Raw genomic sequence first — 51961 nt, forward strand, 5'->3', positions numbered from 1 at the left:
CCCGCACCGCACCCCAAAAACGCACCCGCACCGAACGCGGCAACACGAACCCGCCAGCCACCACAAACTCCCAGCTCACGAAGGATGTTGCAACGACCGCATGAATCCGCCCCACTTTCGGGACATCTGGTGTCCTGAAAGTGGCTTTCGCGACACCGCCGCTCCTCCGAATCGCCACTCATGACGCACCTGACCGAGGTCTCGCCGACGGGGTCCTTCGCCTCGTCTGACGCAGTGAAGGCCCCCTTCACTGCGCCAGACGCAATGAAGGGGGCCTTCACGTACTTGGAACGCCGCTGGGGCCTAAAGCGTCAGCGACCAGGTGTCGAGAACCCCCGTGTCACCGGGGCCGTAGTCGGTGATCCGCAGCTGCCACTTCCCACCGGCCGGGGACGACGCGCCGGGCACCGAGAACGTCCGCGCGCCGTTCCAGGCCGTGCACGCCGAACCGCCGCTGGACTTGAGCGGGTAGGCCTTGCCCTTCGGGTCGAGGAGCGTGATGCCGAGGTCCTCGGCGCAGGTGTGCCGGATCGTCACCGAAATCCCGAGCGAGGTCGCCGCCTGTCCGGTGAGGGTCGAGGTCACCGGGCTGAACACCTGCTGGTAGTCCCGGATCGGGAAGTCCGCGTCGTTGCCCAGCGTCCGGCCGCCACTGTTGCCCGGCTGCGTCTTGGCGGACACGGCACCGCTCGCGGGGGACACGTTCCCCGCCGCGTCGCGGGCCTTCACCGTGAAGGCGTAGGAGGTGTCCGGGCTGAGACCGGTCACGGTGGCGCTGGTCCCGGTCACGGAGGTCGCCAGCGTCGAGCCGTTGTAGACGTCGTAGCCCGTGACGCCGACGTTGTCCGTGGCCGCGTCCCAGGCCAGCGAGACGCTGTTAGACGTCGTGCCGGTGGTCCGTGCGTTGCCGGGGGCGCTCGGGGCCGTGGTGTCACCGGTGCCGCCGCCGGTCACCAGCGTGAGGTTCCACTTGTTCAGCGCTTCGATCACCGGCTGGAAGAGGGACATGTCACCGTCGCTCGGGTTCTCCACGCATTTCGACGGGCCGCCGTCGTGCAGGCCGACCGCCTTGGTGCCGAGCAGCCAGCCGCCGCCCGAGTCGCCGCCGAGCGAACACGCCGTCGTCCAGGTCAGGTCCTCGATGATCAGCCCGCCGCCGTAGTCGACGGACTTGTGCGTGTACTTCACCTCGCCGCATTTCCACTTCGAGGTGTTGCCGGAGTGGCAGACCCGGTCGCCGACCATCGCCTCGGCCGAGCCCGTGATGGTGACGGCGGGCTCGCCCCAGGTGTTGACCGCCGCCGAGAGTTCCCAGCCGGGCTGCGTCACCGCGACAACGCCCATGTCGCCTTCGCGGGCGTTGACGCTGCGCGTGCCGCCGACGTTCGACGTTCCGATCCGGTTCTGCTGGCTCTGTGCGCCATAAGCTGCCTGATCACGGTCGTTCGTGCAGTGCCCGGCGGTGAGGAAGTGCTTGCCGCCCGCCGAATCGGTCGCGCCGAAGCCGACCGAACAATAGGTCTCACTGCCCGGCCACCACGGGCTGCCGGTCTGGATCGTGCCCGCCTGCTGGCGCGGCGAGGACCCCGTTTCGGTGATCCGCACGCCGAGATCCCTTGCGCGGGAGAGGAAACTCTCGGTTTCGGCGGTCTTGCGGGAGCGGTCGATCGACACGCCGACCTCGTTGTTCCGGACGTCGACACCCCAGCCGAACACGCCGGGAACACCGTCGCCGACGAGCGCGCGGACGGCGTCGTCGGTCCGGTCGAGGTCGGCCTTGGTCCGGGACACCAGCCGGGTTTCGGCGCCGGTCGCCCGGGCCGCGTCGGCGTCCGCGGCGTTCGTGACCGCGAGGGTGAGTTTGCCGGTGGCCGCGTCGAACCATTGCCCGGCGGTGCGGGCGCGCAGCCCGGCGGGCAGCGACGTGGCCAGCCGGTGGGCTTCGTCCTGCGCCGCCAGCTGGGCCTTGGCTTCGGACGTGGTCAGGCCGAACGCGGTGGCCACGCCGTTGACCTCGGCGTCGGGATGGACCGGAGCCGGTGGTGACGCCGCTTGAGCGGTCGGGCTGAGTCCCAACGCGGCCAAGGCCAAGAGACTCAGATAAGAAAGCACTTCGTTGTGCCGTCGCATGCGCACTCCTCTAATCGAAAGCAGGTGCGCCGACGGTAATTCCCCCACCCCGCGGAATTGTAGATCCACGAGTCGTTAACAATTAAGAGTCCCAGTCCCACTCGAAGCCGAACCGGCCGGGACCGAAATTCAGCGCGACGCCGTGCACGGAATCGTCACCCGGCAGGACATCCGTCCATTCCGCGGGCTGTCCGTCCTGTTCGGAATAGCGACGGCATCGCGCCGGGAGAGCATCGGGGGAGAACCGGATCTCGAGTACGTATTCCCGGGCGGGCCTGCGGAATTTGCGTTCGTAGTTCGTCGCGTGCGGGAACGGGGCGCTGTTCGCCAGGGTGTGCTCGGTGATGACCGTTTCGCCTTTCGCGAGTGGCCGTTCGAAGAGCAGTTCCATCACGAGAAGGCCGTCTTCGGGGCGATGCACACTCCGGCCGGGGCGGCAGCCTCGCAGTGACGTCATCCGGGGCAGCGGACGGTCGTGTTCGTCGATGTGGACGATGACCACCCACCGGTCCGGACCGTCGGCCTCGGCGCGCAGCACCTGCCTCGACCGGAACGCGAGCTCCTCCTGCCCGGGGCCGACGGAGACGACGTCGTGCTGGCTGATTCTCGTCAGCCGTTCGTCCCATTGGGTGTCGACCTCGCTGACGGCCGCGTCGATCCGTGTCCGGTCCGGCCAGAACCGGCCGATCTCGGGCAGGCCGTCGGTGCGGGCAGGCCACCGGCCGCGGGCGCGCGGCGGGCCGAGCAACGCGGTCAGGCAGCCGGGCGGTACGTCCAGCACCTGCTCGAGGTGGCGGAGCGCGAGCACCGAATCCCGGCGCTCCGGGCGACTGCGCCCGGACTGCCAGTAGCTGAGCGTCGCCGCGGTGATCGAGACGCCGCGAGCGCGCAGGTGGTCGCGCAGGCGTTCCAGGCTCAGACCGCGCGCCCGGATGGCCTCGCGAAGCGCGTCGGCGAAGGGCCCGTCACGAAGCAACCGCTCGAACTCGGGCCGGGGTTCCGCTCCGCCGGACATCACGCGACGAGCATAGATCCGGTCCGCGGGTAAATGAACCGGCCGAGGCCCTGGCCTGGTCGTTAACCGTTAACAGGGGTGTCGAACCGGCGGCGGGAGTCCTCGATGTGGCCGAGGAACCGGTGGGTCCAGTCGCACATCCCGTCGACCGTCGCGCGCAGGCCGTGGCCCGCCTCGGTGAGGGTGTAGTCGACCCGCGGCGGCACGGTCGGATGCACCGTGCGCCCGACCAGGCCGTTGCGTTCCAGCATGCGCAGGTTCTGGGTGAGCATCTTGTGGCTGATGCCCTCGATGTCGTTCCGCAGTTCGGTGAACCGCCGCGTGCGGTCGCCGATCATCTCGATGATCAGGAGGGCCCACTTGTTGGCGACGTCGGAGAAGATCTCCCGCGCCAGCGAGTCCGCCCTCATCAGATCCGCGTCGTCCGCCGTACCGCTGAGCTGCTTGGTCACCATCAGGTTCCCCAGTCACGAAAAAGTGCGTTCTTCCAGGTCGTCTCACACTCTCCTACGGTTTCTGGGTAACCACAAGTGACCACGATCGAGGAGTACGGATGAGCATCACCCTGGTGAACCCGGCGGGGCTGCCGGAGATCCCCGCCTACCGGCAGGTTTCGATCGCGACGGGATCGAAGCTGGTCTTCGTCGCGGGACAGGTCGCCTGGGACGCCGACGGCGCCACTGTCGGCGAAGGCGATCTCGCCGCTCAGGTCGAGCAGTGCTACCTGAACATCGGCACCGCGCTCGCCGGGGCCGGCGCCACCTTCGACGACGTCGCGAAGATGACCGTCTACGTCGTCGACTGGACCCCGGACAAGCTCGCGCTGTTCCTCGAAGGCGTGGACCGGGCCGCCGCCAAGCTGGGCGGCACCCCGGTCCCGCCGGGCACGCTGATCGGCGTCGCGGCCCTCGACGTACCCGAGCACCTGGTCGAGGTCGAAGCGACCGCGGTCATCGGCTGAGGCTCACTGACCGCGGGCGGCGCGCCAGATCGGGCTGTCGACGTAGTGGTTGTCGTACTGCTTCGAGGACGCGGCGATCTCCGAAGGGTCGGCTTCACCGCGGGCGACCCGCTCCAGCAGCCGGTAGTAGTCGAAGCGGGCCATGCCCGGCGTGAAGGTCACCAGGACGTCGGCGTCCGAGCCGTCGGCGGGCCCGAACGCGTGCGGCACCTGGGGCGGGACGGCGAGGAAGTCGCCCTTCTCCAGGGTGTGCAGGGTTTCGTCGACGAGCACCTGGAGCTTTCCTTCGAGGACGAAGAAGAACTCGGTCGCGCGGGTGTGGAAGTGGGCCGGGGTGCCGAAGACGCCCTGCTTCAAGGTCGCGCGGTTCGCGGTGAAGCCACCGTCAGTGGTGTCCGAGTCGGCCAGCAGGGTGATGTCACTGCCCGGCGCGTCGCTGACGATCTCGGCGTCGGCGGCCCGGAGGAGGATGGGGTCGAACATGGTGGCGTCTCCTTGGGTTTCCGTGTTCAGCGGGCTCGCTGACAGGACAAGCCTCTCCCGGGAACCCGCCTTGATCAACGCGGAAAGCCGCACCGATCGATAACCTGTGGATTATCGATCGGTGCGGAGCTCACCAGGCCAGCGCGGACTGCTGGGCGGGGACGGCCGTCGCCAGGTCGGCCGAGAACAGCCGCATCAGCGGCGGCAACCGGTAGGTGTCCTCGTCGCCCCATTCGGCGAGGCCCAGGTCGACCAGGCGATCCAGCGCCGCCTCGGCCTTCAGGGGGCAGACGCCGAGGGCGTCGGCGGCCTGGCCCGTGCGGCACACCTCGTATCCCGGTCTGCCGAGCAACCGGAACGCGGACGCCGCCAGCGGATCCTTGCCCGCCGCGATCGGCTGGAACGCCGAGAGGTACAGGGCCCGCAACGATTCCCCGCCGAACCCCAGTTCGTCGAGCCTGCTCTCCTCCGGCGCGAGCCGGTTCCCCAGCCAGGACAACGGCCGCGTCGGCCGGTTGGCGAGGATCGTGCCCGCGATCCTCAACGCGGCCGGGATCCCGTGGCAGTGCCGGACGATCTCGGCGGCCGCGCGGGGGTCCGCGTCCACTCTGGACCTGCCCGCGACCCTGGCGAGGATGTCCAGGCCATCCTTTTCGGACAGACGGCCGAGCACGACGTGCTCCGCGCCGTCCAGCATCAGCGGTGAGCGGCTGGTGATCAGGACCGCGCACGACCCCGTCGCCGGGATGAGCGCGCGCAGCGCGGCGGACTCCGTCGCGCCGTCGAGCACCAGGAGCGCCGCCCGATGGGAGAGACGCGAACGCAGCACGGCGGCGGCCTCGTCCGGCGTCCACGGGATGTCGGACGTCGGGACGCCGAGATGCCGCAGCAACCGGGGAGGGACCCGGGAAGCCGGGCCGTCGACGCCGAGGTCGACGTACAACTGTCCACCCGGGAACCGGGCGCCGACCCGGTGCGCCACCTCCAGCACCAGCGCGCTCTTGCCGATCCCGCAGGGGCCGTGGACCACTGCGACCTTCGGCCCGGATCGCTCCGGCCCGACGAGCAGCGAGGCCAGCCGCGCGGCGTCGCCCGCCCGGCCGCCGAACGCCCGGCATCGCACCGGAAGCTCCTGTGGCACAAAGGCTTTCGGTGCCGGATCGCCGACGGTGGCGACCGGCGCGGGGGAGACCGTGGTCAGCCCCGGATCCCGGTCCAGCATCGCCCGGTGCAGTTTCGCCAGATCCGGTGACGGCTCCAGGCCGAGCCGGTCGGCGAGCACGCGTCGGCAATCCGTGTAGACCGCGAGCGCCCCGGCGGGATCACCGGATCGATACAGGGCGGTCATCAAATGCGCCCAAGGCCGCTCCCGCAACGGATGTTCGGCGACGAACTCGCGCAGCGGCGCGATCACCTCCCGGTGTTCGCCGAGACGCAGCCGGGCTTCCAGATGGTCTTCGGAGACCGAAAGCCGCAGTTCCTCCACCGGCGCGATCGAACCGGCGAGCGCCTCGTTGTCCGAGAGATCCTCCAGTACCGCGCCACGGCAGGCGGAAAGTGCCTCACCGAGATGACGGACGGCGGCGGCGTGGTCACCCCGTGCGAGTGCCGCCCTGCCCGCCCCCGCCCGTTCGGCGAACACGTGAAGATCCAATTCCCCTTGGCGCAGCAGGATTTCGTAGCCCGACGCGCGACCGGAGATGCGGTCCCCGGGTAAGACTCCCCGGAGCCGGTTCGCGTAGGTGCGCAGGTTGGCCACCGCCGAAAGCGGCGGCTCGTCTCCCCACAACGTCCGGATCAGCCTGCGAATCGGGACCGTCCGGCCCGGGTGCAGCAGCAATACGGCCAGCAGATTGCGCTGTTTGGCCGAACCCAGCGCGATCGTCCCGCCTTCGGTGTGTACCTCGAGCCTCCCCAGAACCCTGAACTCGATCGATGACACTCACACCTCTCCCGAGAGTTGGAGACAGAAACGTGAGACCCCTTAAGGCAGTTCTATCACCTTCGACTTTGCCGGACGTTCACTTCGCGCCGGGCGCACAGCCGATACACGCGGGCGTGTATCGGCGCTATCCGCGTTCGTGTACCGGCCTTTCCTACGTTGGGCGCTGCCGACGCCGTCCGGCGCGGAGGAAGTGAGGAGCGCGGAACATGCGCAAGACATTGGGAACCTTCAGCGACAAGCTGCTGGGCGTGTTCGTGGCCAAGGCCGACGTGGGCGCGGGCTGCCCGCCGGACCCGTACTACAAGCACTGCTACTGCCGCGAGCGCAGCGACTTCCGTCGCAACTGTTCGACGAACGGCGCCTGCAAGGAATTCTGCGGGCCCTGTTACGCCTTCCGGATCTGCGGAGGCTGATCGACATCCGTGGCGGCGGCGGGCGTGCGAACGCCCGCCGCCGCCACGGCGCCCCTGCCCGTCCCTCTTCCTCCACTGGAGAACACCATGGCCATCCTGACCGCCGCCGTCGTGCTCGTCGGACTCCTTTGCGTGCTGGACCTGCTGCTCAGCTTCGGCATCATCCGGAGGCTGCGCGAGCAGAACGAGACCCTGAAGAACGTGCAACAGCAGCGGGCCGCCATCGACCCGGAGATCGCGCTGCCCGCGGGTGCCAGCATCGGCACCTTCACGGCCGCCACGGTCGGCGGGACCGATCTGTCCAATGCGGACATCGACGGCACCCGCGCCCTCGTCGGCTTCTTCGCGCCGGCGTGCGAGCCCTGCAAGGAGCGGATGCCCCAGTTCATCGAGTACGCCACCCGGTTCGACGGCAAGGTGATCGCGATCGCCTCCGGGACCGAAGAGGAGACGGCGGACATGGTCGTCCGGCTCGGCGAGGTCGCCGAAGTGATCCGCGAGGCCGACGGCGGTGTCGTGCACCAGGCCTTCGGCGCCTCCGGATACCCCGCGCTGTGCCTGGTCGACGGCGACCGGACCGTACTGGCCAGCGGGTGGGAGATGTCGGCACTGCCGGTGCCGGCCGCACTGTGAACACCTCGCTCGGCGCCCGCCGGGTCTTGAGCCTGCTGACGGCGGCGGTCCGCCTCACCCGGCAGGCCGCCCCGGTGGGCACGCCGCTGTACATGGTGCTGTCGCTGCTCGGCGGTGTCGTGCCGCTCGCGACCGCGTGGAGCATGAAGGTCCTGCTCGACGGGCTGGCGGCGGGCGACGCCTGGCTGACGCTGCTCCCGTGGGCGGTCGCGCTGGCTGTCGCCGGGTTGCTGGCGGGACTGCTCCCGGTCACGACCGAGTATCTGAAGCAGCGGCTGGACCGCTCGGTCGCCGTCGTGACGATGGACCGGCTCTACCGCGCCATGGGAAGGCTGGCCGGGATCGCGAGGATGGAGGACCCGCGCTTCCGCGACAAACTCCGTCTCGCCCAGCAGACCGGCCGCAGCGGACCCGGCCAGCTCGTCGACGACGGGCTCGGCTCGCTCCAGTCGGTGATCACGCTGGCCGGATTCCTCGGGACCCTGCTCGTGATCAATCCGGGGATGGCGGCGATCGTGCTGGCCGCGGCCGTGCCCGCGCTGCTCGCCCATCTGCGGCTGAGCCGGGCGCGGGCGCGGGTGATGTGGTCGATCGCGCCCACCGAACGACGGGAAGTGTTCTACGCCGACCTGCTGGCGAGCCTGGACGCCGCGAAGGAACTGCGGCTGCTCGGGCTCGGCGACCTCTTCCGGCGGCGGATGCTCGTCGAGCTCACCGCCGCGCACGCCGTCGTCGAAGGCCAGGACCGGCGCGACGCGCGGATGCAGGGCCTGCTGGCCGGGCTGACCGCGGCGGTCTCGGCCGGTGGCCTGATCTGGGCGGTGTGGCTGGCCGCCACCGGCAAGCTCTCGCTCGGCGACATCGCCATCTTCGTGGCGTCGGTCGGCGGGGTGCAGTCCGCGTTGCAAAGCCTCGTCTCCCGGCTGGCGTCGGCGCATCACTCGACACTGCTGTTCGACCACTACGAGGAGATCGAGTCACAGGGGCCTGACCTCGCGATCCCGGCCGAACCCCGGCAACTGCCGGGGCTGCGTTCGGGCATCGAGTTGCGCGACGTGTGGTTCCGCTACGCCGAAGACCAGCCCTGGGTGCTGCGCGGGGTGGACCTGACCATCCCGCACGGACGGTCGCTGGCACTGGTCGGGCTGAACGGCGCCGGGAAGTCGACGATGGTCAAGCTGCTGTGCCGGTTCTACGACCCGGAGCGCGGCGCGATCCTCTGGGACGGCGTGGATCTTCGGGACGTCCCGGTCGAGGATCTGCGCGCGCGGATCGGCGCGGTCTTCCAGGACTACATGTGTTACGACCTCACCGCCGCGGAGAACATCGGTCTCGGTGACGTGTCCTGTCTGGAGGATCGCGAGCGCGTGACCGCGGCGGCGGAACGCGCGGGAGCCCACGACATCGTGGCCGGGCTTCCGCGCGGTTACGACACCTTGCTGTCCAGGATGTTCTTCGACGAAGCGGATCGCGAGGACCCGGAGACCGGCGTCCTGCTCTCGGGCGGACAGTGGCAGCGGCTCGCGCTCGCGCGGGCGTTCCTGCGGGACCGGCGGGATCTCATGATCCTGGACGAACCGAGTTCCGGCCTCGACGCGGAGGCCGAGCACGAAGTGCACAGCAGTCTCCGGCGGCATCGGGAAGGCGCGACCAGTGTGCTGATCTCGCACCGGCTCGGCGCGGTCCGGGACGCGGCCGTGATCGCGGTCCTCGCCGAGGGCCGGGTCGCGGAACTCGGCACGCACGACGAACTGATCGCTTCGGGCGGGAAGTACGCGCGGCTGTTCCGCCTGCAGGCTTCGGGCTACGACGAGGTGGTGTCCCAGTGACGTATGTGGTGCTCGCGGCGGCCGTGGTGGTCGTCGCCGTCGTCGGGTGGCTGGTCACGCTGCGCCGACGGCTGATCGTGGTGACCGTACGCGGGGTGAGCATGGAGCCCACCTATTTCTCCGGCGACCGGCTGCTGGTGCGGCGGTCCAGGCTGGAGCGGGTGCGCACCGGGCAGGTCGTCGTCGTGCAGGGCGGGCCGGGCAAGCCCGGCGATCCCACCGCCGGACGACTGGTGAAACGCGCGGTCGCGGTGCCGGGCGACCCGGTGCCGTCGCAGATCCCGGTACCCGGCACGGTCGTCCCGGCGGGAAACCTGCTGGTGCTCGGGGACAATCCCGCGCGCAGCAACGATTCCCGGCGGCTCGGCTACATCCCGGAGGACGCGCTGATCGGCGTCGTGCTCCGCCCGATCGGTCAGAGGTGAGTCATGACCTACGTCGCCGTGTTCGCGATGGTCCTTTGTGGACTGGTCCTGCTGGTGTCCGCGGTCAGCAAGGTCCGGGGTAAAGCGGCCTACGCGGAGTTCGTGGCGTCGGTGCCCGCGTTCGGGATCCCGGCGCGCTGGACCCGGCCGTTCGCCGGGGTGACCCTGGCCGCGGAGTTCGTGATCGCGGCTTCGCTGCTGCCCGCCGCCGCTCTGTCCGCGACCGGCGCCGGCCGATGGCTCGCGATAGCGGGGCTGGTGCTCGCGGCCGGGTTGTTCGGGGTGCTGACCGTGGCGGTGTGGCGGGCGGTGGCGCGCCGGACCGGTGCGGTGTGCCGCTGTTTCGGTCCGGCGCGCACGGTGCTCGCACCCCGGCACGTGGTGCGCAACGCGCTCCTGCTGCTGGTCGCGCTGGCCGGTGCCGCCGCGATGCCCGGTGCGGACGGCGCGGATCCGGCGGCCGTGGCCCTCGCCGCCGCCGTGGGCGCGGTGGGCGCCGTGGCGGTGGTGCGGTTCGAGGATCTGGCGGAGTTGTTCGCCGGGCCGGTCCCGGACGCGCGATGAGGCTCAGGCCGCGAAGACCTGCGAGTCGTCGGCGAACGCCTTGAACTCCAGGGCGTTGCCCGCCGGGTCCAGCAGGAACATCGTCCACTGTTCACCGGTCTGGCCTTCGAACCGGACGTAGGGCTCGATGACGAACGCGGTGTTCGCGGCGCGCAGCCGGTCCGCGAGCTTCCCGAACTCCGGCACGGTGAGGATCAGGCCGAAGTGGGGGACGGGCACGTCGTGTCCGTCGACCGGGTTGTGGATCCGTCGCGGCCGCTCCGGGGCGACATGCGTGACGAACTGGTGGCCATGGAGGTTCCAGTCGATCCAGGTGTCGGAGCTGCGGCCTTGTTCGAGACCGAGGACTTCGCCGTAGAAGGTGCGCGCGGCGTCGAGGTCGTCGACCGGCATGGCGAGGTGGAAGCGCGGGATGGGGGAGTCGAGGATAGTCATGTCTGAATGTTAACATTAGGACAAGATGAGCGGCCGCTACGATCGGGCCTTCCGAGGGAGGACGACGATGAGCGAACCCGGCCGGGTGGTGCCCGCCCGCCGCCGAGGGCTGGCCGACGAGGTCGCCGACAGGGTCAGGGACGCCATTTTCGGTGGTGCCTACCCGCCCGGCGCGCAGCTGCGCGAGGTGGAGCTCTCGGAGGCGCTGGGCGTCAGCCGCGGTCCGGTGCGCGAGGCGCTGCTCAAACTGGAGCGCGAAGGGCTGGTCCGCAGCGAATGGCATCGCGGCGCCCTCGTCACGACGTTGTCCGATGTGGACGTCGCCGAACTCGACAGCCTCCGTTCGGCGCTGGAACAGCTGGCCGTGCGGCTGGTGGTCGCTTCCGCGCCGGACGCGGACCTGGACGCGATCGACGAGGTCGTCGAGCGGATGGACCGGGCGCGCGACGAGCACGAGATGGTGCGCTGCGACATCGACTTCCACGACGCGGTCTACGCGGCTTCCGGGCACCGGCGGCTCATCGAAGCGTGGCAGGCCATCCGGTCGCAGGTGCACCTGTTCCTGCTGACCCGGATCGGCGTGAACTCCGAGGGCTACCTCGCGAACATCCCGGCGGAACATCGGCTGCTGGCGTCGGCTCTTCGCGCCCGCGACGGCGAGAAGGCCCTCGAACTCTTCGCTGCGCACCGCGGGCAGGCCCTGGACGTGCTCACCGGGAAGTGAAGGTCATGGCGCGGGGTGGCCCGCGTCTGCGATGATCGCTCACGAGAAGCGGGGCTGACCTGGTAATCGCTCACGGGCGATCGCTCGGCACGAATTGACGGCAAGGGACTTGACGGCGAGGTTTGTCAGGGCTTAACTCAAGCCCTGAAATAAGGCGTGTCCTGTGTCACAGGCGCGGATGCGACTTGGCCACTCACCCCGAGGACCATCGATGCGAATCGGAAAGATCGCTCCCGCGCTCGTGCTGGCGCTGGCGGCCGCCGCCACGACGGCGTGCGGCGGCGGCGACACGTCGTCCAGTGCCCCCAAGGAGCTCGTGTACTGGGCGTCCAACCAGGGCACCAGCCTCGACAACGACAAGGCGGTCCTGCAGCCCGAACTCGACAAGTTCGAGAAGGCGTCCGGGATCAAGGTCAAGCTCGAGGTCGTCCCGTGGACGGATCTGCTCAACCGGATCCTCGCGGCCACGACCTCCGGCAAGGGACCGGACGTGCTCAACATCGGCAACACCTGGTCGGCCTCGCTCCAGGCGACCGGGGCGTTCCTGCCGTTCGACGACGCCGCGCTGGAGAAGGTCGGTGGCAAGTCGCGCTTCGTCGGCCCGTCGCTGGCGGCCACCGGGGCGAGCGGCCAGCCGCCGGTCGGCGTACCGCTCTACGGCCAGGCGTACGGCCTCTACTACAACAAGAAGCTCTTCGCCGAGGCCGGCATCACCAAGCCACCGGCCACCTGGGAAGAACTCGTCGAGGACGGCAAGAAGCTCACCAAACCCGACAAGGGCCAGTGGGGCCTGTCGCTCCAGGCGGGCCAGGTCACCGAGAACAGCCACCACGCGGCCATCCTCGGAGCCCAGCAGGGCGCGCAGTTCTTCACCCCCGAGGGCAAGCCGCAGCTGGCTTCGGACCCGTCGGTCGCGGCCGTGCAGCAGTTCGTCGACCTGATGCAGAAGGACAAGATCGTCAACCCGTCCAACGCCGAGTACGCCGACACCGCCAAGTCCCTCAAGGACCTGTCGGACGGCAAGGCCGCGATGTTCATGAACCAGGCCTCCGCCGGCTCGTTCAAGAACATCGGGATGGACATGGCCAACCTCGGTGTCGCGCCGATCCCGCTGCCCGCCGCCGCGCCGCCGAACGGCCGGAAGGTCACCAGCTTCGTCGCGGGGATCAACATGTCGGTGTTCAAGAACACCAAGAACCCCGACGCCGCATTGGACTTCGTGAAGTTCATGGTCTCGGCACCGGAGCAGGCACTGCTCAACAAGACCTACGGTTCCCTGCCGACCGTCCAGGACGCCTACAGCGACGCGGCGTTCCAGACCGAGGACGTGAAGGTCTTCCAGAGCGTGCTCGCCAACTCGGCCGAGCCGATGCCGCAGGTCCCGCAGGAGTCGCAGTTCGAAACCCTGATCGGCACCGCGATGAAGGCGATGTTCGCCGACGTCGCCGCGGGCAAACCGGTCGACGGCGCCAAGATCCGGGACCAGCTGAACCAGGCGGATCAGCAGATCGCGGCCGGTAGTTGATGCCGACCGCTCTCGACGACGCCCCGGCCGTGCAAGCGGCCGGGGCACCCGCACCCCGCACCCGGCGCAAACGGCGCCGGGTCGCGCTGCCGTATCTGCTCCTGCTCCCCGCGATCCTGCTCGAACTGCTCGTCCACCTGATCCCGATGATCGCCGGGCTCGTGATGAGCTTCTTCAAGCTGACGCAGTTCTACATCCGGGACTTCTCGTCCGCGCCGGCGGCGGGACTGGACAACTACAAGTTCGTCCTGGACTTCAACTCCGCGGCGGGGAAGTCGCTGCTCGGCTCCTTCTGGATCAGCGTCCTCTACACCGTCCTCTCGGTCGGGTTCTGCTGGCTCTTCGGGACCTCGGCCGCCGTGCTGATGCAGAAGAACTTCCGGGGACGCGGCGTGCTCCGCACCCTGTTCCTGGTGCCGTACGCGCTGCCGATGTACGCCGCGGTGATCACCTGGTCGTTCATGTTCCAGCGCGACACCGGCCTGGTGAACAGCCTGCTGGGCACCGATTCCTTCTGGCTCATCGGGGACAACAGCTTCTGGTCGCTGGTGGTCGTTTCGGTCTGGCGCAACTGGCCTTTCGCGTTCCTGATCGTGATGGCCGGGCTGCAGAACATCCCCGGCGAACTGTACGAGGCGGCGGCGATCGACGGCGCGGGCTGGTGGCGGCAGTTCCAGGCGATCACCCAGCCGATGCTGCGCCCGGTCAACCAGGTTCTCCTGCTGGTGCTGTTCCTGTGGACCTTCAACGACTTCAACACGCCGTACGTCCTTTTCGGAGCGTCCGCGCCGAAGGAGGCGTCGTTGATCTCGATCCACATCTACCAGAGTTCCTTCGTGACCTGGAACTTCGGCCTCGGCTCGGCGATGTCGGTGCTGTTGCTGCTGTTCCTCCTGATCGTCAGCACCGTCTACCTGGGACTGACCGCGCGGAGGAGGAACGCCGTTGTCTGAGCCTCGCTGGGTCCCGTGGGCCCGCCGATTCGTCCTCGGCTTCCTCGCCCTGTTCACCCTGGTGCCGCTCTACGCGATGGTTTCGTCGTCGCTCAAGCCGCTCGGGGACGTGCAGGGCAAGTGGGAATGGTTCCCGTCGACGCTGACCATCCAGCCGTTCTTCGACATCTGGGAGACCATCCCGCTCGCCGACTACTTCGTGAACAGCCTGATCATCTCCGGTTCGGCGGCGATCCTCTCGGTCGTGATCGCGATCTTCGCCGCATACGCCCTGAGCCGTTTCCGGTTCCGTGGCAAGAACTTCTTCAAGATGACCGTATTGTCCACGCAGATGTTCCCCGGCATCCTGTTCCTGCTGCCGCTGTTCCTCATCTTCGTCAACATCGGCAACACCACCGGCATCGTCCTGTACGGCTCCCGGCTCGGGCTGATCATCACCTACCTGACCTTCTCGCTGCCGTTCGCCATCTGGATGCTCGCCGGCTACATCGACTCGATCCCCAAGGAACTCGACGAGGCCGCGATGGTCGACGGCACCGGGCCGCTCGGCGCGCTGATCCGGGTGGTCATCCCGGCCGCCACCCCGGGCATCGTCGCGGTGGGGATCTACTCGTTCATGACGGCCTGGGGCGAGGTCCTGTTCGCGTCGGTGATGACCGATTCGGGCACGCGGACCCTCGCCGTCGGGCTCCAGGAGTACTCCACCCAGGTCCAGGTGTACTGGAACCAGGTCATGGCCGCCTCCCTGATCGTGTCCGTCCCGGTCGTCGCCGGATTCCTGCTGCTGCAGCGCTATCTCGTCGCCGGTCTCACCGCCGGCGCCGTCAAATGACTCGCATCGCCGAAGAGAGGTCTGCCTTGAATCTGCACCTGCCCGCCGATTTCCTGTGGGGTGCGGCCACCGCCTCGTACCAGGTCGAGGGTGCCGTCGACGCCGACGGCCGCCTCCCGTCCATCTGGGACGACTTCGTCCGGGTCCCGGGTGCCGTCGTGAACGGCGACACCGCCGACGTCGCTTGCGATCACTACCGGCGCTGGCCGGAAGATCTCGACATCATGAAACAGCTGGGCCTGGACGCCTACCGCTTCTCGGTCGCTTGGCCGCGGGTGATCCCCACCGGGCGAGGCGAGGTCAACGCGGCAGGACTGGACTTCTATGACCGGCTGGTCGACGCGCTGCTCGAAGCCGGGATCCGGCCGTTCGCCACGCTGTTCCACTGGGACCTGCCCTCGGTGCTGCAGGCGACCGGCGGCTGGCCCGAGCGCGACACGGCCTACGCCTACGCCGAGTACGCGGCCGTCGTCGCGGCCCGGCTCGGTGACCGGGTCAAGGACTGGAACACCGTCAACGAACCGCTGTGCTCGGCCTGGCTCGGCTACCTCGAAGGGCGCTTCGCCCCCGGGATCAAGGACCTCAAGCAGGCCATCCACGCCTCCCACCACCTCCTGCTCGCGCACGGCCTCGGCGTGCAGGCGATCACCGCGAACGCCGCCGAGCCCGCCAACGTCGGCCTGGTGGTCAACCTCAGCGGCATCGAGCCCGCGTCGGACGCGACCGAGGACGTCGAGGCGGCGGCCCGGATGGACGGGCACGTCAACCGCTGGTGGCTCGACCCGTCGAACGGGCGCGGCTACCCGGCGGACATGATCGAGGTCTACGGCGTCGAGCCGCCCGTGGTCGGCGACGACCTCGAGGTGATCTCGACCCCGGTCGGCTACCACGGGCTGAACTACTACTTCCGCCAGATCGTCGAGAACGACCCGAACGGCCCCGCGCCCCGCGCCCGGCAGGTGCCCGTCGAGGGGGCCGCCACCACCGCGATGGGCTGGGAGATCCACGGACAGGGGCTCGCGGACCTGATCCACCGGCTCGCCAACGAATACGGTGCCCGGGCGATCTACGTGACCGAGAGCGGCGCCGCCTTCGACGACAAGGTCGCCGAGGACGGCACGATCGACGACGCCGACCGCATCGCCTACCTGGAAGAACACCTGGGCGCGGTGGCCGGGGCGGCCGAAGCGGGTGAGCCGGTGAAGGGCTACTTCGCGTGGTCGCTGCTCGACAACTTCGAATGGGACAGTGGTTTGAGCAAGCGGTTCGGGCTCGTGCGGGTCGACTACGACACGCAGGTCCGGACGGTCAAGGCGAGTGGGCACCGGTACGCGGAGATCATCGCGGAGCACCACGGCCGGTAGCTGAGACGCGCAACCCCCGGACGCAATGAACGGGACTTTCCTTGCAAAATTTGCAAGGAAAGTCCCGTTCATTGCACGCTTGGGTCCGTGAAAGGGACGGTCACACCACGCCGTCGGCCTCGGCGACCTTCGCGACCCCGGCGGGCGGGGGACGATGCTGCTCCCGCTGTTCCCAATGTCGCATTTGAGTCGCTGAGCGTCTCAGATGCGACATTGGTAACCCGAACCCGAACCCGATCCCGGCGTCCGGTGGGTCGTGATCGGCCCGCGGCCAGGGCCGGTAGTGGTTCGTGCGGGCGGATGGACCCAGGGGCCCGGATTCGTCGCGCGGTACGAACGGCCGGTCCGCGAAACCTCCTAGGGTCGCCATGAACGAGGCGATCCTAGGAGGCGAAGTATGCGGACACTCTTGCGTGGCGGTCGTGTCATCGATCCGGCGACGGGATTCGACGGTACGGCCGACGTGCTGGTATCCGACGGGGTGGTGACCGCCGTCGGGGAAGGTTTGACCGCGGAGCCCGGCGACGCGGAGATCGACGTCTCCGGGCTCGTCGTGGGACCGGGTTTCATCGACCTGCACAGCCACGTGCACACCATCGCGGGCCAGCGGCTGCAGGCGATGGACGGGGTGACGACCGCGCTCGACCTCGAAGCCGGTCTGATGCCGATCGAGCGGGCCTACGCCGAGGCGGCCGCGGCGGGACGTCCGCTGCACTACGGGTTCTCCGCGTCCTGGGGCGCCGCGCGAGCTCAGGTGCTCGCCGGGATCGAGCCGGACGCGAACATCGACAGCGGGCTGGCGGTGCTCGGAAACCCGGCCTGGCAAAGGTCTTCCTCGCCGAAAGAGCTGGCGGCGTGGCTGTCCCTTGTGGACGGTGAGCTGGCCGCGGGCGCGCTCGGCGTCGGTGTGCTCCTCGGCTACGCGCCCGGCACCGACCCCGGTGAGTTCCTCGCGCTGGCCCGGCTCGCCAAGGAGGCCGGGGCACCGACCTACACGCACGTCCGTGAACTGGTCGAAGTGGATCCGGCGACGCCCATCGACGGTTCCGAGGAGATCGCGATCGTCGCGGCCGAGACCGGCGCCGCGATGCACCACTGCCACGTGAACAGCACGTCCGGCCACCAGATCGACAGGGTGCTGGCGGCGCTCGAAGCGGGCCGCGCGGCCGGGTCGCGGGTGACCGTCGAGGCCTATCCGTACGGGGCGGGCAGCACGGGGATCGGCGCGGCCTTCCTTTCGCCCGAGCGTCTCAAGATGAAGGGGCTTTCGCCGTCCAGCGTGATCATGCTGGAGTCGGGCGAGCGCATCGCCGACGAAGGCCGCCTGCTCCAGGTTCGTGAACAGGATCCGGGCGCGCCGTGCATCCTGGAGTTCCTCGACGAGAGCAGCGCGCACGACCTCGGCCTGCTGCACCAGGCGCTCGCGTTCCCCGACGCCATCGTCGCCAGTGACGCCCTGCCCGTGTACTGGAAGAACGGCACCAGCGAGAGCACCGAATGGCCGTTGCCGCCCGGCGGTGCGACGCATCCGCGCACGTCCGGGACCTACGCCAAGACGCTGCGCCTGATGGTGCGCGAGAGCCGCGCGTGGACCTGGCTGGAGGCGTTCCGGCGCTGCTCGTATCTGCCGGCGCGGGTCCTCGACGAGGTCGCGCCCGGGGCGCTGGCCAAGGGCAGGCTCAACGTGGGCGCCGATGCCGACATCGTCGTCATCGACCCGGAGGCCATCACCGACGCCGCGACCTACTTCGACTCGACGAGGCCCTCGGTCGGCGTCCGGCACCTGTTCGTCTCCGGTGTTCCCGTGGTCAGCGACGGTGAACTGCGCACGGACGCGTTCCCCGGCAAGCCGCTGCGGGGTGAGCCGCGATGAGCGAACTGCTCGCCGACATCGAAACCCTCGTCCGCTGCGAGTCCCCGTCTTCGGATCACGAAGCGGTCGCCCGCAGTGCCGAAGCGGTGGCCGGCCTGGGCCGCAGGCTGCTCGGTGTGGAGCCGGAGCGGATCGTGGTCGACGGCGTCACCCACCTGCGCTGGCGATTCGGGGACGGGCCGTCTCGCGTGCTGCTCCTCGGTCACCACGACACGGTGTGGCCCCACGGTTCGCTCGAGACCCATCCATTCTCTGTGCGGGACGGCGTGTTGCGCGGCCCCGGCTGCTTCGACATGAAGGCCGGGGTGGTGATGGCGCTGCACGCCGCCGCCGAGGTCCCCGATCGCGACGGACTGTCCATTTTGGTCACCGGCGACGAGGAGATCGGCTCGCCGTCGTCCCGCGCGCTGATCGAGGAAACGGCGGCGGGCTGTGACGCGGCGTTCGTGCTGGAGGCTTCGGCCGACGGCGGCGCGTTGAAATGCCGCCGCAAAGGCGTTTCCCATTACCGGGTCGAGGTGATCGGCCGTGCCGCGCACGCCGGGCTCGAACCGGAGAAGGGGATCAACGCGGGGATCGAGATCGCGCACCAGATCCTCGCGGTAGCGGCGATCGCCGATCCGGGTGCCGGGACCAGCGTGACCCCCACCGTCGTCTCGGCGGGAACGACGGTCAACACCGTTCCCGCGGCCGCGAGCGTGGCCGTCGACGTCCGAGTGTGGAACGAGGCCGAGCAACTCCGCGTCGATCACGCGATGCGGGAGCTCCGTCCGGTCCTGGAGGACGCGGAGGTCCGCGTGACGGGCGGGATCAACCGGCCGCCGCTCGAAGAAAGCTCGTCGGCGGGATTGTTCGAGCTCGCCCGGGAATTGTCGGGCGAACTCGGTCTCGGCGAGCTCACCTCCGCGTCGGTCGGCGGTGCTTCGGACGGTAATTACACCGCCGGGATGGGGGTACCCACGTTGGACGGCCTCGGCGCCGTCGGCGGCGGGGCGCACGCGGATCACGAACACGTCATCGTCGCGGAAGTGCCGCGGCGCACCGCTTTGCTGGCCGCGCTGGTGGAAAACGTCCTCGCGAAGCGGGGTCCGTCCGGCGCGACGAATCCCGCGGGCGAATCTGGTACGGCACGACAGTGACTCGGCCGCCGCGCCGGGAAAGGATTGTCCCGTGACGAATCTTGCGACGAATACGGAAAGCCTGGCCTCCCGGGAGGTGCGCGACGAAGCCGTCGCCGCCGCACGGGCCGCGGCCGCGGCTTCGGGCGTCGAAATCCGCGAACTCACCGAAATCGCCGATCTGGCCGCGGTGGTCGGCCTGTTCGAGTCGATCTGGAAGTTCGCGCCCGGCGCCCGGCCGGTGAGCACGGAACTGCTCCGGGCGATGTCCACGGCCGGGAACTACGTCGCGGGGGCGTTCGATCACGGCGAACTCCTGGGGGCCTGCTTCGGTTTCTTCGGGAACCCGGGGAAAGCGAGCCTGCACAGCCATATCGCCGGGGTCGCCGACGCCGGCGCGGGCCGGGGGATCGGTGCGGCGCTCAAACTGCACCAGCGCGGCTGGGCACTGCTCCAGGACGTCTCGCTGATCACCTGGACCTTCGACCCGCTGGTGCGGCGCAACGCCTACTTCAACCTGGGGAAACTCGGCGCACGGCCGATCGGGTACCTGCCCGACTTCTACGGTCCGATGGAGGACGGCATCAACGGCTCGGGCGACACCGACCGGCTGATGGTCGGCTGGGATCTGACGAGCCCGGACGTCCGTGCCGCCGCCTCCGGCCGACCCGTCCTGATCGAGGCGGAAGCACTGGGCGTGGCGAAGGCGCTGTCGGTCGACGCGGACGGCGGTCCGAGCATCGGATCCACCGACGCGCAGACCGTGCTCGTCGCGGTCCCCCCGGACATCGAACGGTTACGCCGCACCGATCCCGGTCGCGGTAACGCGTGGCGTGTCGCCCTGCGCGAAGTCCTCGGCGGACTGATGGCGGACAACGCCAAGGTCGCCGGTTTCGATCGTGCCGGCTGGTACGTGATCTCGAAGGAGCAGTCGTGAAACTCAGCGGTGTGGAACTGCGCCGGGTCCGGATGCCGCTCGTGGCCCCGTTCCGGACGTCGTTCGGGACGCAGGCCGAACGGGAACTGCTGCTCGTCCGCGCGGTGACCCCGGCGGGCGAGGGCTGGGGCGAATGCGTCGCGATGGAGGCGCCGCTCTACTCGTCGGAGTACAACGACGCCGCCGAGCACGTGCTGCGGAATCACCTGATCCCGGCCCTGCTGGCCGCCGAGGACTTGACCGCGTACAAGGTGACGCCGCTGCTGGCGAAGTTCAAGGGCCACCGGATGGCGAAGGCCGCGCTGGAGATGGCTGTCCTCGACGCCGAACTCCGTGCGCACGAACGGTCCTTCGCCGCCGAGCTCGGGTCCACTCGCGACTCGGTGGCCTGCGGGGTCTCGGTCGGCATCATGGACTCGATCCCGCAGCTGCTCGACATCGTCGGTGGCTACCTCGACGAGGGCTATGTCCGCATCAAGCTGAAGATCGAACCGGGCTGGGACGTCGAGCCCGTACGCCAGGTGCGGGAGCGCTTCGGCGACGACGTGCTGCTGCAGGTCGACGCGAACACCGCGTACACCCTCGGTGACGCGCCGCTGCTGGCCAGGCTGGACCCGTTCGAACTCCTGCTGATAGAGCAGCCGCTCGAAGAGGAGGACGTCCTCGGCCACGCCGAACTGGCCAAGCGGATCCGGACCCCGATCTGCCTCGACGAGTCGATCGTGTCCGCGAGGGCCGCCGCCGACGCGATCAAGCTCGGCGCCTGCCAGATCGTCAACATCAAACCGGGCCGCGTGGGCGGCTACCTCGAAGCCCGCCGCGTGCACGACGTCTGCGCGGCGCACGGGGTCGCGGTGTGGTGCGGCGGGATGATCGAGACCGGTCTCGGCCGGGCGGCGAACGTCGCGCTCGCGTCGCTGCCCGGGTTCACGCTGCCGGGTGACACGTCGGCGTCCGGCCGGTTCTACCGCACGGACATCACCGAACCGTTCGTGCTGGAGGCCGGGCACCTCCCGGTGCCGACCGGGCCCGGTCTCGGCGTCACGCCGATCCCGGATCTGCTGGACGAGGTCACCACGGCGAAAGCGTGGATCAGTTCGTAGCGCGCTACGAATTCCGGAGTTAGATTTGGTGGGATCGAACCATTCGGTTCGGCGAAGCCGGGTTTAACTTCGGGGGGTGCTGACACCGGTGCCCAGCAAGCCACACCTGAGTTTGGGACGCGTCCTCGAGGACCTCGGGGACGTGCTCCTGGAGCCGGTCGCGGTCGGCCGGACCACCCGCAGGCAGCTCGGCGGGGTGGTCATCCACGATCCGCACGACGAGTCCGAAATTCCCGCCCGGGCCGTCGTGCTCGGCGTCGGGGTGCGGGAGCCCGACGAGATCGTCCGCCTCTTGCACGACGTGGGTGCGAGCGGTGCGGCGGCGCTCGTCGTCCGGTCTCCCGTCACCCCGACGCCGGAACTCCGGCGCGCCGCGGACTCGTCCGGGGTCGCCCTGCTGGGGCTCGCGCGCGGCGCATCCTGGACCCAGCTCGCCGCGATGCTGAGGACGTTGCTCGCCGAGGGGGACATCGGAGAGGTCTCGCCGCAGACCCTCGGCGGAATTCCGTCCGGTGACCTTTTCGCACTGGCCAACGCGGTGGCGGCGCTGCTGGACGCGCCGGTGACCATCGAGGACCGCAGTAACCGGATTCTCGCGTTCTCCGGGCGCCAGGACGAAGCGGATCCTTCCCGGGTGGAGACCATCCTCGGCCGTCAGGTGCCGGAGCGGTTCGCCCGCGGCCTGGAACGGGACGGTGTCTTCGAGAGGCTGTACCGCGACCACACGCCCGTCTACGTCGATCCGCAGCGTTATGACGACAACGAGATCGCGATTCCGCGAGTGGCGCTCGCCGTCCGCGCCGGCGACGAGGTGCTCGGGTCGATCTGGGCGGCGGTCCGGGAACCGCTCAGCGAGGAGCGGACCCAGGCGTTCATCGACGCCGCCAAGCTGGTCGCGTTGCACATGCTCCGGCTGCGCGCCGGCGCCGACGTCGAACGACGATTGCGCGCGGACCTGGTGAGCACGGCGCTCGAAGGCGGCGCCGGGGCGGCGGAGGCCATCGCCCGGCTCGGCCTGCTCGGTCAGCCGTCGATCGTGCTCGCCATGGGCCTGCTCGGCACGCCCGCGCTGGAGGACGACCTCCGCCTGGTCGCGGACCGCCAGCGGGTCGCCGACGCGCTGGCCATGCACCTCAGCGCCGTCCAGCCACGTTCGGCCGTCGCCCTCGTCGGCGACGTCGCTTACGGAATCGTCCCGATGCCCGGCAGTCAGGACGACTGCCAGGAGCGTTCGGTGCGGGTCGCCTCGACCTTCCTGGAGCGCACCGGGCGCCGGGCGGCGGCCGCGATCGGCATCGGACCGCTCGCGCTCGACGGCTCCGGCCTGCGCGCCTCGCGTGACGGTGCCGACCGGGCGCTGCGCGTGCTGCTCACCAACGCCCGCGCGAAACGCGTCGCGACCGTGGAAGACGTCCACGTCGACGCGCTCATGCTGGAACTGGCCGATCTCGCCGCGGCCAGGGGAGACGTGGCGACAGGACCTGTCGCGCGGTTGCTCGCCTACGACGCCCAACACCAGTCACAGCTGGTGCACACCCTCCGGTGCTGGCTTGACGCCTTCGGTGACATCGGCGCCGCGTCAGCCGCGGCCTACGTCCACCCCAACACGTTCCGGTACCGCTTGCGGCGGCTCGCCGAGGTCGGCGAGATCGACCTCGACGACGCGGGGGAGCGGTTCGCCGCCATGTTGCAACTGCGGCTGCTGCCCCCGGACGCACGGACCGGCCCGCCCGTCGCCGACGACTCCTGACCGCCGCGCGGGTTGGTCTCCCCGGCCCGAAAGGGCGGCGGATGTTCGTCTGATCGCACGAACTCCGCTCGCCGAACGCGTTTCAGAATGAGTGATCGGCGCCACGCTTGCGTCGTTCTTCTTCTCTCCCAACGTTTCCGCGGAGGCGCCATGACGGCAGTGGTCAATGAGGACACCTGGACAGCGCGGCGGATCAACCGGACGGCACTCATCACCATGGTGGTGATGGTCTGCGCCTGGGCGGTCGACTACATAGACCGGTTCTCGATCGGGATGGCGCTGCCGATGATCGGCGCCGAGTTCGACCTCAGCAAGACACAGCAGGGCTGGCTCGTGACCGTGTTCGCCCTGGTCTACATGGTCTGCCAGATCCCGGCGGGTTTCCTCGCCGACCGCTACGGCTCGCGGGGGCCGATGCTGGTGACACTGCTGGCCTGGTCGGCGTTCACCGCGATGACCGGGATGGCGGGCACCTTCGGCATGTTGCTGGTCATCCGTGGCCTTTTCGGTGTGTGCCAAGGACTTTTCCCGGCGGCCTCGTTCAAGGCGATCGCGGAACGGACCACTCCCGGCAACCGCGCGACGGTGACCGGCGTGATGCTGTCCGCCGGCGGGATCGGCGCGGGGCTCGCGCCGTTGATCGTCGGCCCGCTGCTGATGGCGGTCGGCTGGCGCCACACGTTCTTCTGGATGGCGGGGATCGGCGCGATCATCGGCGTGGCCGTCTGGACGATTCTGCCCAAGGCGCTGCCGAAGTCGTTGAGCAGCCTGCCGCGTGCCGAGTCGGCGCCGCCCGAGGTGTCACGCAAACAGGTCTTGAAGTCCTTTGTGGTCTGGAAGTTCACCCTGCTGTTCTGCGTCACCAACATGCTGAACTACGGGATGATCACCTGGGTCCCCAGCTACCTGCTGGAGACGCGGGGCCTGTCGCTGAGCCAGACCGGTGTCCTGGCCGCGATCCCGATGCTGGTCAGCATCGGCACCACCATCCTCGGCGGCTGGCTGTTCGACCGCTACTTCCACGACCACGGCCGCTGGTATCTCAGCTCGATCGCGCTGGTCACCGTGGTGCTGCTGACGCTGATGGTGAACGCGGACAGCACGGTGGAGTTCACCGTCTACGAGACGCTGGCCCTCGCGGTGTTCGGCATGGCGACGATGGCCGTCTTCGGCCTGCCGCTGCGCGTGCTGCCCACGGCGGTCACCGGGATCGGCATGGGCGTGATGAACTTCGGCGGCCAGGTGGCGGGCGCGGTCGCCCCGGTGGCGATGGGGTGGCTCGCCGACACCTTCTCCTACACCGCGGCGTTCGGTTTCCTCATCGGTACTACTTTCCTCACGGCCTTGATGGCGTTCTGGGTGCCGCAGAACCCGGCGCAGTTCACCTTCTCGCCGGCGAATCTCAGCACGGACTCGTGAGTGGTAAGGACGGTTCTAACCGTCCTTACCACTCACGAGTCCAGTCCTCAGTAGACAGGAGTCTCATGCCCACCGCGTCCGAAGTCATCGCGACGATCAACGCCCGCGCGAAAGAGGTAGGGGTCCGGGTAAGGCTGCATGCCGCCGAAGTCGACGGCACCCGGAGGATCGGCGTCGACGAGCACGCCCCCGTCGTCACGGCGTCGGTCTTCAAGGTCCCGATCGCGCTGGAGCTGGCGAGGCAGGCCGCCGACGGCGGACTCGACCTCGGCGAGCGGATCAGCGTCCCGCCGGGGCATCCGACGCCGAGCCCGTACGGACTGGCCACCTTCCGGCACGAGATCACGATGTCCTGGTACGACCTCGCGATCCTGATGATCGGGATCAGCGACAACGTCGCCACCGACCTGATCGTCGCCAGGGTCGGAAAGGAGGAGACGGAGAAAACGTTGCGGCGGCTCGGGTTCGAGCACACCACGGTCCCGCAGGACTGCGCGGAGGTGCTCGGCGGCATCGGGGAAGACCTCGGGATCTCCTACGAGGACGACGAGAAAGCGCTGTCCGAGTTGTCGATCGAGCAGATCCGTGCGTTGCGCGCGCTGCAACCGGCGCACACCTGCGCCACGACCGCCGAAGAGATCACCCGGCTGCTCGGCCTGATCTGGCGTGACGAGGCGGCCCCGCCCGCCGCGTGCGCAGACGTCCGGCGCTGGCTCGATCTCCAGGTGTGGCCGCACCGGCTGCGGTCCGGGTTCCCGGACGACGGTATCCGCGTCAGCGGCAAGACCGGGACCCTGCCGTCGGTGCGCAACGAGGTCGGTGTGGTCGAGTACCCGGATGGGGGCCGTTACGCGGTAGGGATTTTCACCGACGCCGTCGACGGCCGGTCGAGGGTGCCGGAGCGGGACTCGTTCATCGGCTTCGCCGCGGCACAGGCCGTCGAATGGCTCAGGCTTCCCGAGGCCGGGAGCGAATGATTCGTCCGCACGGATGAATTTTCCCGTCGCTCTCGTCGTTCCGCACGAACCGGTGACGCCCGTCACCGTCCTAGCATTTCCGGAAACACCGGTCCACCCTTTCCACGGACGAGGATGCCCATGTCGAAACTTTCCGAAATCGATGCCTGGCTCGAGCAGAACCTTCCCGCCCTGCTGGCCGAGCACCAGGTGCCCGGCGCGGCCGTCGCGGTCTTCGCCAACGGCGAGGTGATCGACCACGCGGCAGGCATCCTGAACCGGAGCACCGGCGTCGAGTCCACAGTGGACTCCGTGTTCCAGATCGGGTCGATCACCAAGGTGTGGACGACCACCCTCGCGATGCAGCTCGTCGACGAAGGCAGGCTGGACCTCGACAAGCCCGTCCGCGACTACCTTCCCGAGTTCGTCCTCGCCGACGACGACGCCGCTTCGCGGATCACCGTGCGGCAGCTGACCTGTCACACGTCCGGCTTCGAAGGCGACATCTTCACCGACACCGGACAGGGCGACGATTGCGTCGCGAAGCTCGTGGCGACGCTGTCCGACGTGCCGCAGCTCTTCGGCCCCGGGGAGATGTTCTCCTACAACAACGCCGGGTACTGCGTGCTCGGCCGCGTGATCGAGGTCGTGCGCGGCAAGTCCTACGACGAGTGCCTGCGCGACCACCTCTTCGCCCCGCTCGGGCTGACGCACGCCGCCACCGGGCCGTACGACGCGATCCGGTTCCGTGCCGCGATCGGTCACGTCCAGCCCACCCCGGACGACGAGCCGGTCGCGGCGCCCGTCTGGGCGCTGACGCGGTCGAACGCGCCCGCCGGCTCGCATCTCGCGATGCGCCCGCGCGACCTGCTCACCTTCGTGCGCATGCACCTCAACGAAGGCCGCGCCGACGACGGCACGCAGGTGCTCAAGCCGGAGACCGCCCGCGCCATGTGGGAGCGCCAGGTCGAACTGCCCTACCTCGGCCTGATGGGCGGGGCGTGGGGGCTCGGCTGGATGATCTTCGACTGGGACGGCGGCCCGGTGATCGGCCACGACGGCGGCACCATCGGCCAGTCGGCGTTCCTGCGGGTGGTGCCGGGCAGCAACGTCGCGGTGGCACTGCTGACCAACGGCGGCAAGCCGCTGCACCTCTACCTGGACATCTTCCGGAAGGTGCTGGGCGATCTGGCGGGCGTCGAGGTCCCGCCGCTGCCGGAGCCCAACGTCGCGGAAGCCCCGGCCGACCCGTCGCGCTACGTGGGCGAGTACTCGTCGCAGGTGGCGGACATCGTCGTCAGCCAGGACGAGGACGGCGAGCTTTGGCTGGAGCGCACGCCGAAGGGGATTTTCGCCGACCTCGGAACGGGGCCGGAGAAGAGCAGGCTGCTCGGTTACAAGGGTGACACCCTGGTCGTCGCGCACGACAGGCTTGGCCTGCACATGCCGCACGCGTTCGTCGGCGACGACGGCGACGGGCGCGCGCTGTTCGTCCACACCGGACGGGCCGACCGGCGGGTGAGCCGGTGACGGCGACGGCCGACGAGATCGAAGCGGTCTTCGCGAAAGCGGGGGCACGCGGGTTCGTGCACGCGCGCGAGGTCGGCGTCGACGGCGGTCCCGAAGTCTGCGTCGGCGCGGACGACCCGGTCGTGCTGGCGTCGGTGTTCAAGATCCCGGTCGCGGTCGCCTTCGCCCGCGAGGTGGCCGCCGGGCGGCTCGACGAGACCGAGCGGACCCGTGTCGTCGCGCGCTATCGGATCGGCGGGGTCGGCACCGCCGGTTGCGCCGACGACGTCGAGATGAGCTGGCGCGACCTCGCGCATTTCATGCTGACGATGAGCGACAACGCCGCGACCGACCTGATCTACCACCGGGTCGGGCAGGAGGCGGTCGACCGGGTGCTGGCCGATCTCGGACTCGCCAGGACACGGCTGATCGGCTGCTGCGAGGACCTCTTCGCCTCGGTGATCGCCGATCTCGGCGCGAAACCGGACGACGATCTGGAAGCCGTTTTCGCCGCGGCGACCGAGGACCAGCTGTGGAAGCTCGCGGTGGTCGACCCGGACCGCACCACGTCATCGACCCCGCGTGAGATCACCGAGCTGCTCGACGCGATCTGGACCGACCGCGCGGGCGACCCGGCCGCCTGCGAACGCGTGCGGACGATCATGGCCCAGCAGATCTGGCCGCACCGGATCTCGTCCGGTTTCCCCGCGGGGGTGGCGATCGCGGCGAAGACCGGGACCCTGCCCGCCGTCCGTAACGAAGCGGGGGTGGTGACCCATGTGGACGGTCGCCGCTACGCCGTCGCGGTGTTCACCCGCGCCGATTCCCTCGCCGACCGCCTGCCCGCGGTCGATTCCGCCATCGGCGAGGCCGCCCGCCTCGCCGTCGAACACCTTCGCGCGCAGACCGTCACCCAGTAGGAGAACCCCATGAAGAAAGCCCGGCTCACCGCCGCGATCGCGAGCGTGGTGGCCTTGACCGTGAGCGCGTGCGGGGGGACGTCGCAATCCGGGGAAGACCGGACAGCGAACCAGAAACTGACCGAAGGCAAGACCTTCACGATGGCGATCGGCTCCGATCCGGGAGCGCTGGACCCGGCGATGACCGTGCTCGCGGTCGCCCTCGAGATGGGCCGCTACCTCTACGACAGCCTCGTCAACCTCGACGAGACCGGCAAGCCGATCCCGGGACTCGCCGAGAAGTTCGAGGCCACCACGACCACGGCGTCCTTCACCCTGCGGAACGGGATCACCTGCGACGACGGCACCCCGCTGACCGCGAGCGACGTGGCGGCGAACATCAACTTCGTCGGTGATCCCGCCAACAAGTCCCCGATGTCCGGGCTCACCGTCGCGCCGGGGACCAAGGCCACCGCCGACGACGCGGCTCGGACGATCACCCTCGCCAGCGGAGCCCCCGACGCCTTCCTGCTCCGCAACGTCGGCAACCTCCCGATCGTCTGCGGCAAGGGCGTGACGGATCGTGCGGCGCTGGCCAAGGGAAAGTACGGCACCGGCATGTTCACCATGACCGAAATCGTGCCGAACGACCACTACACCCTCACCCGGCGGAAGGACTACGCGTGGGGCCCGGGGGACTGGCAGCGCGAGCAGCCGGGCCTGCCGGAGAAGGTGACCTTCCGGGTCATCCAGAACATGACGACCACGGCGAACCTGCTGCTGTCCGGTGAACTCAACGCCGCCCGGATCACCGGCCAGGACCAGCAACGCCTGCGCGCCCAGAAGCTGTACCACGGCGACCAGGTCGTGCCGATGGGCGAGATGTTCTTCAACCAGGCGCCCGGCCGGGCAGGCGGCGACCAAGCCGTCCGCCGCGCGCTGGTGCAGGCGCTCGACCTCGCGCAGATCGGCAAGGTGCTCACCAGCGGAGCGGGGGCACCCAGCCAGGGAATGGTCACCACCGAACCCAAGGCGTGCGCCGGCGACTCGGTGAACGGCAAACTGCCCGCGTTCGACGTCGCCGCGGCCAAGTCCGCCCTCGACACGGCGGGCTGGAAGCCGGGAGCGGACGGCGTGCGGGTCAAGGACGGCAAACGGCTCGCGCTCACGGCCATCTACGGCACCCAGCTGGGACCGACGATGGCGCCCTCCGCCGAACTGATGCAGCAGTCTTGGAAGGCGGTCGGCGCCGAGGTCACGCTGAAGGGCGTCGACAGCCCGGGAACCAACCAGGTGCTCTTCGGCACCGGTGAGTGGGACATCTCCCTGGCGCCGGTGACCTTGTTGCTGCCGAGTCAGGCCGTTCCGTTCGTCTCCGGGCCGAAACCGCCCTCCGGCACGAACTTCGCGCACATCGAGAACAAGGGTTACCAAACGCAGGCCGCCCAGGCGGCACAGATGCCGGGTGACTCCGGCTGCGCGACCTGGCTCGCGGCGGAATCGGCGCTCATCGAGCGGCTGGACGTCGTGCCCTACGTCAACTCGGTCATCCCGACCTTCGGCAGCAACGCGAAGTTCAAGGTCAATTTCGGTTCGGTGGAGCCGTCGTCGATCCGGATGTACAGCTGATGACGGTCGCGCTCGCCCCGGCCGGGTTGCGCGGGAGTCCCTGGCTCTCGTTCGCCGTGCGTCGTCTCGGCCGGTTCGCGGTTTCGCTGTGGGTCTTGGTCACCACGGCGTTCCTGATGATCCAGCTGATCCCCGGCGACCCGGTCCGGGCGGCGCTCGGCCTGACCGCGCCGGTGGACCTGGTGAACGCGCGACGGGAGGCCCTCGGCCTCAACGATCCGCTGTGGCTGCAGTACGTCCACTACCTCGGCGGGCTGTTCACCGGTGACTTCGGGACGTCGATGACGAGCGGGCAGCCGGTCTCCGAGGTGATCGGCGACCGGCTGCCCGCCACCCTGCAGCTCGCGTTGCCCGCCTTCGCGGTGGTCATCGCGGTGGCGATCCCGCTGGGCGTCCTGTTCGCCGTGCTGACCCGCGGCGGGCGGCGGCGGGGCAGCGAACTGGCGTTCACCTCGACGAGTGTGCTGCTCGCGGCGATCCCGGAGTTCCTGGTGGCGGTCGCGCTGGTCGCGTTCTTCGCGGTCCAGCTCGGCTGGTTCCCGGTCGCCGGGAGCGCGGACGCGAGTTCGTTCGTCCTCCCGGTCATCGCGCTGGCGCTCGGCCCGGCGTCGGTGCTCGCCCGCATCGTCCGGGTGGAGACGCTTTCCGTGCTGGGCAACGACTTCATCCGCACCGCGAGGGCGAAACGGTTGCCGGCGCGGCTGGTCTACCTCCGGCACGCGCTGCCCAACGCGCTGACCGCGACACTGACCATGGGCGGGCTGATGCTGACCGGGATGGTCGCCGGGACAGTGCTGGTGGAGAACGTGTTCGCCTGGCCAGGACTCGGTTCGACCATCGCCCAGTCGATCCTGCAGAAGGACTATCCGCTGGTGCAGGGGATCGTGCTCGTCTACGGCATCGGGGTGCTGCTGGTGAACCTGACGGTGGACGTGCTGCTGGCCGTCCTCGACCCGCGTTCGACGATCCGGGAGAGCTAAGTGGTTAATCGACGCGCGAAATGGCTCGCTGCCCTGCGCACCCCGGTGGGCGCGTTCTCGGCGACCCTGCTGTCCCTGGTGATCGCGCTCGCCGTACTGGCCCCGATCTTGTGGCACGACAAGGCCTTCGCGATCGACACCGAGGCGATCGCGCAAGGATCTTCGGCGGCGCACTGGCTGGGCACCGACGACCTCGGTCGCGACATCCTCTTCCGTGTCCTGGTGGCGACCCGGCTTTCGGTACTGCTGGCGGTGCTCGCGACGGTGATCGGCGTGGTGACCGGACTCGTCCTCGGCACGCTGCCCTCGCTGCTGCCGCGGCCCGCCGCCCGGCTGGTCACCTCGGCGGTGAACATCGCGGTCGCGTTCCCCGGGTTGCTGCTGGTGCTGTTCTTCTCGGTGATCTTCGGTGTCGGCACCCACGGCGCGGTACTGGCCGTCGGGTTCGCGCTGGCACCGGCGTTCGCCCGGCTGGCACAGACGCTCTCGGCCTCCGTGGCCGGCCAGGACTTCGTGTCCGCCGCCCGGATCTCCGGGGTCGGCCGCATCCGGTTGCTGGTCCGGCACATCCTGCCGAACATCGGCGAACCGCTGGTGGTGAACGCGACCATCGGCGCCGGCTCCTCACTGCTGGCGTTCTCCGGGCTGTCGTTCCTCGGCATCGGTGTGCAGGCACCGGATTACGACTGGGGACGGCTGCTCGGCGAGGGACTCAACGGGATCTACGTCAACCCGGCGGCCGCGCTCGCGCCGGGGGTCGCGGTGGTCCTGGCCGGGCTCGCCTTCAACCTGGTGGGCGAGACCGTGGCCGGGGTGATCGGTGTCCGCACCGGATCCCGCAAGCTCGCACCGCGGCCGGTCACTCCCGCGCGGGAGGACGTCGCCGAGGACCGTGACGACGCCGTGCTGGTGGTCGAGAACCTCCAGGTGGCGTTCCCGCGTCCGGCGGGCTGGACCGTTCCGGTACGCGGGGTGAGCTTCACCGTCCACGCGGGCGAGGCGATCGGTGTCGTCGGCGAGTCGGGCTCGGGGAAGAGCCTGACCGGGCTGGCGGTGTCGCGGCTGGTCGAAGCGCCTGCCGTGGTCACCGCGGACAGGCTCGACTTCGCCGGGAAACCCTTGCTGACCACCCCGGAACGGGATCTGCGCGGCCTGCTCGGCACCTCGCTGGCGATGGTGTTCCAGGACCCGATGACCTCGTTCAACCCGACCAGGCGGATCGGCCGTCAGCTGGCCGAAGTGGCCGAACAGCACCAAGGTCTTCCGCGCGCCAAGGCGTTCGAGCGAGCCGTGGACCGGTTGCGCGCGGTGCGGATCCCGGCCGCCGAACGGCGGGCGAAGCAGTACCCGCACGAGTTCTCCGGCGGGATGCGGCAGCGCGCGATGATCGGCATGGGCCTGATGGGCGACCCCCGGCTGATCATCGCCGACGAACCGACCACGGCGCTGGACGTCACCGTGCAGCGGCAGTTGCTGCGCCTGCTGGCGCGGACGAGGGCGGAGCGGAACACCGCGATCATCCTGATCAGCCACGACATCGCGGTCGTTTCGCAGACCTGCGAGCGGATGCTGGTGATGTACGCGGGCCGGGTGGTGGAGGACCTGCCGTCGGTGGGGACGCCACGGCATCCGTACACGCGGGCCCTGCTGGCCGCGACGCTCGACCTCGAGACCGATCGCGACGCGCCGCTCGCGGTGATCCCCGGACGCCCGCCGGAACCGGATCGCGTGCCCACCGGATGCGCCTTCGCCGACCGGTGCCCCGCGGTGACCGATCGGTGCCGCCTCGAAGACCCGGTGCTGGAACGCGTGGAATCGGGGCACCGCGTCGCGTGCTGGCATCCGCACGAGACGACGTTTTCCCAGCCCGCCAAGGAAACCGTGACCGCCGGAGGTACGGAGTGAGTGATCTCGTCTTCGACGCGGTGAGCGTCCGGTACGGCGGGAGACGTGGTCTCACCGCGGTCGACGACGTCGGGCTGACCGTCCCTTCCGGACAGGTCGTCGGGCTCGTCGGTGAATCGGGATCGGGGAAGTCGACGCTGGCCCGCGCCGCCGTCGGGCTCTCCCCGGTCAGCGCCGGGCGGGTCCTGCTGGGCGGGGTGGATGTTCGGAAGCTGCCCCGTCGCCGTCCGCTGCAGATGGTGTTCCAGGACCCGTATTCCTCTTTGGACCCGCGGATGAGCATCGGCGAGTCGATCACCGAAGCGATCCCGCGTGGCGTCCTCCCCGGCCGCGGCGCGCGCCGGGACGAGGTCGCCCGGCTCCTGGAACTGGTCAACCTCGACCCGGACCGCGCCGGGCACCTGCCGGGCCAGCTTTCCGGCGGTCAGCGGCAACGCGTGGCGCTCGCCCGCGCGCTGGCCGGGCGGCCGGAGGTGCTGATCGCGGACGAGATCACCTCCGCGCTCGACGTCTCGGTGCAGGGTGCGGTGCTCAACCTCGTCCGGTCCGTGCAGCGGCGGCTCGGTCTGTCGATGCTGTTCATCTCGCACAACCTCGCGGTGATCCGCTATCTCAGCGACATCGTCGCGGTGATGTACCTCGGCCGGATCGTCGAGGTCGGGCCCGCCGAGCAGGTGCTCACCGATCCACGGCATCCGTACACCAAGGATCTGCTCGCCGCGGCACCTTCGGCGCACACCTCGCTGTTCGACACCGGCGCGGACGAGAAGACCTCCGACACCGAACCCGCGGACCCGCACCACCCGCCGGGTGGATGCCGGTACCACACCAGATGCCCGGTCGGACCGCTCGTGCGCGCCGACCGCGAACTCTGCCTCCAGGCGGACCCCACCGAAGGCGCGGCACACCGACGTCATTCGGCGGCCTGCCACTTCAGCGAAAACGAGAGCCACCCGCTCGCGATCTCCAGAGGAGCAAGCGCACCATGACCCGACGTCTCGGTCTCGACGACCTGTACGCGATCGCCGTCCCCAGTCAACCTTCGCTGTCACCGGACGGCGGCCGGATCGTCTACGTCCTGCGCACGGCGAACCGCGAAGAGGACCGGAACGAGACCACGCTCTGGGAGGTCGGCTCGACCTCCGGAGAAGCCCGGCAGCTCACGCGCGGAACCGCCGACCTGGCCCCCACCTGGGCGCCGGACGGCACCCGGATCGCGTTCCTCCGCGCCCAGGACGGTCCGCCGCAGCTGTGGTTCCTGCCGTCGTCGGGCGGGGAAGCCGAACGGATCACCGAACTGCCGCTCGGGGCGGGCGCTCCGGTGTGGAGCCCGGACGGAAGCAAGATCGCCTTCTCGGCCGCCGTCGACCTGGCGGACGGTGAACCCGCCCCGAACGCCCCGGTGGTGGCGGACCGGCTGGACTTCAAGGCCGACGGCGCCGGGCTGATCAAGACCATCCGCAAGCACCTGCATGTCCTCGACGTCGCCACCCGCGAGGTCCGGCAGGTCACCTTCGGCGATTGGCACGCCGGCGACCCCGCCTGGTCGCCCGACGGCACGCACCTGGCGTTCTCCGCCGGACGGGACGCCGACGCCGACTTGACCTTCCGTTCCGGTGCCTATGTTCTCGACGTGACCGCGAAGACCGCCGAACCGCGGCTGATCGGCTCCGGCGAAGGCATGGCGGGTCCGGTCACCTGGACCGCCGACGGCCGCGAACTCCTGGTGGCGGGCCGCGGTGACACCGAAGTCGGCCACCTCGGGCTGCTGCGGGTCCCGCTCGACGGCGGCGACGCGGTCGATCTGACGGCTTCGCTGGACCGCAACGTGATGTTCGGCGGTGCGGGCTACCCGGGCGCGCTCCCGAAGCTGACCGCGGACGGCGGTTCCGTGCTGTTCGGCCTTCGTGACCGCGGCTGCACCCATCTGTACCGAGTGGACGTCGACGGCGGAAACCCGCGCGCGGTACTGGCCGGCGCCGACCGCGTCGTGTCCGGAATGGACCTCGCGGGCGACAAGGCCGTGGTCGTCCTGGCCACGGGCACTTCGTACGGCGAGATCGCCACCGTCGACCCGGCCACGGGTGCCGTCGACGTGCGCACCGAGCACGGCGCCTCGGTCGCCGACGTCGACCTTTTCGTGCACGAGGAACGGGAATTCACCATCGGCGACGGGACCGTCGTCCACGGCTGGCTGCTGCGGGACCCGGCCCGGTCCGGCGCCGCGCCGCTGCTGCTCGACATCCACGGCGGCCCGCACAACGCCTGGAACGGCGCGGCCGACTGGATCCACCTCTATCACCAGGCGCTCGTCGCGCGCGGCTGGGCGGTCCTGCTGCTCAACCCGCGGGGCAGCGACGGCTACGGCGAGGACTTCTTCACCGGCGCCGTCGGCGGATGGGGCACCGCGGACTCCTGTGACTTCCTCGAACCGCTGGACCGGCTGGTCGCCGAAGGGGTCGCCGACGCGGACCGTCTCGCCGTGGCGGGCTACAGCTATGGCGGGTTCATGACCTGCTACCTGACCAGCCGCGACAACCGCTTCGCCGCCGCCGTCGCCGGTGGCGTGGTCAGCGACCTGACCAGCATGGAGGGCACTTCCGACGCCGGGCACTACCTGGCCGTCGGCGAGCTCGGCGGCGCGTCGTGGGACAAGGCCAACGCGGAGTTCTCACCGTTCGCCAAGGTCGCCGACGTGCGGACGCCGACGCTGGTCGTCCAGGGCACGGAAGACGAGCGGTGCCCGGTCGGCCAGGCCGAGCAGTGGTTCGGTGCCCTGCGTGCGTGCGGCGTCCCGGCCCGGATGGTGCTGTACCCGGGCGCGTCTCATCTGTTCATCCTCGACGGCCCGCCCTCGCACCGTCTCGACTTCAACCGGCGGGTCCTCGACTGGGTCGAGCAGTACGCGGGACCGGTGGACGGGGTGTCGCGGGTGCCGATCGACGCCGCGCACTGGCGGCGCCGTCTGGCCGAACTGGCGCGCAAGTACGGCGTCCCCGGTGCGGCACTGGGCATCGTGCGGGTCGGGGACGGCAGGGAGAACACCGAAGACGCCGAGGTGCACGCCTCCTTCGGTGTGCTCAACACGGCGACCGGCGTGGAGGTCACCGAGGATTCGGTGTTCCAGATCGGTTCGGTCTCCAAGGTGTGGACCTCGACCGTGGTGATGCAGCTGGTCGACGAGGGCCTCCTCGATCTGGACGCGCCGATCGCCGACGTCGTCCCGGAACTGCGGCTGGCCGACCCGGACGTCGCCAAGCAGGTGACCATGCGGCATCTGCTGACGCACACCAGCGGGATCGACGGCGACGTCTTCACCGACACCGGCCGCGGCGACGACTGCCTCGAGCGCTACGTCGAAATCCTCGACCAGGCCGCGCAGAACCATCCGTTGGGCGAGACGTTCTCCTACTGCAACTCGGGTTTCGTGCTCATGGGCCGGGTGATCGAGAAGCTCACCGGGCTCACCTGGGACGCCGCGATGCGGGAGAAGCTGTTCGCCCCGCTCGGCCTCACCCACACCGTGACCCTTCCCGAGGAAGCGCTGATGTACCGCGCGGCCGTCGGTCACGTCGCGGGCACGGACGAGGAACCGAAGCCGGCACCCGTCTGGGGGCTGCCGCGGAACATGGGCCCGGCAGGACTGATCACCGCCACGACCAAGGACGTGCTCGGGTTCGCCCGGCTGCACCTGACCGGCGGTCTCACCCCGTCCGGTGACCGGATCCTGACGACAGCGTCCGCCACCGCGATGGCCGAGAAGCAGACCGAGATCCCCGACAAGCACTCGCTCGGTGATTCCTGGGGCCTCGGCTGGATCCGCGACGACTGGAGCGGACGGCGGGTCATCGGCCACGACGGCAACACGATCGGGCAATCGGCGTTCCTGCGGCTGCTGCCCGATCAAGGGCTCGCCGTCACGCTGCTCACCAACGGCGGCAACACCCGCGACCTGTACGTGGAGCTGTACCGGGAGATCTTCGCCGAACTCGCCGACGTGGCGATGCCGCGGCCGCTGGAGCCGCCCGCGACTCCGGTCACCGTGGACGGTTCGAAGCACGTCGGTGTCTACGAACGGGCCGGTGTGCTGATGGAGGTCCTGGCCGACGGGGACGGGATCCGGCTCCGGCAGACCGTCACGGGTCCGCTGGCCGATCTCATGCCGGAGAAGACGATGGAGTTCGCCCTGGTCCCGGTGACCGACTCGCTCTACGTCTGCCGTGAGGAGGGTGCGCGGACGTGGATGCCGGTCACGTTCTACTCGTTGCCGACGGGTGAGCAGTACATGCACTACGGCGTGCGCGCGACGCCGAAGGTCTCCTGAAAGCGCTCGGCCCGCCCGGACGACTTCCGGGCGGGCCGAGTGTTCAGGCGCAGACGACCTTGTCGACGAGGGCGCGGACGGCGTCGTCGCCGGGACCGTGCCCGAAGGTCAACGAAGCCAGTACCCGGCGTGTCCCGTCGAGACTGGCGAAAGCGACGGTGCCGTAGCCGGGAATGCCGCCACTGTGGCCGATCACGGTCACGCCGCACGGCGTCGTCCGCGTTTCGAGCCCGAGCGCGTACCCGCCGGTGAACGGCAGGGGCCGGGTCATCTCGGCGAACAGCGCGCGGGGGAGCAGTCTCCCGCCCACCAAGGCCCGGACGAACCTGTCGAGGTCGGCCGTCGTCGAAATCAGGGCCCCGGCGGAACCCGCCAGGCTGGGATTCATCTCGGTCACGTCCACAAGGGACCGACCGGCCTGCTGGTACCCGCGGGCGTGCCTGCCGGGGATGCGGATCCGGTCCCCGGGCGCGGAACTGTGGTCCATGCCCAGAGGCAGGAAGATCCGCTCGGTCACCTCGGCGCCCCACGGCCGTCCGGTGATCCGCTCGATCAGCATGCCCAGCACGACATAGTTCGTGTTGGAGTAGGAATAGGCGGTGCCCGGCCGGAAGTCCAGGGGCTTCGCGGCGGCGATCTCGATGAGGTCCTCGGGTTCGAAGTGCTTGAAGCGGTACTTCGGGAAGTCGTCGCTCGTCAGTGGCATGCCGCGGAGGTACTCGTACAGTCCGCTGGTGTGCTGGAGCAGCATCCGGACGGTGATCGTCTTCCCGTCCGGCAGGAGCCCGGGAAGGTGCTCCTCGATCGGGTCGTCCAGCCGGATCCGGTGCTCCGCCACCAGTTGCAGGAGGACGGTCGCGACGAACGGCTTGGTGGTACTGCCGATCCGGAACCGTCCCTCGGTGGAAACCGGCTCGCGGGTGACCAGATCGGCCACCCCCGCAGCCACCGTCCGGACCCGGCCGTCCCGGACCGAACGGATCTGGACGCCGGTCGCGCCCAGGTCGACGATCTCTTGTGCGGCCCGGTGAAGCGAGTCCTGGGCGGCGTGCGCCGGGAAGGTCTGCGTGAGCAAGGTGGCCGCGACGAGGAGCGACAGCTTTCCGATCACGCTTTGCGCCGCGCCAGGTAACGGATGATCAGAAGCACGATGCAGACGACCGAGACGGCGCCCGCGGCCATGCGGAAGGTCCAGTCCAGTCCCGCGAACTGGCCGATCGAGTTGGCGGCGGCGCTGACGAGAAGGACCAGCCAGAGGGAGGCGGTGACGAGGGCGCCGCTGGAGTTTTTGGTGTCGCTCATGGGAAATACGCTAAAGAGCGGCGGTCTCGTGGAGTAGGGGAGTGACCCCCGATTGCGGGGTGGTGCTGGCGCTACCCCGGGAGCTCGTCGGTCTTCCGGGGTGCCGGTCGCGGATCCGGCCCGCCGAAGCCCGCCACCCGGTCCCAGACCCAATCCGCCATCGACGCGGCGACGGGCTCGTCGGGGTGTCCGGGCCGGCGCTTGACCAAAGTCCCGAACGCGACGGCGACCAGGTACGCCCCGGCGTCGTCGGTCATCACCTGTTCCCAGACCTCGTTTTCGGGCCAGTCGGGGTGCGCTGCCTGGTCGGCCTCGATCCCGGCGCTCATGGCGATGATCTCGGCCGCCGACAGCAGGCGGAACGGCTCGGCCAGGCCCCAGGCGGAGCCGGAGCCGGGCTGCTGGCCGTCGTGCCAGGCCACCAGATCCTCCGCGACCATGGACCCGATCTTGTCGGCCTCGGTCTCATCGGAGATCGAGATTCCCGGTCGCAGGGTGGCACGCAGGTCGGCGGGCAGCACGTCGTTCAGCGCCGCCAGCGCGGAAGCCAGGTCGGTACCGAGCATCCGGTCGCGCAGTTGCTGCCACCCCAGCTCGATCACCCCGGTGCGGCGGATGTCCTCCAGCGTGATGTCTTTGGCTTGAGCGTTCTCGGCGACCCGCAGCATCGTCCGTGCCGTCCCCACGAGGTTCTGCGCCAGATCCTCGGTCGGATCCTCGCGCAGCAGCCGCAGACCGAGTTGTTCGGCGTCGGTGAACCGGTATTGCACCAGGTAGGACCAGCCGAGCATCAGAGCGACCCACGAGTTCGCCGCGTCGGCCCGGATGGCCTCTTCCGCCGCGTGGACGAACCGGTCGACCGGTGCGAGGCTCCCCAGCAGGTACACCCCGCGTTTCCCGAGCGCCTTGGGCAGTTCGTCCGGCACCGTCCGGGAGCACAGGGCGACCGCCTCGTCGAGTTGGCGCCACCCTTCCTCGTGCTCCCCGCAGAGCGCCTGGGCGGACCCCAGCTCCATCCAGTCGTCCCAGTCCTCGTGCTCCTCGGCCAGCACGGTGTCCGCCCACCGGAGCGCCTCGGGATGATCGCGCTCGGCGAACGCCAGATGCCGAAGGGCACGAGCCGCGTTGACGAACTGGCCGTCGCGGCGACCTGCCACCTGGAGGTAAAGACGGCGTGCCTCGTCAGCCTCGCCGCAGAACTCGCGGTGATTGCCGAGCAACAGCGAAACGCTGCTCCGCTGAGGCTGGGCCGCGAGCACCTGCAGCGCCAGCTCGGCGACCTTGGGATGCTCCGGCTGTGCCGCGAAAAGCTCCCAGGCCAGGTCCAGGGTCCGCTCCAGGGCATCCGCGTCGTCGGCGGGCGTGCGATCGAAGTCGCTCATCGCATTCCTCGCTTGACCCGGTACGCCCGGAGTTGATCGAAGGTGCCGTCGTCGACGCCGTACTCCAGCACCGGCGCCACCTGGTCGAACCAGGACGTCGTGGACGGGATGATGCCACCGGCCGCGGCCAGCAGCGCGGCGGTGGTGACCGGTATCAGCTCACCCTTGCTCATCGACTCGACCATCGCCTGCTGCAGCACGGTGGTCGTCAAGTGACCGAGATCGGCACCGGAGAACCCCTCCGTCGCCGCGGCGACGGCCACGACATCGACATCGTCCGAGGGCTTGCCCGCCAGCGTGCTCTGGACGATCGCCGCCCTGGCGACCGCGTCCGGCGGCAGCACCAGCACCGTCTTGTCGATCCGGCCCGGTCTGCGCAGCGCGGAGTCGATGTCCCACGGCCGGTTCGTCGCGGTCAGGAAGTAGACCCCGTCGTTCGCGCCGTCCACGCCGTCGAGCTCTTCCAACAGCTGGGTGACGAGCATCCGCATCGAGTGAGACCCGCCGCCACCGGAGGTGCGCCGTCCGCCGAGCGCGTCGAACTCGTCGAAGAAGATCACGCACGGCGCTGCCGCGCGTGCGTCGCGGAACACGCTTTGGATCGCCTTCTCGCTCTCACCGATCCACCTGCTGAGCAGGTCCGCGAGGGTCACGTGGATGAAGGACGCGCCGAGATCGCCGGCGATCGCCCTGGCGATGAACGTCTTGCCGCACCCGGGCGGGCCGTACATCAGCAGCGATCCGCCCGGCTTCTGCCCGAACGCCGCCGCCAGCCCGGGATTGCGCAGCGGAGCGAGAAACGTGGTGTCCAGGTGCCGCTTGACGTCGGCGAGACCCGCGACGTCGGACAGGGTCACCGCCGGGCGCTCGGTGTCCCACAGCGACGCTGCGACAGCGGCGCCGCCGTACTGCCGGTCCCCGTCGGCCGGGGACGGAACGGTCTCGGCGGGCGGCGGGTTCGAGGTGCGCAACCGCGCCGCCATCAGCCGGGCGCGCAGCAAGCGGATCCGCGCCGGGTCACCGCCGTGGGCCCCGAACGCCGTCAGTTCGGTGGCGGCGCGATCCGGGTCCTGCTCCAGCAGCAGCGTGATGAAGTCCTCGCGCAGCGCCAGATTGCCGGGGTCGGCCTCCACCTCGCGCGCGATCACCTCGAGGAAACCGTCGCTTCGATCGGCATCGGTCACCGTGCCGCTCCTGCGATCCAGCCCTTGAGCAGACCCAGGTTCGCCAGCGGGATGTAGTGGCCGATCCGCGGATGGTCCAGCGTCACACCGACCACTCCGGACTCGGCGAACGCGGCGAGGTAGTCGATCGCGGCCGGCATCGGCACGCTGAACAGCGGCACCGCGTCGCCCTCCGGGACGGCCAGGCCGAGAGCGCGGGCGGCTTCGTTCGCCCTCGCCGCACTGCTGTAGAGGCAGATCATCGGCCCCTGCTCGGCGGCGACGGCGTAGGGACGGGGCCGGTCGGCCTGGCCGCGCGCGATGAAGAACCAGTGCTCCAAGCGGGTCACCTGCCGCCACAGCGCGATCTGCGCCGCCGTGTCTCCCGCGGGCGCGGCTTTGACAGCCTCGTCGAGGCGGTCCAGTTCAGCGACCAGCTCGGGGCTGTTGTCTCCCGTCATTGTGGTTCTCTCTCGCGTTTGAGCTCAGGGGTCGACGCCACCCTGGCGGCTGTGTCGGGAGTCCAAAAGGGCCGAAGAGACCACAAGCGAATCGTCCGGAAAGGGCCGGCCGGGGAGAGGGCGGCTGTTAGGGTCCCGGCTCATGCGGGTGTGGTGTTGTGGCCTGGTCGTGGGCGCGGGTGTACTGCTCGGCGCGTGCGCCGGGGGCGGGTCGGGGACCGGCCAGGTGCTGCCCGGGACGACCACGAAGGCCCCGGCGACCAGTCCTCTGAAGACTGCGACGTCGCCGCCGCCGGAGACCCCGGCGACCACCACGACCCGGCTGACCCCGGAGACGACGCGGACCACGGCTCATCGCTCCACGACGACCGCGAAGCGCCCGACGACCCCGCGCCGCACTCCTCATCCCACCCGGAGACGCTGACGGGTCGTGAGTGGCGTTTCGGGTTGGCACGACCGGTATTTGCCTACCTGCGCGTGAGCAGGGCGAAGGCGAAGTGTCCGCGATGGCACGTTCGAGCGTGGCGGCTCAACGTGTGCCGGGTGTTGACGATGAAGGAATCGGGACGTTGAGTGTCCCGATTCCTTCATCGTCGATGGGCCGGGTCGATCAAGACCGTGCCCACACCCACACAACCTCACGACCGGCGGTCGAGCGGGGAAGATTTGGGACGTTCAATGTCCCAAATCTTCCCCACTCGCCCACAACCCCCTTACGCGCTCACGACTCACCCGGCCGGAGCATGACTCAGGCGTTGTGCGCGGTCGCCATCCCCGGTGTCGCGAAAGCCACTTTCGCGACGTCTGATGTCCCGAAAGTGGCTTTCGCAACGCCCGTCCTGTGGAGCCCATGACCTCCCACGGTCATGGGCTCCACAGTGTCGGATCACCTCATTGGACGGTGAGGCTGTATTCGGCCGTACCGGTTTTGCCGGTGCTGTCGGTGGCGGTGATGGTGATCTTGTAGATGCCGCGCTGGAACGGGGCGGCGACGGACATGCGCGACGTACCGCCTGGGGCGACGCTGGAGGGCTGGAACATCGGGCTGAACGTCAGGCCCGTCGCGGTGAGTGTGCTGTTGCCCGTTCCTCCGGCGACGGTGACGGTCGCGTTGACGAACGAGCCGGGTGTCACCGTTCCCGCGCCGGGCGAGACGGTCGGCTTCGGTCCTTCCGTGGTGCCGCCGTCGCCGACGGTCAGGGTGTAGTCGGCGGACTTGGTGCCGGACGGGCCTTTCGCCGTGACGGTGATCCGGTGCGTGCCTTTCGGAGTGCTCGCCGCGGTCTCCACGGTGAGTTTGGCGACGTCGCCGGAGTCGACGGACGAACCGGGCTGGAACGTGGCCGTCGCGCCGTCGGGCAGGCCGGTCGCGGCCAGCTCGAGCTTTTCGGGTCCCGAGTCGCCTGCCTTGGTCACGACGGAGGTCGAGATGTACTTGCCGGGTTCGACCTTGCCCGCCGCCGGACTGAGGGAGACGCCGAATTTCCCGTCACCGGGCTGAGTGCCGCCGATCTCGCCGCGCGCCCAGTCGCCCATCTCGCTGGTGAGCCGGGCCATGATGCTGTAGCGGTCGCATCCGGACGCGCCCCACGAGACGACGCCGACGATCACACCGTCCACGATGAACGGCCCGCCGCTGTCGCCGGAGCAGGTGGCGGTGCGTCCGTCGTCGTACCCGACGCACACCATGAGGTCGGGGTTCACCCGCACGTTGAACACCTGGCAGTTGTTCGCGTCGTTGACCGGCATCGTGGTCTTGTACAGGACGCCGGAACCGCCTCCGGACGAGGTCTTTCCGTAGCCGACGGCGGTGCCCGACTTCCCCGGTGCGGTCAGCCCGGCATCACCCGATCCGGCCACCTTGGCCCACTGGTTCTCCGGGACGGGCAGGTCGGCCTCGGTGGTGATCACCGCGACGTCGTAGCCGGTCTGCCACGAGTTCGGGCCGGTGTAGCGGGGATGCACCTTGTAGGAGGCGACAGGGGTGCGGAAGGTTTCGTCGCCCGGAGTGTTCAGGTCGTCGTCGCCGTAGAGGTAGCTCTTCGCCCCGCCGACGTCGATCATGCAGTGCGCCGCGGTGATGATCTTGCGTTTGCCGACGACGGAAGCGGTGCAGGACTGTCCCTGCGGGCCGCCGCCGCCCGCTCGCAGACCCGCGATGATGTAAGGGTTTTCCCGTACGGTGGTGCGTTGTCCGTTGACCACCCTGGTCCCCATGTCCGGGGGCCGCAGCTGATCGGTGGGTGTCGCGGCGATCGCGGTGGGTTCGGCGTTCGCCGTCCCGATCGCGGGCAAAGTGATCACGGCCAGTGCCATGGCGACGGCGGTGACCAGACGCGCTGTTCTCATCGTGCTCCTCGGTTCGCAGGGTTGTTCCCGATCAGAACGTGACCGACCAGCCGGTCAAGGTGCCGGTGTCGAAGCGGTGGACGTCGCGCACCTGAAGCTTCCAAGTGCCGTTGGCGTTCTCGCCGGAGGCGTTCACGGTGAAGGTCTGGTGCACACCGCCCGCCTCGCCGATCCCGCCCGCCGGTTTGACGGGCAGCGTGGCCCCGCTCGGTCCGATCAGGTCGATCGCCAGGTCCGCCGAGTAGCTGTGGTCGATGTCCACCCGGACGGCCAAGCTCGCCGGAGCGTTGCCGTCGCAGCCGCTCTGGGTCACGGTGCTGCCCACGGTGGCCCCGGCGTCGGGAATGGACACGTCCTCGTCGTTGGACTTGACGCCACACTTGGTCGGCGTGCCGCCGCCGATGAACCCGGTGTAGAGCAACGCGTCCGGCGAACCCGCGCCGGGATCGGTCACCAGCCCCGGCGAGGCGTTGCGGACGAGCGCGTCGCGTACCTGCTGCGGTGTCGCGCCGGGATTCGCGGCGAGGTACAGCGCCGCCGCCCCCGCGCCGTGCGGTGAGGCCATCGAGGTGCCGCTGCCGGTACGGAAGCCGCCGGTGTGGTCGGTGGAGTAGATGTTGCCGCCCGGCGCGAACAGGTCGACACACTTCCCGTAGTTCCCGCTACGGCCGCCGCCCTGGTTGATCCAGCCGACGGTCAACGCTTCGGGAGTACGGCCGGGGCTGGCCGTGCAGGCGTCCTGTCCGTTGTTGCCCGCGGCGACGGCGACCACGAACCCCTTGTCCACCAACGCTTTCACTTGAGCGTCCCCGACGCCGAGGGTGTCCATGACCAGGCTCAGGTTGACCACGGCCGGTTTGACTCCGTTGGCGGCCACCCATTCCAGCCCGCTCACGGTCGCCGAATCCGGTCCGGAGCCGCCACAGCCCAGCGAGCGGACCGCGACCACTTTGGCCTTCTTGGCGACGCCGACGGTTTTGCCCGCGATGGTGCCCGCCACGTGGGAGCCGTGCCAGAAGCAGTCGCTCGCGTCGTTGTCGTTGTCGATGAAATCGCGGCCGTGCGCTCCCCGGCCCTCGAACTCGGCGTGCTGGATACCCACCCCGGAGTCGACGACGTACGCGGTGACACCCTCGCCACCGTTGGGGTAGACGTACTTCTTGTCCAGGGTCTTGGTGCGCTGGTCGATCTGGTCCAGCCCCCACGACGGCGGGTTCGGTTGTTCGCCGGCGGCACGTGCGACGCCGTCCTGGTGCACCGTCCGCACGGCCGGGTCGGCGGCCAGTCGCCGGGCCTGCCGCTCGCTCAGGTCCCGGACCGAAAAACCGTTCAGGGTCAACGCGTAGGTGTCGACGACCGCACCGCCGTAGCGCTGGGTCAACGAGGCGGCCCCGCCCTGAGCGGCCGCCTGCGCGCCGTCCCGGAGGACCACTATGTAGCGACCGGCGATGGGCTGCCGGGCTTGCACGACATCGCTTTCGGGCGTCGCGGCCGACGCGGCGGGACTCACCGTCGCCAGTGCGGCCGCGATGGCGACCAGACCTAGAGTTATCCGGGCCTTCTGCATCTTTCCTCCCTTTCCCGTGTGCGCCTGGCGCACCGCTTCACCATTCGGCGCGGGCGGAGGGGAAACAATCGTGGTGAGACCCCGGAGGGGTACGGCATTACGGCGATCAGGGTTACGCGGTGGTATCCCTGCGACGTATCGTTGCGACCTCCCGGAACCGGTGTGACCAGCGCGGAGGTGACGATGGGCGGTGAGACGGCGCGCGGACGATCGCTCCCGATGGTCGGCCGGGCCGCGGACCTGGCCACCCTGATCGACGTCGTCATCCGCCCGCCCGCGGTGGTGTTCGTGGAAGGTGAGGCGGGGGCGGGGAAGACCACTTTGGTCGGTGCCCTCGCGACGGCGGTGCGCGGCAGGAACCTGTGGATGGCCGTCGGCACCTGCCAGCCGTTTGACGAACCCTTCCCTTACGGCCCGTTGCTCGACTGTCTCGGGCGGGCGGGGGACAGGATGGGCCGTCCCGATCCGGTGACCGGAGCACTGCGCGGACACCTGCCGGAACTGGCCGATCTCCTGCCCCCGGCACCGCCGCCGCTGGACCACCCGGAGGCCGAGCGCCATCGGATGTTCCGGGCGGTCTGCGCGCTGGTACGCGAGCTCGGGCAGGCCGTTCTCGTGGTCGAAGACGTGCACTGGGCGGACGAAGACACCCGGCAGGTGCTGAGATTTCTGCTCACGGATCCGCCGCCCGGACTGTCGCTGGTCGTCACCTACCGGCGTGAGGAACTCTCCGGCGATGCCCCGCTGGGGCCGGTCGTGCGCCCGCCGCCCGAGGTCCTCACCACGCACCTGGGACTGCGACCGTTCGAGGAGCCGGAGGTACGGGCCCTGATCGAAGCCGTGACGGGCGGCGTCGTTTCGGAGTCGTTCGCGACAGCGGCTCTGCGCGAGACCGGCGGAGTTCCTTTCGTGGTCACGGAACTGGCTCGGGTCCTGCGTGACCGGTTCGTGGACACCCGGAGCGAGGGGGTGACGGCGGGCCGGCTCCTGGCCGCCGTCGAGGTGCCTGTCCTGGTGAAGGAGTCGGTGCTCGAACGACTGCACCGGCTGATCGAGCCGGAGCGCGCGGTCGCCGAGGCGGCCGCCGTGCTGGAGGATGCGGCGCCGGTGGAGATCCTCGCGGCGGTCGCGGGGTCACCCGGCGCGCACCCGGTGGTGAGCTTGGTGCGTTCCGGTGTGCTGTCGGAAGACCCGCCGAACCGGTACGGCCTCCGGCACGGCATGGCCCGGCGGGCGGTCTGCTCGGCCCTGCCGGGACCGCGACGGCGGGAGCTGCACGCCGCCGCGGTCCGCGTGCTGGCCGACGTGCCCGGGTGGCCGGCGGCGCGGCTCGCCAGGCACTGCGCCGAGGCGGGTATGCCGGAAGAATGGCTGCGGTACAGCGAAAGCGCCGCGGACACCGCCGCCGGGGCGAAGGACATGTCCACCGCGGTGGACCTGCTCTCCCAAGTGGTCTCCGACCGCGACGTGCCCGCCGCGGACGTGAACCGGCTGGCCGCCAAACTCTGCGGGTACGCGCTGGCAGGGCTGCCCGACGCCGACGTGATCAGGCGCATCGAGACGCTGCTGTCAGACCCCAGGTTGACCGCCGACGTACGCGGCGAGATGCGTCTGTGGTTCGGCACCCTGCTGGTGCGCGAGTCCATGCTGGACCGTGGCTGTGCCGAAATCACCCACGCGATAGAACTTCTGGGCGACCAGCCCGAGCGCGTCGCGTCCGGGATGGCACTGCTCTCCGTGCCGTACCTGGACATCGCCACCGCGGCCGACCACCGGGCCTGGCTTCTGCGGGTGGAGGACCTGCTCGCCCGGCTGCCGCGGCGTCCCGCGCGCACGGCGGTCCTGGCCACGGTGCTCGGCGGGCAGCTCATCGTCGGTGACCCGGGCGTCTGGGACCGGATCTCCCTGCTGCCCGCGCCCAACGACGTCGACGACCCCGCCGAGATCAGGCACCTCGCCCGGGCCCACGCCAACCTGGCCGACGCGTGCTCGTGGACCGGCCGGGACCGGCAGGGGCGCACGTTCCTGCACACCGGGTTGGCGATGGCCTCACGGACGGGCGCCGACTACGTGGTGGCGACGGCCGAAGCCACCGCGGCCCGGCTGGATTGGCTCGCGGGCGAGTGGACAGGGCTGGCCGAGCGGGTACAGGCGCTGATTCACGCCTACTCCCATCTGCCGCTCATCGCGAACGAACTGAACCTGGTCATCGGCTGGCTGGCCGCCGCACGCGGCGACTGGCTGACCGCCGAACACGGATTCCACGCCGCCCTGGACATTCACCCGACGGCGGTGATCCCGGTGGCGGTGGCCGCGGCGGGAGGGATGGCTGCCATGCTCCTCGGCCGGGACGACACCGCCGCTCGCGCGCACGCGGAGCGTGGACTCGCCCTGCTCCGCGCGAAGGGCTCCTGGGCGTGGACCGCCGAGATCGTCCCCCAAGCGGTCGCGTGCTATCTCGCCGACGACGAGCCCGACGCCGCGCGGCGACTCGTCGCGGAGGCCGAGGAGGAGCTGGACGGCATCGACGCGCCGTCAGCGCGGATGGCGCTCACGGTGTGCCGGGCACAGCTGGCCGCCGCGGCGGGAGAGCGCGACGACGCGGACCGGCACTACCGAGACGCGCGGTTGCGATACCAGGAACTCGGGCAGCGCTACCGGGCCGCGCAGTGCGCAGACCAGGCCGCTCGGATCACCGGCGCCGATCCCGCGGTGTTCCGCGAGCTGGCCGTCACGTTCGACGCCCTGGGCGCCACCGTCGACGCGGCACGCTGCCGCCACCACATCCGCAGCACCGGCACCGTCATCCCGTCCGTCCGTGGCCGCCGCAGCTACGGCACGCAGCTGTCGCCGCGCGAACACGACGTTGCGCGCCTGCTGGCCAACGGCCACACCAACCGGGAGATCGCCCAAGCCCTGTTCATCTCACGGCGCACCGTCGAGGACCACGTCGCCAACGTGCTCCGCAAACTCGACGCGTCCTCCCGGCGCGATGTCCGGCTCTGAACCGCTGCGGGTGCGACCATCCGTGGCTTTTCCGCGAAGTGGTCCATCCGTGTCTCCGGTCGCTATAGGTTGTGCGCATGTACGTGCCGACGCCGTCGCAGGGCGACCCGCAGCAGACCGCCGGACCGCCCTGGTGGCTGGTCATCGGGCCCGGGTTCGCCGCGCTCATCGGTCTGTTCCTGCTCACCGTGATCTACCGCTTCGACGGCCGGGCGACCCTGCAGATCGAGCTGGGCATGTCCCATGAGTCCCTGCTGCTGAGCGGGCTCGTCGCGTACCTCGTCGCTGCCGCGATCGCCTTCCCCGCCGGTCTGCTGCCCGGCGCGCGCTTCCCGACATCGGTGACCGTTCCCGCGACCTTCTTGATGCTCCTCGGTGTGCTGCTGGTCGCCTTCACCCCCAGCGGTGCCCTGTTCCTGGTCGCGCGGGTGCTCACCGGACTCGGCGCGGGCGCGGCCATCGGCGTGACCGTCGCACTCATCCGGCGGCTCCGCACCGGTCGTGGCGCCGCGACCGGGGTGCTCGCGGGCCTCGGTGTCCTGGCCCTGGCGATCGCGCCGTTCCTCGGCGGGCTGCTCTCGGACGCCACCGGTTTCCGCGTGGTGTACCTGGTGGCCGCGCTGTTCGCCTTCGTCGCGCTCGTCGTCGCCGGAATCATCGGCATCGTCACGATGGTGACGGCGAAACCCTCGGCCCGTCCGATGCCGTACCAGCCTCAAGGTCCGCCGCTCGGTTGACGCGGACGAAGCCGTGGCTTGACCTCGGCTTCGCTTCGGAGGCGCCTACGACCCTGACGCCGACGGGTCCTGCGTCCCCGCTGGGTTAAGGTCCGGGCTGTGGAAAGTCTGTTCCTGACCCGGGTGCTGAGTGTGCTTCGGTCCGCCGGTGACGAAGCGCTGTTCGTACAGGACGGCCAGGTGACCAGCTACGCGCAGGCACTCGACCTGGTGTCCCGGTTGTACGCGGGGCTGCCTGAGGGCGGGATCGTCGCCATCGACGCGGGCAACCGGCCGGAGACCGTTCTCCTGCAAGTCGCCGCGCAGCTCCGGGGTGCAACGGTGCTGCTCGTCGCCGCTTCGGCGAGCCTGCCGGATCGGCTCGCGGCGGTGTCGGCGGCCGGGGTCACGACGCTGGTGACCGACCAGGTGACGGGATGGCCCGCCGATGACGCACGGGTGATCGAGCTCGACGAACTGGTGGCCCGTGAAGGTATCGAGCCCTCCGCTCTGCCGGGGTCGGTCACCGTCATCTTCCCCACCGGGGGAACCACGGGGGTGCCGAAACTCATCCGGCACAGCGGCATCTACGACGGGATGGCGCATATCTTCGCGCCGGATCCGGCGGGGCCGGGGCGCACGCTGCTGATCGCGCCGATGACGCACATGACCGGGAACGCCACCGTGCTCGGGGCGATCCTGCGGCGGGAAAGTGTCGTGCTGCAGAAGGGTTTCGACGCGGGCACCGTACTGGACGCGATCGCGGAACACCGGGTCACCTCACTGTCGCTCACGCCAGCGCGGCTGGCGGCGGTGCTCGATCATCCGGCCATGGCGTCGACCGACGTCAGTAGCGTGCGGCAGCTTTCGGTGGGTGCCGCGCCGCTTCCGCCGCGACGGCTGGCTCAGGCGTTGGAGATGTTCGGGCCGGTGGTCGGGCAGGGCTACGGCCTCACCGAGGCGCCGATGATCGCGAGTATCTCCGCGGCGGAGCTCGACGGACGGCCGGAGCGGCTCGAATCCGTGGGCAGGATCGTTCCGGGGATGGAGGCGCGGATCGACGACGGTGAGATCCTGGTGCGCGGCTTGTCGATGATGGACGGTTATCACGGCGCGCCGCCGATCGGTGCCGAATGGTTGCGGACAGGGGATCTCGGCCGGTTCGACGACGAGGGGTACCTGTACCTGCTGGACCGCGCGAACGACGTCATCGTCACCGGCGAGCACGGCACCAAGGTGTTCTCGACCGTGGTCGAAAACGCGCTCGCACGGCATCCGCTGGTCCGTTCGGTGGCCGTGTTCGGCGTCCCGGGTGAAGGCGGCGAGGGGGAGCGGGTGCACGCCGTGGTCGTGCCGGTGTCTTCAGGAGCGCTGACGGCCGACGAGATTCGAGCGCACGCCAGGGAATTCTTCGGAGGCGAGCATTTCGTACCGTCCGATGTGGACTTCGCCGACGCGTTGCCGATGACCGCGATCGGCAAGGTCGACAAGCGGGCGTTACGCGCACCCTTCTGGTCTGGACACGATCGTCACATCGCCTGAACGAGGCCGGCCGCGAGACGAGGGACTCAGTTCAGTGAGGAGCAGTTTCGTCCCGGTGTTCGGCTTCCAGAAGTGCGAGCAGTCCGGGAAACCTGCTCTCGACGTCCGCGCGTCGTAGGCGGACGCCCTTGCGGTTGCCGTAGTCGATCTCGTCGATGAGGCCTGCTTCGCGCAGGACCCGGAAGTGGTGGGTCTGGGTCTGCTTCGAGATCGGGAGAGCGAACGAGTTGCAGCCTCGCTCGCCGTCGGTGCGGTCGGCGGCCAATTCCGTCATCACCGAACGACGGTGCTCGTCAGCGAGAGCGCGAAGCACCACGCCCAGCTCGAACGCATCGACCTCTGGACCGACCAGGTTCCTTCCGGCCACGGACACCTCCCTCAGGTACGTCTTGCATCGTACCTCAGGGGCGTGCTCTACTCAGGTACGAAATAATTCGTACCTAGGCGGCCGAGGGTGTGGTCGTCGACGCTCCGAGAGGTCTTGTCATGAAGAAGCCCGAGGTGCTGATAGTCGGTGCCGGAATCGCCGGGCCCGCGCTCGCGTACTGGCTCGCCCGGAACGGATACCGGCCGACCGTCGTCGAGCATGCCCGGCAGCTCCGCTCCGGTGGCAGCGCGATCGTCGTGAAGGGGCCCGCGATACCGGTCGCCGAGCGGATGGGCATCGTTCCGCGGTTGCGCGAGGTCGCCACCCGCAATCGGTCGCTGGCCCTGCTCGACCCGGACGGCAAACGAGTCCTGCGGCTTCCCACCTCCTCGGAAGGGTCGCCGACGGTCGAGGTGACCCGGGCCGACCTTTCCGAGGTACTCCACCGGACGGCGCGGGACGATGCCGAGTTCGTGTTCGACGAGACGGTCACCGCGCTCGATCAGGACGAAGGCGGAGTCGACGTCACCTTTCGGCGGTCCGCGCCACGGCGTTTCGACTTGGTGGTCGGTACCGATGGGATGCACTCCACCGTCCGGCGTCTGGTGTTCGGGCCCGAGCGGCAGTTCGTGAGCGACCTGGGTCTCTTCGGCGCGACCGTCCCGCTGGAACCCGACGCCATCGACGACCCGAGCGAGCTGACGATGCTGACCGCGCCGAACCGGATGCTGGTCGTCCACCCCTCGCGCACCACGCCGCTCGCGATCTTCACCTTCCGGGCCACACGGCCGGAGCCCCACGATCGCAAGAACATCGCTCTGCACAAGCAAACCGTGGCCGACGTGTACGCCGGCGTGCGGTGGCGGGCGCCGGAGCTCGTGGCGGCGTACCTCGACCACCCGGCCCCGTTCTTCGACCCCCTGACGACCGTCCGGATGCCCTCGTGGTCCCGTGGACGGGTCGTTCTGCTCGGGGACGCGGCGGCGGCCACGGCCCTGCTGGGCGACGGGTCCAGCATGGCGATGGCAGGAGCGTTTGCCCTCGCGGAAGAACTCGCCTCCCACCACGACGATCACGTCCGCGCCTTCGCCGCCTACGAGTCGCGGCTCCGCCGTGAAGTGCGGCCGCGACAGCGACGTGTCGGCCTGCTCTCCAGGCTCATGGTGCCCGGCACCCGATCAGGCCTCCTGGTACGCAACACGGTGGGGCGCGCGGTCGGTCTCACCTCTCGCGAAACCGCGGACGCAAAGACCGGTTAGCGGCCTATATTCGCCTTGCGACGGGGGTCGTGAGTGGCAATTCGGGTTCTATTGAGGGCTAAGGCAAAGGCGGCGCGTCCGATGCCGAGCGGCCGTGTCGCGAAAGCCACTTTCGGGACATCAGACGTCCCGACTCCCGGGAGCGCGTCAGCGCGACGGGAGACTTCACCGTCGCGCGCCTCTTTCGGCCGGAGGCCACGGAAACATTTTGCAG

44 protein-coding genes are annotated in these 51961 nt (G+C 69.7%); 30 read left to right on the top strand and 14 right to left on the bottom strand.

Annotated features, from left to right (window positions below):
- Positions 1-303: 303 nt before the first annotated feature.
- The 3 genes from ACLJRM_RS43725 to ACLJRM_RS43735 form a co-directional block, all read right to left on the bottom strand.
- Positions 304-2130 carry a proprotein convertase P-domain-containing protein gene (locus ACLJRM_RS43725; RefSeq protein ID WP_410666384.1) on the bottom strand — a complete coding sequence of 609 codons (1827 nt, stop codon included), beginning with the start codon at positions 2128-2130 and terminating at the stop codon, positions 304-306.
- An 82-nt stretch (positions 2131-2212) separates the two neighbouring features.
- Positions 2213-3145 carry a multiprotein-bridging factor 1 family protein gene (locus tag ACLJRM_RS43730; RefSeq protein ID WP_233223378.1) on the bottom strand — a complete coding sequence of 311 codons (933 nt, stop codon included), beginning with the start codon at positions 3143-3145 and terminating at the stop codon, positions 2213-2215.
- Positions 3146-3207: 62 nt separating this feature from the next.
- Positions 3208-3600 carry a winged helix-turn-helix transcriptional regulator gene (locus tag ACLJRM_RS43735; RefSeq protein ID WP_101608159.1) on the bottom strand — a complete coding sequence of 131 codons (393 nt, stop codon included), beginning with the start codon at positions 3598-3600 and terminating at the stop codon, positions 3208-3210.
- A gap of 98 nt (positions 3601-3698) precedes the next feature.
- Between ACLJRM_RS43735 and ACLJRM_RS43740 the strand changes: the two genes are divergently transcribed.
- The gene (locus ACLJRM_RS43740) at positions 3699-4106 is read left to right on the top strand and encodes a RidA family protein (protein WP_101608158.1); all 408 of its coding nucleotides are present in this window, start codon (positions 3699-3701) and stop codon (positions 4104-4106) included.
- A 3-nt stretch (positions 4107-4109) separates the two neighbouring features.
- On the opposite strand, the gene ACLJRM_RS43745 is transcribed toward ACLJRM_RS43740, so the two are convergent.
- On the bottom strand, positions 4110-4589 hold the full coding sequence (locus ACLJRM_RS43745) for a cupin domain-containing protein (RefSeq protein WP_101608157.1): 480 nt from the start codon (positions 4587-4589) through the stop codon (positions 4110-4112).
- A gap of 130 nt (positions 4590-4719) precedes the next feature.
- Positions 4720-6531 carry a BTAD domain-containing putative transcriptional regulator gene (locus ACLJRM_RS43750; protein ID WP_410666385.1) on the bottom strand — a complete coding sequence of 604 codons (1812 nt, stop codon included), beginning with the start codon at positions 6529-6531 and terminating at the stop codon, positions 4720-4722.
- Between the two features lie 209 nt (positions 6532-6740).
- Between ACLJRM_RS43750 and ACLJRM_RS43755 the strand changes: the two genes are divergently transcribed.
- From ACLJRM_RS43755 to ACLJRM_RS43775, 5 genes are all read left to right on the top strand, one after another.
- Complete coding sequence (locus tag ACLJRM_RS43755; RefSeq protein WP_101608155.1) at positions 6741-6947, top strand: hypothetical protein; 207 nt, start codon at positions 6741-6743, stop codon at positions 6945-6947.
- Positions 6948-7034: 87 nt separating this feature from the next.
- On the top strand, positions 7035-7580 hold the full coding sequence (locus ACLJRM_RS43760) for a TlpA family protein disulfide reductase (RefSeq protein WP_101608154.1): 546 nt from the start codon (positions 7035-7037) through the stop codon (positions 7578-7580).
- The gene (locus tag ACLJRM_RS43765) at positions 7577-9409 is read left to right on the top strand and encodes an ABC transporter ATP-binding protein (RefSeq protein ID WP_101608153.1); all 1833 of its coding nucleotides are present in this window, start codon (positions 7577-7579) and stop codon (positions 9407-9409) included. The genes ACLJRM_RS43760 and ACLJRM_RS43765 overlap by 4 nt, the downstream gene beginning before the upstream one ends.
- Positions 9406-9834: a S26 family signal peptidase gene (locus ACLJRM_RS43770; protein WP_199192993.1), complete on the top strand. Its 429-nt coding sequence runs from the start codon at positions 9406-9408 to the stop codon at positions 9832-9834. The genes ACLJRM_RS43765 and ACLJRM_RS43770 overlap by 4 nt, the downstream gene beginning before the upstream one ends.
- Before the next feature lie 3 nt (positions 9835-9837).
- Positions 9838-10398, top strand: a complete 561-nt coding sequence (locus ACLJRM_RS43775; RefSeq protein WP_410666386.1) for a MauE/DoxX family redox-associated membrane protein — start codon at positions 9838-9840, stop codon at positions 10396-10398.
- Between the two features lie 3 nt (positions 10399-10401).
- On the opposite strand, the gene ACLJRM_RS43780 is transcribed toward ACLJRM_RS43775, so the two are convergent.
- Positions 10402-10833, bottom strand: a complete 432-nt coding sequence (locus tag ACLJRM_RS43780; RefSeq protein WP_101608151.1) for a VOC family protein — start codon at positions 10831-10833, stop codon at positions 10402-10404.
- Positions 10834-10900: 67 nt separating this feature from the next.
- On the opposite strand from ACLJRM_RS43780, the gene ACLJRM_RS43785 reads away from it, so the two are divergent.
- The 19 genes from ACLJRM_RS43785 (at position 10901) to ACLJRM_RS43875 (ending at position 36633) form a co-directional block, all read left to right on the top strand.
- Positions 10901-11557, top strand: coding sequence for a GntR family transcriptional regulator (locus tag ACLJRM_RS43785; protein WP_410666387.1), 657 nt, complete (start codon positions 10901-10903; stop codon positions 11555-11557).
- A 211-nt stretch (positions 11558-11768) separates the two neighbouring features.
- On the top strand, positions 11769-13082 hold the full coding sequence (locus ACLJRM_RS43790) for an ABC transporter substrate-binding protein (RefSeq protein ID WP_101608149.1): 1314 nt from the start codon (positions 11769-11771) through the stop codon (positions 13080-13082).
- The gene (locus ACLJRM_RS43795) at positions 13082-14035 is read left to right on the top strand and encodes a carbohydrate ABC transporter permease (protein ID WP_410666388.1); all 954 of its coding nucleotides are present in this window, start codon (positions 13082-13084) and stop codon (positions 14033-14035) included. The genes ACLJRM_RS43790 and ACLJRM_RS43795 overlap by 1 nt, the downstream gene beginning before the upstream one ends.
- Entirely contained in the window at positions 14028-14867 is an 840-nt protein-coding gene (locus ACLJRM_RS43800; protein ID WP_101608147.1) for a carbohydrate ABC transporter permease, read from the top strand. Before ACLJRM_RS43795 ends, ACLJRM_RS43800 begins: the two co-directional genes overlap by 8 nt.
- Positions 14868-14893: 26 nt before the next feature.
- On the top strand, positions 14894-16231 hold the full coding sequence (locus ACLJRM_RS43805; RefSeq protein WP_410666389.1) for a GH1 family beta-glucosidase: 1338 nt from the start codon (positions 14894-14896) through the stop codon (positions 16229-16231).
- Between the two features lie 397 nt (positions 16232-16628).
- On the top strand, positions 16629-18104 hold the full coding sequence (locus ACLJRM_RS43810; RefSeq protein ID WP_410666390.1) for an amidohydrolase family protein: 1476 nt from the start codon (positions 16629-16631) through the stop codon (positions 18102-18104).
- Positions 18101-19243 carry a M20 family metallopeptidase gene (locus ACLJRM_RS43815; protein WP_410666391.1) on the top strand — a complete coding sequence of 381 codons (1143 nt, stop codon included), beginning with the start codon at positions 18101-18103 and terminating at the stop codon, positions 19241-19243. Before ACLJRM_RS43810 ends, ACLJRM_RS43815 begins: the two co-directional genes overlap by 4 nt.
- A gap of 31 nt (positions 19244-19274) precedes the next feature.
- On the top strand, positions 19275-20159 hold the full coding sequence (locus tag ACLJRM_RS43820; protein ID WP_101608143.1) for a GNAT family N-acetyltransferase: 885 nt from the start codon (positions 19275-19277) through the stop codon (positions 20157-20159).
- Entirely contained in the window at positions 20156-21262 is a 1107-nt protein-coding gene (menC, locus tag ACLJRM_RS43825) for an o-succinylbenzoate synthase (protein WP_410666392.1), read from the top strand. The genes ACLJRM_RS43820 and menC overlap by 4 nt, the downstream gene beginning before the upstream one ends.
- A 76-nt stretch (positions 21263-21338) precedes the next feature.
- Positions 21339-23012 carry a PucR family transcriptional regulator gene (locus tag ACLJRM_RS43830; protein ID WP_410666393.1) on the top strand — a complete coding sequence of 558 codons (1674 nt, stop codon included), beginning with the start codon at positions 21339-21341 and terminating at the stop codon, positions 23010-23012.
- 150 nt (positions 23013-23162) lie between these two features.
- Positions 23163-24431, top strand: coding sequence for an MFS transporter (locus tag ACLJRM_RS43835; RefSeq protein ID WP_410666394.1), 1269 nt, complete (start codon positions 23163-23165; stop codon positions 24429-24431).
- Between the two features lie 65 nt (positions 24432-24496).
- Positions 24497-25408 carry a serine hydrolase gene (locus ACLJRM_RS43840; protein ID WP_101608139.1) on the top strand — a complete coding sequence of 304 codons (912 nt, stop codon included), beginning with the start codon at positions 24497-24499 and terminating at the stop codon, positions 25406-25408.
- Positions 25409-25528: 120 nt separating this feature from the next.
- The gene (locus ACLJRM_RS43845; RefSeq protein ID WP_410666395.1) at positions 25529-26917 is read left to right on the top strand and encodes a serine hydrolase domain-containing protein; all 1389 of its coding nucleotides are present in this window, start codon (positions 25529-25531) and stop codon (positions 26915-26917) included.
- Positions 26914-27816, top strand: a complete 903-nt coding sequence (locus ACLJRM_RS43850; RefSeq protein WP_410666396.1) for a serine hydrolase — start codon at positions 26914-26916, stop codon at positions 27814-27816. Before ACLJRM_RS43845 ends, ACLJRM_RS43850 begins: the two co-directional genes overlap by 4 nt.
- Positions 27817-27825: 9 nt before the next feature.
- A complete protein-coding gene (locus ACLJRM_RS43855; RefSeq protein WP_410601029.1) occupies positions 27826-29424 on the top strand; it encodes an ABC transporter substrate-binding protein in 1599 nt (532 codons plus the stop codon).
- The gene (locus ACLJRM_RS43860) at positions 29424-30404 is read left to right on the top strand and encodes an ABC transporter permease (RefSeq protein WP_101608135.1); all 981 of its coding nucleotides are present in this window, start codon (positions 29424-29426) and stop codon (positions 30402-30404) included. Before ACLJRM_RS43855 ends, ACLJRM_RS43860 begins: the two co-directional genes overlap by 1 nt.
- The gene (locus ACLJRM_RS43865; RefSeq protein WP_410666397.1) at positions 30405-32309 is read left to right on the top strand and encodes a dipeptide/oligopeptide/nickel ABC transporter permease/ATP-binding protein; all 1905 of its coding nucleotides are present in this window, start codon (positions 30405-30407) and stop codon (positions 32307-32309) included.
- Positions 32306-33298, top strand: a complete 993-nt coding sequence (locus ACLJRM_RS43870; protein WP_101608133.1) for an ABC transporter ATP-binding protein — start codon at positions 32306-32308, stop codon at positions 33296-33298. Before ACLJRM_RS43865 ends, ACLJRM_RS43870 begins: the two co-directional genes overlap by 4 nt.
- Complete coding sequence (locus ACLJRM_RS43875) at positions 33295-36633, top strand: serine hydrolase (protein WP_410666398.1); 3339 nt, start codon at positions 33295-33297, stop codon at positions 36631-36633. Before ACLJRM_RS43870 ends, ACLJRM_RS43875 begins: the two co-directional genes overlap by 4 nt.
- Before the next feature lie 43 nt (positions 36634-36676).
- On the opposite strand, the gene ACLJRM_RS43880 is transcribed toward ACLJRM_RS43875, so the two are convergent.
- The 5 genes from ACLJRM_RS43880 to ACLJRM_RS43900 form a co-directional block, all read right to left on the bottom strand.
- Positions 36677-37744 (bottom strand): serine hydrolase domain-containing protein, encoded by a 1068-nt coding sequence (locus tag ACLJRM_RS43880; protein WP_410666399.1) that lies wholly within the window; start codon positions 37742-37744, stop codon positions 36677-36679.
- Positions 37741-37935 carry a hypothetical protein gene (locus ACLJRM_RS43885; protein WP_101608130.1) on the bottom strand — a complete coding sequence of 65 codons (195 nt, stop codon included), beginning with the start codon at positions 37933-37935 and terminating at the stop codon, positions 37741-37743. Before ACLJRM_RS43885 ends, ACLJRM_RS43880 begins: the two co-directional genes overlap by 4 nt.
- A gap of 71 nt (positions 37936-38006) precedes the next feature.
- Positions 38007-39317, bottom strand: a complete 1311-nt coding sequence (locus ACLJRM_RS43890; protein ID WP_410666400.1) for a tetratricopeptide repeat protein — start codon at positions 39315-39317, stop codon at positions 38007-38009.
- Positions 39314-40501: an ATP-binding protein gene (locus ACLJRM_RS43895; protein WP_410666401.1), complete on the bottom strand. Its 1188-nt coding sequence runs from the start codon at positions 40499-40501 to the stop codon at positions 39314-39316. Before ACLJRM_RS43895 ends, ACLJRM_RS43890 begins: the two co-directional genes overlap by 4 nt.
- On the bottom strand, positions 40498-40941 hold the full coding sequence (locus ACLJRM_RS43900) for a hypothetical protein (protein ID WP_410666402.1): 444 nt from the start codon (positions 40939-40941) through the stop codon (positions 40498-40500). The genes ACLJRM_RS43895 and ACLJRM_RS43900 overlap by 4 nt, the downstream gene beginning before the upstream one ends.
- 142 nt (positions 40942-41083) lie before the next feature.
- Here ACLJRM_RS43900 and ACLJRM_RS43905 point away from each other — a divergent pair, with 142 nt between their 5' ends.
- The gene (locus tag ACLJRM_RS43905) at positions 41084-41365 is read left to right on the top strand and encodes a hypothetical protein (protein ID WP_410666403.1); all 282 of its coding nucleotides are present in this window, start codon (positions 41084-41086) and stop codon (positions 41363-41365) included.
- A gap of 467 nt (positions 41366-41832) precedes the next feature.
- On the opposite strand, the gene ACLJRM_RS43910 is transcribed toward ACLJRM_RS43905, so the two are convergent.
- Together ACLJRM_RS43910 and ACLJRM_RS43915 are read right to left on the bottom strand one after the other, a co-directional pair.
- A complete protein-coding gene (locus tag ACLJRM_RS43910; RefSeq protein WP_410666404.1) occupies positions 41833-43290 on the bottom strand; it encodes a trypsin-like serine protease in 1458 nt (485 codons plus the stop codon).
- A 31-nt stretch (positions 43291-43321) separates the two neighbouring features.
- Complete coding sequence (locus tag ACLJRM_RS43915) at positions 43322-44857, bottom strand: S8 family peptidase (protein ID WP_101608125.1); 1536 nt, start codon at positions 44855-44857, stop codon at positions 43322-43324.
- Positions 44858-45019: 162 nt separating this feature from the next.
- Between ACLJRM_RS43915 and ACLJRM_RS43920 the strand changes: the two genes are divergently transcribed.
- The 3 genes from ACLJRM_RS43920 to ACLJRM_RS43930 all read left to right on the top strand — a co-directional run bounded on the left by ACLJRM_RS43920 (position 45020) and on the right by ACLJRM_RS43930 (position 50121).
- Positions 45020-47863 (top strand): ATP-binding protein, encoded by a 2844-nt coding sequence (locus ACLJRM_RS43920; protein ID WP_410666405.1) that lies wholly within the window; start codon positions 45020-45022, stop codon positions 47861-47863.
- A gap of 77 nt (positions 47864-47940) precedes the next feature.
- On the top strand, positions 47941-48600 hold the full coding sequence (locus tag ACLJRM_RS43925; RefSeq protein WP_410666406.1) for an MFS transporter: 660 nt from the start codon (positions 47941-47943) through the stop codon (positions 48598-48600).
- 99 nt (positions 48601-48699) lie between these two features.
- Entirely contained in the window at positions 48700-50121 is a 1422-nt protein-coding gene (locus ACLJRM_RS43930) for an AMP-binding protein (RefSeq protein WP_410666407.1), read from the top strand.
- Positions 50122-50152: 31 nt separating this feature from the next.
- Here ACLJRM_RS43930 and ACLJRM_RS43935 read toward each other — a convergent pair whose 3' ends face one another.
- Positions 50153-50488, bottom strand: a complete 336-nt coding sequence (locus tag ACLJRM_RS43935; protein WP_410666408.1) for an ArsR/SmtB family transcription factor — start codon at positions 50486-50488, stop codon at positions 50153-50155.
- Positions 50489-50607: 119 nt separating this feature from the next.
- On the opposite strand from ACLJRM_RS43935, the gene ACLJRM_RS43940 reads away from it, so the two are divergent.
- Entirely contained in the window at positions 50608-51747 is a 1140-nt protein-coding gene (locus ACLJRM_RS43940; protein WP_410666409.1) for an FAD-dependent monooxygenase, read from the top strand.
- Positions 51748-51961: the final 214 nt, after the last annotated feature.

Source organism: Amycolatopsis sp. lyj-84 (genome assembly GCF_046549075.1).
Classification (GTDB): Bacteria; Actinomycetota; Actinomycetes; order Mycobacteriales; family Pseudonocardiaceae; genus Amycolatopsis.

Excerpts from the sequence above, each read along its gene's own strand:
- ACLJRM_RS43780 (WP_101608151.1), bottom strand. The coding sequence starts at position 10,833 with ATGACTATCCTCGACTCCCCCATCCCGCGCTTCCACCTCGCCATGCCG.
- ACLJRM_RS43885 (WP_101608130.1), bottom strand. The coding sequence starts at position 37,935 with ATGAGCGACACCAAAAACTCCAGCGGCGCCCTCGTCACCGCCTCCCTC.
- ACLJRM_RS43840 (WP_101608139.1), top strand. The coding sequence starts at position 24,497 with ATGCCCACCGCGTCCGAAGTCATCGCGACGATCAACGCCCGCGCGAAA.
- ACLJRM_RS43740 (WP_101608158.1), top strand. The coding sequence starts at position 3,699 with ATGAGCATCACCCTGGTGAACCCGGCGGGGCTGCCGGAGATCCCCGCC.
- ACLJRM_RS43910 (WP_410666404.1), bottom strand. The coding sequence starts at position 43,290 with ATGAGAACAGCGCGTCTGGTCACCGCCGTCGCCATGGCACTGGCCGTG.
- ACLJRM_RS43845 (WP_410666395.1), top strand. The coding sequence starts at position 25,529 with ATGTCGAAACTTTCCGAAATCGATGCCTGGCTCGAGCAGAACCTTCCC.
- ACLJRM_RS43835 (WP_410666394.1), top strand. The coding sequence starts at position 23,163 with ATGACGGCAGTGGTCAATGAGGACACCTGGACAGCGCGGCGGATCAAC.
- ACLJRM_RS43785 (WP_410666387.1), top strand. The coding sequence starts at position 10,901 with ATGAGCGAACCCGGCCGGGTGGTGCCCGCCCGCCGCCGAGGGCTGGCC.
- ACLJRM_RS43735 (WP_101608159.1), bottom strand. The coding sequence starts at position 3,600 with ATGGTGACCAAGCAGCTCAGCGGTACGGCGGACGACGCGGATCTGATG.
- ACLJRM_RS43940 (WP_410666409.1), top strand. The coding sequence starts at position 50,608 with ATGAAGAAGCCCGAGGTGCTGATAGTCGGTGCCGGAATCGCCGGGCCC.
- ACLJRM_RS43860 (WP_101608135.1), top strand. The coding sequence starts at position 29,424 with ATGACGGTCGCGCTCGCCCCGGCCGGGTTGCGCGGGAGTCCCTGGCTC.
- ACLJRM_RS43795 (WP_410666388.1), top strand. The coding sequence starts at position 13,082 with ATGCCGACCGCTCTCGACGACGCCCCGGCCGTGCAAGCGGCCGGGGCA.
- ACLJRM_RS43730 (WP_233223378.1), bottom strand. The coding sequence starts at position 3,145 with ATGTCCGGCGGAGCGGAACCCCGGCCCGAGTTCGAGCGGTTGCTTCGT.
- ACLJRM_RS43755 (WP_101608155.1), top strand. The coding sequence starts at position 6,741 with ATGCGCAAGACATTGGGAACCTTCAGCGACAAGCTGCTGGGCGTGTTC.
- ACLJRM_RS43790 (WP_101608149.1), top strand. The coding sequence starts at position 11,769 with ATGCGAATCGGAAAGATCGCTCCCGCGCTCGTGCTGGCGCTGGCGGCC.
- ACLJRM_RS43745 (WP_101608157.1), bottom strand. The coding sequence starts at position 4,589 with ATGTTCGACCCCATCCTCCTCCGGGCCGCCGACGCCGAGATCGTCAGC.
- ACLJRM_RS43905 (WP_410666403.1), top strand. The coding sequence starts at position 41,084 with ATGCGGGTGTGGTGTTGTGGCCTGGTCGTGGGCGCGGGTGTACTGCTC.
- ACLJRM_RS43900 (WP_410666402.1), bottom strand. The coding sequence starts at position 40,941 with ATGACGGGAGACAACAGCCCCGAGCTGGTCGCTGAACTGGACCGCCTC.
- ACLJRM_RS43760 (WP_101608154.1), top strand. The coding sequence starts at position 7,035 with ATGGCCATCCTGACCGCCGCCGTCGTGCTCGTCGGACTCCTTTGCGTG.
- ACLJRM_RS43875 (WP_410666398.1), top strand. The coding sequence starts at position 33,295 with ATGACCCGACGTCTCGGTCTCGACGACCTGTACGCGATCGCCGTCCCC.
- ACLJRM_RS43890 (WP_410666400.1), bottom strand. The coding sequence starts at position 39,317 with ATGAGCGACTTCGATCGCACGCCCGCCGACGACGCGGATGCCCTGGAG.
- ACLJRM_RS43855 (WP_410601029.1), top strand. The coding sequence starts at position 27,826 with ATGAAGAAAGCCCGGCTCACCGCCGCGATCGCGAGCGTGGTGGCCTTG.
- ACLJRM_RS43815 (WP_410666391.1), top strand. The coding sequence starts at position 18,101 with ATGAGCGAACTGCTCGCCGACATCGAAACCCTCGTCCGCTGCGAGTCC.
- ACLJRM_RS43915 (WP_101608125.1), bottom strand. The coding sequence starts at position 44,857 with ATGCAGAAGGCCCGGATAACTCTAGGTCTGGTCGCCATCGCGGCCGCA.
- ACLJRM_RS43775 (WP_410666386.1), top strand. The coding sequence starts at position 9,838 with ATGACCTACGTCGCCGTGTTCGCGATGGTCCTTTGTGGACTGGTCCTG.
- ACLJRM_RS43725 (WP_410666384.1), bottom strand. The coding sequence starts at position 2,130 with ATGCGACGGCACAACGAAGTGCTTTCTTATCTGAGTCTCTTGGCCTTG.
- ACLJRM_RS43810 (WP_410666390.1), top strand. The coding sequence starts at position 16,629 with ATGCGGACACTCTTGCGTGGCGGTCGTGTCATCGATCCGGCGACGGGA.
- ACLJRM_RS43925 (WP_410666406.1), top strand. The coding sequence starts at position 47,941 with ATGTACGTGCCGACGCCGTCGCAGGGCGACCCGCAGCAGACCGCCGGA.